The sequence below is a fragment of the Richelia intracellularis HH01 genome, assembly GCF_000350105.1.
GTDB classification, from domain to species: domain Bacteria; phylum Cyanobacteriota; class Cyanobacteriia; order Cyanobacteriales; family Nostocaceae; genus Richelia; species Richelia intracellularis.
The window spans coordinates 1-57,671 of sequence record NZ_CAIY01000088.1; the positions used below are offsets into that span (position 1 = coordinate 1).

Annotated in this window: 34 protein-coding genes and 3 pseudogenes (1 of these 37 running past the window's edge); 15 read left to right on the top strand and 22 right to left on the bottom strand. The window is 34.1% G+C overall.

Annotated elements, in window-relative coordinates:
• Positions 1 to 3,825 precede the first annotated feature (3,825 nt).
• The 4 genes and pseudogenes from RINTHH_RS09710 (at position 3,826) to mrdA (ending at position 10,982) form a co-directional block, all read left to right on the top strand.
• Complete coding sequence (locus RINTHH_RS09710) at positions 3,826 to 5,799, top strand: DICT sensory domain-containing protein (protein WP_008235949.1); 1,974 nt, start codon at positions 3,826 to 3,828, stop codon at positions 5,797 to 5,799.
• 151 nt (positions 5,800 to 5,950) lie between these two features.
• Positions 5,951 to 6,361 (top strand): photosystem I reaction center subunit II PsaD, encoded by a 411-nt coding sequence (locus tag RINTHH_RS09715; protein WP_008235951.1) that lies wholly within the window; start codon positions 5,951 to 5,953, stop codon positions 6,359 to 6,361.
• Positions 6,362 to 7,490: 1,129 nt separating this feature from the next.
• Positions 7,491 to 8,241 (top strand): annotated as a pseudogene (locus RINTHH_RS11780) (chorismate-binding protein); the annotation flags it as partial.
• A 914-nt stretch (positions 8,242 to 9,155) separates the two neighbouring features.
• Positions 9,156 to 10,982, top strand: a complete 1,827-nt coding sequence (gene mrdA / locus RINTHH_RS09720) for a penicillin-binding protein 2 (protein WP_008235953.1) — start codon at positions 9,156 to 9,158, stop codon at positions 10,980 to 10,982.
• An 802-nt stretch (positions 10,983 to 11,784) separates the two neighbouring features.
• Here mrdA and psaK read toward each other — a convergent pair.
• The gene (gene psaK / locus RINTHH_RS09725) at positions 11,785 to 12,045 is read right to left on the bottom strand and encodes a photosystem I reaction center subunit PsaK (RefSeq protein ID WP_044305020.1); all 261 of its coding nucleotides are present in this window, start codon (positions 12,043 to 12,045) and stop codon (positions 11,785 to 11,787) included.
• Positions 12,046 to 12,414: 369 nt separating this feature from the next.
• Here psaK and RINTHH_RS09730 point away from each other — a divergent pair, with 369 nt between their 5' ends.
• Together RINTHH_RS09730 and RINTHH_RS10925 are read left to right on the top strand one after the other, a co-directional pair.
• Positions 12,415 to 12,861: a SufE family protein gene (locus RINTHH_RS09730; protein ID WP_044305009.1), complete on the top strand. Its 447-nt coding sequence runs from the start codon at positions 12,415 to 12,417 to the stop codon at positions 12,859 to 12,861.
• Positions 12,862 to 13,525: 664 nt separating this feature from the next.
• Positions 13,526 to 13,708, top strand: a complete 183-nt coding sequence (locus tag RINTHH_RS10925) for a hypothetical protein (RefSeq protein ID WP_155943972.1) — start codon at positions 13,526 to 13,528, stop codon at positions 13,706 to 13,708.
• A 419-nt stretch (positions 13,709 to 14,127) separates the two neighbouring features.
• Here the strand turns inward: RINTHH_RS10925 and RINTHH_RS09735 are convergent, their stop codons facing one another.
• On the bottom strand, positions 14,128 to 14,451 hold the full coding sequence (locus tag RINTHH_RS09735) for a hypothetical protein (protein ID WP_044305010.1): 324 nt from the start codon (positions 14,449 to 14,451) through the stop codon (positions 14,128 to 14,130).
• A 1,615-nt stretch (positions 14,452 to 16,066) separates the two neighbouring features.
• Between RINTHH_RS09735 and RINTHH_RS09740 the strand changes: the two are divergent.
• Together RINTHH_RS09740 and RINTHH_RS09745 are read left to right on the top strand one after the other, a co-directional pair.
• A pseudogene (locus RINTHH_RS09740) lies at positions 16,067 to 18,693 on the top strand (CHAT domain-containing protein).
• Positions 18,694 to 19,874: 1,181 nt separating this feature from the next.
• A pseudogene (locus RINTHH_RS09745) lies at positions 19,875 to 20,665 on the top strand (YdcF family protein).
• A 162-nt stretch (positions 20,666 to 20,827) separates the two neighbouring features.
• Here the strand turns inward: RINTHH_RS09745 and RINTHH_RS09750 are convergent.
• Positions 20,828 to 21,130, bottom strand: a complete 303-nt coding sequence (locus RINTHH_RS09750) for a ferredoxin-thioredoxin reductase variable chain (protein ID WP_044305012.1) — start codon at positions 21,128 to 21,130, stop codon at positions 20,828 to 20,830.
• 1,349 nt (positions 21,131 to 22,479) lie between these two features.
• Here RINTHH_RS09750 and hisG point away from each other — a divergent pair.
• On the top strand, positions 22,480 to 23,118 hold the full coding sequence (gene hisG, locus RINTHH_RS09755) for an ATP phosphoribosyltransferase (RefSeq protein ID WP_008235978.1): 639 nt from the start codon (positions 22,480 to 22,482) through the stop codon (positions 23,116 to 23,118).
• Between the two features lie 439 nt (positions 23,119 to 23,557).
• Here the strand turns inward: hisG and RINTHH_RS09760 are convergent, their stop codons facing one another.
• Together RINTHH_RS09760 and RINTHH_RS09770 are read right to left on the bottom strand one after the other, a co-directional pair.
• The gene (locus RINTHH_RS09760) at positions 23,558 to 24,622 is read right to left on the bottom strand and encodes a potassium channel family protein (RefSeq protein ID WP_081606256.1); all 1,065 of its coding nucleotides are present in this window, start codon (positions 24,620 to 24,622) and stop codon (positions 23,558 to 23,560) included.
• A 937-nt stretch (positions 24,623 to 25,559) separates the two neighbouring features.
• Positions 25,560 to 26,255 carry an SPOR domain-containing protein gene (locus RINTHH_RS09770; RefSeq protein WP_008235983.1) on the bottom strand — a complete coding sequence of 232 codons (696 nt, stop codon included), beginning with the start codon at positions 26,253 to 26,255 and terminating at the stop codon, positions 25,560 to 25,562.
• Between the two features lie 181 nt (positions 26,256 to 26,436).
• Here RINTHH_RS09770 and mnmA point away from each other — a divergent pair, with 181 nt between their 5' ends.
• On the top strand, positions 26,437 to 27,516 hold the full coding sequence (mnmA, locus tag RINTHH_RS09775; RefSeq protein WP_008235985.1) for a tRNA 2-thiouridine(34) synthase MnmA: 1,080 nt from the start codon (positions 26,437 to 26,439) through the stop codon (positions 27,514 to 27,516).
• Positions 27,517 to 29,295: 1,779 nt separating this feature from the next.
• Here the strand turns inward: mnmA and RINTHH_RS09780 are convergent.
• From RINTHH_RS09780 to ndhM, 3 genes are all read right to left on the bottom strand, one after another.
• On the bottom strand, positions 29,296 to 29,580 hold the full coding sequence (locus tag RINTHH_RS09780; RefSeq protein ID WP_008235987.1) for a hypothetical protein: 285 nt from the start codon (positions 29,578 to 29,580) through the stop codon (positions 29,296 to 29,298).
• Between the two features lie 757 nt (positions 29,581 to 30,337).
• Complete coding sequence (locus tag RINTHH_RS09785) at positions 30,338 to 32,536, bottom strand: PP2C family protein-serine/threonine phosphatase (protein ID WP_008235989.1); 2,199 nt, start codon at positions 32,534 to 32,536, stop codon at positions 30,338 to 30,340.
• A 1,536-nt stretch (positions 32,537 to 34,072) separates the two neighbouring features.
• Positions 34,073 to 34,432, bottom strand: coding sequence for an NAD(P)H-quinone oxidoreductase subunit M (ndhM, locus tag RINTHH_RS09790; protein WP_196794911.1), 360 nt, complete (start codon positions 34,430 to 34,432; stop codon positions 34,073 to 34,075).
• Between the two features lie 765 nt (positions 34,433 to 35,197).
• On the opposite strand from ndhM, the gene RINTHH_RS09795 reads away from it, so the two are divergent.
• Positions 35,198 to 35,479, top strand: coding sequence for an Npun_R1517 family heterocyst differentiation transcriptional regulator (locus RINTHH_RS09795; RefSeq protein ID WP_008229696.1), 282 nt, complete (start codon positions 35,198 to 35,200; stop codon positions 35,477 to 35,479).
• A 1,667-nt stretch (positions 35,480 to 37,146) separates the two neighbouring features.
• On the opposite strand, the gene RINTHH_RS09800 is transcribed toward RINTHH_RS09795, so the two are convergent.
• Positions 37,147 to 37,842: a response regulator transcription factor gene (locus RINTHH_RS09800; protein ID WP_008236006.1), complete on the bottom strand. Its 696-nt coding sequence runs from the start codon at positions 37,840 to 37,842 to the stop codon at positions 37,147 to 37,149.
• Between the two features lie 441 nt (positions 37,843 to 38,283).
• Here RINTHH_RS09800 and mnmG point away from each other — a divergent pair, with 441 nt between their 5' ends.
• Both mnmG and RINTHH_RS09810 read left to right on the top strand, forming a co-directional pair.
• Positions 38,284 to 40,194, top strand: coding sequence for a tRNA uridine-5-carboxymethylaminomethyl(34) synthesis enzyme MnmG (gene mnmG / locus RINTHH_RS09805; protein ID WP_008236007.1), 1,911 nt, complete (start codon positions 38,284 to 38,286; stop codon positions 40,192 to 40,194).
• A 271-nt stretch (positions 40,195 to 40,465) separates the two neighbouring features.
• Positions 40,466 to 40,939, top strand: coding sequence for a hypothetical protein (locus RINTHH_RS09810; RefSeq protein WP_231291190.1), 474 nt, complete (start codon positions 40,466 to 40,468; stop codon positions 40,937 to 40,939).
• 926 nt (positions 40,940 to 41,865) lie between these two features.
• Here RINTHH_RS09810 and RINTHH_RS09815 read toward each other — a convergent pair.
• The 7 genes from RINTHH_RS09815 to rpmI all read right to left on the bottom strand — a co-directional run bounded on the left by RINTHH_RS09815 (position 41,866) and on the right by rpmI (position 47,358).
• Positions 41,866 to 42,153 carry a hypothetical protein gene (locus RINTHH_RS09815; protein ID WP_008236010.1) on the bottom strand — a complete coding sequence of 96 codons (288 nt, stop codon included), beginning with the start codon at positions 42,151 to 42,153 and terminating at the stop codon, positions 41,866 to 41,868.
• A gap of 62 nt (positions 42,154 to 42,215) precedes the next feature.
• A complete protein-coding gene (locus tag RINTHH_RS09820; RefSeq protein WP_231291191.1) occupies positions 42,216 to 42,959 on the bottom strand; it encodes an acyl-CoA dehydrogenase family protein in 744 nt (247 codons plus the stop codon).
• Between the two features lie 23 nt (positions 42,960 to 42,982).
• Positions 42,983 to 43,312, bottom strand: a complete 330-nt coding sequence (locus RINTHH_RS09825) for a hypothetical protein (protein ID WP_044305014.1) — start codon at positions 43,310 to 43,312, stop codon at positions 42,983 to 42,985.
• A 299-nt stretch (positions 43,313 to 43,611) separates the two neighbouring features.
• Complete coding sequence (locus RINTHH_RS09830; RefSeq protein ID WP_008236015.1) at positions 43,612 to 45,546, bottom strand: bifunctional serine/threonine-protein kinase/formylglycine-generating enzyme family protein; 1,935 nt, start codon at positions 45,544 to 45,546, stop codon at positions 43,612 to 43,614.
• Between the two features lie 306 nt (positions 45,547 to 45,852).
• Positions 45,853 to 46,707, bottom strand: a complete 855-nt coding sequence (locus tag RINTHH_RS09835) for a transporter substrate-binding domain-containing protein (protein WP_008236016.1) — start codon at positions 46,705 to 46,707, stop codon at positions 45,853 to 45,855.
• 50 nt (positions 46,708 to 46,757) lie between these two features.
• The gene (gene rplT / locus RINTHH_RS09840) at positions 46,758 to 47,111 is read right to left on the bottom strand and encodes a 50S ribosomal protein L20 (protein WP_008236017.1); all 354 of its coding nucleotides are present in this window, start codon (positions 47,109 to 47,111) and stop codon (positions 46,758 to 46,760) included.
• 46 nt (positions 47,112 to 47,157) lie between these two features.
• Positions 47,158 to 47,358 carry a 50S ribosomal protein L35 gene (gene rpmI, locus RINTHH_RS09845; RefSeq protein ID WP_044305022.1) on the bottom strand — a complete coding sequence of 67 codons (201 nt, stop codon included), beginning with the start codon at positions 47,356 to 47,358 and terminating at the stop codon, positions 47,158 to 47,160.
• A gap of 607 nt (positions 47,359 to 47,965) precedes the next feature.
• Here rpmI and RINTHH_RS10930 point away from each other — a divergent pair.
• A complete protein-coding gene (locus tag RINTHH_RS10930) occupies positions 47,966 to 48,133 on the top strand; it encodes a hypothetical protein (protein WP_155943973.1) in 168 nt (55 codons plus the stop codon).
• Positions 48,134 to 48,542: 409 nt separating this feature from the next.
• Here the strand turns inward: RINTHH_RS10930 and RINTHH_RS09850 are convergent, their stop codons facing one another.
• The 4 genes from RINTHH_RS09850 to RINTHH_RS09865 all read right to left on the bottom strand — a co-directional run bounded on the left by RINTHH_RS09850 (position 48,543) and on the right by RINTHH_RS09865 (position 53,639).
• Entirely contained in the window at positions 48,543 to 48,746 is a 204-nt protein-coding gene (locus RINTHH_RS09850; RefSeq protein ID WP_008236019.1) for a phycobilisome linker polypeptide, read from the bottom strand.
• 244 nt (positions 48,747 to 48,990) lie between these two features.
• Positions 48,991 to 49,476: an allophycocyanin subunit beta gene (apcB, locus tag RINTHH_RS09855; protein WP_008236020.1), complete on the bottom strand. Its 486-nt coding sequence runs from the start codon at positions 49,474 to 49,476 to the stop codon at positions 48,991 to 48,993.
• Between the two features lie 66 nt (positions 49,477 to 49,542).
• On the bottom strand, positions 49,543 to 50,028 hold the full coding sequence (gene apcA / locus RINTHH_RS09860) for an allophycocyanin subunit alpha (protein WP_008225525.1): 486 nt from the start codon (positions 50,026 to 50,028) through the stop codon (positions 49,543 to 49,545).
• A 389-nt stretch (positions 50,029 to 50,417) separates the two neighbouring features.
• Entirely contained in the window at positions 50,418 to 53,639 is a 3,222-nt protein-coding gene (locus RINTHH_RS09865) for a phycobilisome rod-core linker polypeptide (RefSeq protein ID WP_008236023.1), read from the bottom strand.
• Positions 53,640 to 54,071: 432 nt separating this feature from the next.
• Between RINTHH_RS09865 and RINTHH_RS09870 the strand changes: the two genes are divergently transcribed.
• Positions 54,072 to 54,596 carry a tetratricopeptide repeat protein gene (locus RINTHH_RS09870; protein WP_044305016.1) on the top strand — a complete coding sequence of 175 codons (525 nt, stop codon included), beginning with the start codon at positions 54,072 to 54,074 and terminating at the stop codon, positions 54,594 to 54,596.
• A gap of 685 nt (positions 54,597 to 55,281) precedes the next feature.
• On the opposite strand, the gene RINTHH_RS09875 is transcribed toward RINTHH_RS09870, so the two are convergent.
• Positions 55,282 to 56,592 (bottom strand): aminopeptidase P N-terminal domain-containing protein, encoded by a 1,311-nt coding sequence (locus tag RINTHH_RS09875; protein WP_008236025.1) that lies wholly within the window; start codon positions 56,590 to 56,592, stop codon positions 55,282 to 55,284.
• A 460-nt stretch (positions 56,593 to 57,052) separates the two neighbouring features.
• Positions 57,053 to 57,671: the 3' portion of a PhoH family protein gene (locus RINTHH_RS09880; RefSeq protein WP_008236026.1), read on the bottom strand. Its footprint extends 335 nt past the window's final position; only the last 619 of its 954 coding nucleotides appear in the window; its start codon lies off the right edge, out of view; the stop codon is at positions 57,053 to 57,055.

Here is a 57,671-nt window from a genome sequence, read left to right on the forward strand (position 1 = left end):
ACATTTGGCTTAATATCTTACTTAGAAAAGTATACAATGAATTCATTCTATATATTTGCATAATATAAGTTTTTATCTTGCTTAAAAGCATACAAATATAATACTTAATATATTCAGTTCTCTACTCCGCATACTAGTAACTCTTGATTTATAACTAGTCTAGTATTAGAAATTATTCCCATATAGCCAATAGTAACTCATGATTTTTTAGTCTTTAATAACTATAATAATTTAGCCCAATAGAGAAAAACTTTGGCTTTGATAAGACAGAAAGTATGGCTCTATATTCATATCTTAGATCATATTTTAACTTATTTATTAATATAATTTTTAATTATATTAATAAGAGTCTATGACTCTATCATAACTATTGCTAAATCTAATTATTAATTACAAAATAGCAGCATTGAATTTTCTTCAAATTGAAAGATAATATTATACCCTTCAATATTTTATATATTTCATTCTACAGTATTTAGTTTATTGACTAGCAATAGTAGAAATGTGTTATTAACCATATCTGCGCTCCTAAGCACTATTCTAACCATATCTCCAATAAATGTTGCTTATGATATTCATCAGAAGTGATTAGAACAAAAACTTTTCCCAAATTGATATCAGTAATACTAGTAATAGTAATTTGACTAATTATTTTAGTATATTTTCTAAATTAGATGCTGGATTTTTTTGTCAGCTGTTATTATAGCCATAAGTATATTATGGTTATTTATTTCTAATTTTCTAGATTTAAATATACGAATTAATGCTGATGTGTAGTTTAGTATTCATTCTCTATTATAATATTTTAATTTAATTCTATAATTTTTCATATACGTATTATTGACAAGTGTTTCTAGTTGATATGAGAGTGCAAATCATATTTTAATGATGCTAAATAATCCCCCCAATAAATTGACTATTATATGCCTAGTATTACTTAACTCTTATATCAAAATTAATAATAAAGTTATTCCGGATTATGAATTCTATGAATATAGCCTTCCTATCAATTAATTACCGCCTAATGCTCTCTCACTTATTATTTTATAAAATATCTAAAATACATATGTTATCTATTCTTATTACTTTGCAATTTCAATTTATTTTATATATAATTTATGGGTAGAAATTCAAAATACAATACTTATATACTCATCTAGTATATAAGTATTGTATTGATAGTTATTAATAGAATGCTGTAATATAGCACTAATTTATTGATAAAAATACAGATATTTTCCTAAGAGAGCATTTGTGGCCAATTTTTTTGCTACAAATCATCTGAGCAAATATTAAATTTAGATGTGTAGACTCCCTCATATAAATTGCTTAAATTTTAGGCTTGAGTTCTTTATAGATAATTTGGTATACCTAATTATAGAACATATTATTCTATACAATATTATTTTTTTAAACAATTAATTTAATACTTTATCCTGATATCTAGGTAATCAACTAATATTATGATATTGCTATAATATAAATTACAATAAAAGTTTAATAGCCATATAATACAATGCTAGATATAAAGCAGGAATTAGAATAAGAGCACTTAATGTAGGCAATTAATGAACTTATTCTAGAAGTCTTTAAAACTCTATGAGGAAACCTGAATACCAATCTTATATACTACTAAATAGTATATTTTATTGAACGTTAAGTTACTTTCTACAAAATATATAGACCTTAGTTATGCATATACTCCATTCAAATTTTTATATTCTGTTATGTGCCAAGTTTCACTTAGCATTTAACTTACAAGAACTTCCATATAATTATAATTATTACTTAGATTTATTTCCGAATTTATAAATAACATAAATAATAAGTGACATTAAATATTCTTCATTCAGGTAAAAGGAGATAATATTATCAGAGCAAAAATTAAACTGTGCAGAATAATTTATTAGATATTTTCATGAGATCAAATAAACCATGAATTATGGAGTTTAACTTCCTAAATATCTATACAATCAAGAATTTGATCATTTGAGTAAAATACTTATATTTATTGGTAAATTCTTAGTAGTTAATTAAAGTAAGGAAGATTATATTAGTTGTAAACAAGATAAATCTAGGAAAAGTTTATAAAAAATCTATATAAACATGAATAAAAAGCAGTAAATATAGCACATGGCATTCATGTTTATATAGGTTTTTATTAGTTTCAACTTGAATAACAGCATAGTAATAAATATACTAATTAATATCGTATAATAAGGTCTAAAGATAGGCAATCAGCTAAAGGGTGAAAATAAAAAAATTACTTATTTAATCATGCTTAAGTTCTTGAAAATGCTTTTGCTAAACTGAAAATCTATTGTGGGGTGATGGGTATTCACTATAATTGAGAGTAGGGACTTTGGATATACTTGCAATGCTAACTGGTAATAAATTAAATCACTACTACTTTAGAATAGCATCAAATAAGATTTACGAACAAATGAGGTGGTGGGATTTCACCTTAAACTTGAAGTAGATGTAATGGTCACTTTTTTAATGCATACCGTAACTAACATAAAAATAAAACAAAATTCCTATCAGGAATAATACACAGGTTTTTTTCGTGTAGCACTTGTACTGCTTAAGGTTCTTGATACATGTCAATATTGAGTGACCTTATATTCTAGACATCTTTAGAATCAGCAATAGGCTAAAAATATTGATTGCATTAGTTATAGTCATGATATAAAAATTCTATCACTGTATAAATAGCCCCTAGAAAGTTTGAGGAAATTAGAAGATATATTTTTAATCAGAAATTATATTCTAAGCTAAGGGATATGAATATTGGCTTATAAGCACCATAAAAATTATCATTTCTCCTGGAGCAAATAGATACTTCACATATTGATGTGATTAAGATAATCCAGATTGATAGACTCTGTTCCGTACTTAACTTTTATTGTTACCATATATTAGATATTATATTGTTACCTAATACACTTAATTGTATCAATCAGCTATCACCACATGATAGTTTTTTAGGCTAGCATTAAGACTGAAAAAATAGACCCTTTGTAAAGCATTTGATGGTATTTGGGAAGAATTAGTTTTTATTTTGAGTTACTTGGCTATAAGAGTTAACCACTTAAAATTCTTATAGTTCTTATTAAACAGCTCCAAAAAACTGATTCAAGAAAATCATCCTGATATTTTTTGAAATGCTTAGTGGAATGGGAGTTCTAACTAATTGAGCTGCTCAAAATATTCTGAGTCCCATACCCATAAATTTTTAGAAGAGGTCAGATAAGCACAGAAAATAATCTTATGTGTTCTGTAACCAGAAGTGTCATAGGGTATATTTACTTATGCTAATTGAACAAGCTAATTTAAAAAGTATTATAGGGCCATGATTTTCATTAGAATTACTACCACCATCTTCTAACAAAAATATCCTATTCAAGTAGCAGATGATTCCTCCCTAATATACTAAAAAATTTCAGAGGATAGTAGTTCGAGGAAATTCGCATGGCAGATATAGTAACCTTCTATTTGCAAAATTTGGGATAATTTATCACGGAGAATTTCCCCAAAATACCTGTATATAAAATACAAGGATAAATTAAGTAGATAAACCGTTGCAATAAAATACATATGCCAGGAAAGTAAAAATACTAGTAAACAATAGGTAGTTTTAAGGGAATAAAATAGACACAGTTAAAAACTATGGTTTTGCATTTTTGCATCATAATTTTTCAGGTCGGTTGTTCAATATTCTTTACATATTGCAACATTTAAACTGACTTAACCGGGCATTGTAATTTGTACAATGCAGCTGTGATAAAGATTTTTTGCATACTCTGGCTCTCTTGAAAAATATTCATGAGCATTTCTATTTCTGTGTTGACTGGACTGCTACAGGTCTTACCCCACCTGCGACCCCAGCTATATTTCAAGGCTTCCCTTACAGCTCTCTCTCATGCAATGGAAGATCAAGTTTTAGCAGCAACTTTAGAGCAGCCATTGATAATAGCGAACTTTCAAAGGGAGCGTTTTTACCGTCAAGAAGCACACCGTTACGAGCGTTTAGCACGAAAAAGCAATCATATTTATGTGTTATCTGCTCCAGAAACAGATTTTTTTGACGGCTCTGACTATTATGAGAAAGTTCCTTTTGAACCAGATGACGCCTTAGCTCAAGAATGGCATTTGTTAGTACTGGCCCGGAATTATACAACTTGTTTAATTTGTAGGGAATGCCTGGGTTCGATTGCTAAATATCAACACCAAAGACATTTAACTCCAAGCATGGATGCTGATGCAGCCAGAAGATTTGAGGGTATTTGGACAGCAGATAGGGGAGTAAGCCTAAAAGCGGCAGAGTTACTTTTGGATAGGATTTTGTTGTATAGACCAGAACTATTAGGGAAAATAGAAAAAACAAGGCAGAGATTCGGGATTGGCAGATTAGAACGTGATATGTCAGAACAAAATAAAAGTGAATTTGTTTATGATATTGACACAGATCCTTTTGTTCAGCGTTTAATTGCTTATTTACAGGCTAGTCAGTACAAATTACATAAGGCATATCGTTCCCTATCAGCACAAACACGTAAAGAACGCTTGGTGAATTCTATAAGTAGTACAATTAGACGGTCTTTAAAGCCAGAAGAAATTCTGAAAATTGCAGCTAGGGAATTAGGAAAAAATTTGGAAGCTTGTAGGTGTTTAATTTATTGCTCTCAAGAACATGATAGCCAAGTAATAATCGAACAAGAATTCCTAATGCCTGGCATCTTACCCGCATCTTATCAACCCTGGAAACTAGCAAATAATCCCCTATTTGAGGAGATAGTCAAGACAGAAGAAGGGGTTTATATAGTTGATACCATTCATGATCCTCGAATAAAAAAATCTAAAGTACTGAGGTATATAATCAAAAAATTTGGTATTCGCTCTTGGTTAATGGAACCAGTACTATATCAGGGAAGACTGCTAGGGGTTGTGGAATTACATTACTGCAATAAGAAACCCCGTGAATGGTACTCAGGAGAGTTAGATTTAGTTCAATCAATCGCAACTTCTGTTGGAGCAGCTTTAATTCAAGCAGAAGCCTATGCTAACCTGGAAAAACTAAATCACCAATTAGAAGCTCTTGATCGGACTCGCAGTAACTTAATTGCTATTACCGGCCATGAATTACGTACACCCTTATCCACTATTCGAGTTTGCTTGGAAAGTCTTGCCAGTGGTCCAGAGATGCCTCCCGAATTACAACAGATAATGATAAGTACGGCGTTAGAAGACTCGGAAAGAATGCGGAAATTAATTCAAGATTTCCTAACCCTTTCTAACTTGGAAAGTGGTAAAGTCGAATGGCATCCAGAACCTCTGAATTTGCAAGAATGTATTGATTTAGCTCTCAGTCAGGTATCCACCCGTGCTGGTAGTGGAAAACTACCCTCCATCGCCACAGAAATTCCACCTCAATTACCTCTGGTGAAGGCTGATGGTGATTGGCTAGTAGAAGTACTTGCAAAGTTAGTAGATAACAGCTGCAAATTCACCCCAGTTACAGGAGCAATAACAATCAATGCTCATAAAAATGGTAGTCAAATGATACAAGTTTGTGTTACAGACACAGGCAGGGGAATTGAACCTAACCGTTTAGAAACAGTTTTCGAACTGTTCTACCAAGAAGAGGGCGCTTTAAGGCGTACAGTCGGTGGTACAGGCTTAGGGCTGGGAATATGTCGTCAGATAGTGAATAACTGGGGTGGAGATATTTGGGCTGAATCAGCAGGAAAGAATCAAGGTAGCCAGTTTTATTTTACTATTCCTATGGTTTGGCTGTAAGGGGAGATAAAGAAATTAAAGATTGGAGATGTAGAGTTGAAGTTAATAGTTGCTTCGAGAAATACTGCAAACTATTACAGACTATGACATGAACACAACATTAGATGGTATGCAATGTTAGTATGCCGTAAAAACGTTCTAGTGAACAGTTATGACACTTTCTGGAGAAACTCCCTTGTTTGGTGGTAGCACTGGCGGTTTGCTAAAAGCTGCTGAAGATGAGGAAAAGTATGCAGTTACTTGGACCGGTAAGGAAGAGAAGGTTTTTGAGATGCCTACTGGTGGAGCTGCTGTTATGCATAAAGGAGAAAATTTACTTTACCTTGCTCGTAAAGAGCAAGGTTTGGCTTTAGGTACACAACTACGTAAATTGAAAATCAACGACTATAAAGTTTATAGAGTTTCACGTGGCTCTGACACTTTAATTCACCCCGCTGATGGTGTCTTTCCCGAGAAGGTAAACCAAAGGCGTGAAAAGGTACGTTTCGTACCTCGTAATATTGGTAGTAACCCAAACCCATCACAAATTAAGTTCAGTGGTAGAGCGACTCATGATGCTTAGTGTATAGTCTCAATTTTAACTATGAACTGTAACCCAGTTTGATTTATTTTCTGGCACCAAGAAATTATATCTATCTTGGTGCTTTTACTATCTTGGTGCTTTAAATCAATATACTAAATGGTTTTCATAGATATCCTGTTGCTATGATTCCCAAAATATATGAAAAGCTTTATCCAAATTGGGTATTTACATCTTTTCTCTTATTCCTTTATCTGTCCATATTTGAAAAATAGGCTTTGTTAAATAACAATAATAATATTATTATTGTTATTAGTGAATTGCCTCAGGGTAATTTTTTTAGGAATAAAAACAAGAAAATAAATATTAATGTAAGCTAAAAATCTTTTTATCATTCTTCAGTGAACTCTGCATTATCCAGGCAATGAGCCTTATATTCTTCTTGTAACATTTCAAAAAAATTGCTAAGAATTGGCTGGAATTATTATTTATCTTCGACAAGTTATTCTAGGTGAGTTTACAAAAAATAAATAAATTCTTATGATTTCTCTTTCCCATAATTTTTCCGAGTTTTCTAATTTAGCTTAACAAGTTAATTTCATTCCTATGTATCAAGAATATTGCAGATTTAGATCTTAGATCCACCTGTATCTGCCTCATATAAAGTATGTGCAGGAAAATCCTACAGTATTTATTGGAATCGGTATAAGATGGAGAAAACGGACATTATAGTCTACTTAGTTGTAATGCCTTATGGATTTTGTCAATACAATGTGAAAAATTCCAAGGACAAAAAACAGGGAATTACTGTGCTGTGCTATCCAAACCTACCGTAATATTTCTCAAAAAAATTTTGAGGGTTATCCATTTACAATTTTGAATACCTATCTATATTAGAGCTCCTAAACAAGTAAAGTTGACCTAACTACTCCTAGGAATTATTAGGTTATTTGTTTTTTGAGCTTATGTAATGAATTAATTGGATTGAACCACAAGTACCAATTTATCCTCCAGATCATATTCCTGATGGTTTTTGATCAGGTAAAACACAAAATTTAGGTGATTTCTTATAATGAATAGGTTATTTTTATGATAAGTAGGTTGTCTTTGCCCCTTTCATCTTACAAAACTACCCTCATTTAGAAACCGTCAGATAATAAAATAAAATCAGAGTAGCTTTACTCGAGAATTATTTTGCAAAAGCGTGAATAAGGCTACAGAATACATAAAAGCCAGGTACATTTTTCAAGTAGTCATCTCTTAAAAGTTATCAACCTAATTCAGAGGGGATCCCTTTACTACTTACTTGGATAAATTAATCCTTCTACTTACATGGCTTATTTCCGCTTCCCCGAATAGCAAATTGTTGGTTCCAGTCAGGAGGTTGTGGTGAAAGCCAAATTAGATGAAACAATATGGTTGCAACTGTTCACCCTAACGCAGTAACTCGTCCTTGGAGTAAAATTTCTTAAGAAGACAAATCATTGGCAGAAAATTTACTTCAAGACCCCAAAGAAACTGCCTAACATATTATATTAGTGGACTTGGGGCAAAATGATTTAGGTAAGATATGTTCTAGTAGAAACATCACAGTAAATGAACTGATGGTTGTATAAGGTTATTCGCATGTTATGCATATTGTTAGTAACGTGTTTGGTAAGCTAGCTCCACATAAAACAGCCTGGGATTTCCTCAAAACTTAATTTTCCTGCAGATACAGTCAGCAGTTGTGTATCCAAAGTTTGTGCCATAGAAATAATTCACGAGTTAGAGTCATATCGCCGTGGTTTATATTTTGGGGTTTATAGATACTATGATTTCGAAGGTCAGTTAAATAGTGCTATAGCAATTAGAACTATGGTAGTGTGTAATATAATACAGAGATAGTTACAGATTCCGAACCCGGAAAAGAATATGAATAAAGAATAAATAAGGCTAAGATTCTTTTAGAAGCAATTCGTTGTCTATACTGAATTATGATTTTTGGATATACTATCATTTGACTAATAGTTAGCTTATGACCCCATTAATTGATCCCCATAGAATATCCTAATTTCTCAAGATGTATGATGCAGTTATATCTGTATCTGGTTATTTAAAAGATTAATAATATTGCATTATATTTGACTATGATTTTTACGCTAGTTAATTCAAGTCTAGTAAATGACTCTCAGACTAGATTTTGGAGGATATTTGAAAAATACATTAGGTTTAAGGATTTATACCAATTAATCTGTTATTAAATACAAAATACAGGAAAGTATCAAAACCTCTTATATTTTGCATCAGAAACCATAGTCTTTGAATAATCTCTGACACATTACAAATAAGCCAAAAGTTTTATCTAATACATAGTATTTAGTTTGATATATAGCATTTATCAACTTTATATCAGGCAGAATTATTACTCTGGGTTGACTTCGAATAATTGCCTACATCAGCCTTCTGCTGAAATCATATGGCATTAATACCATGTATCATAGGTCTCTAGTGAGAGAATTCAAACACATGATATATGATTCAGCCTCAAAGTACTTATAAACTAATTATGTTCTAATATTTTGATGGCTAATGAGAAAACAAAGCCACAATCATAATGAGTTGATTAGATCATGTCCACAATTTTATAAACCCCAATATTTTTATTTTTCCCAACTTTTATTACGTTAGTTATGATCCTACTGAGGTATCTTAAATAAATCAGTTAATCAATTAATTATAACTTATAAAGGATACAGTTTCCTAAAAGTTTATACTTCAATTCTAGTTAGTCTTATGAAGTAAATCATATATACACTTATATACAATATCTAATGAAAAAGTTGAATTTTGTCTTATGGCTTTATTAGAATTCCCTAATTTGAGTGTAAATAAAATTACGCGAACAGTAGGTAAAAAACCTCAAGCTGTATTTTTTCTTATATTCACATTACTCATTATGGGAATTATAGCCTCTAGGTTAGCATTTCTACAGTTGGTAGAAGGTTCTAATTATAGGAAAAGAGCCGAAGCAAATAGGGTAAGAACAATCCTGAAGCAACCAGAGAGAGGTAATATTTTTGATAGAAATGGTAAACTACTGGCAACTACCCGTTATCCCCATTCTGCATATGTATGGCCTATGGCCCATACTAGGCCAACATGGTCTAAAGTTGGCCCCTTACTTTCCCAAATTCTTAAAATTCCTCAAAAAGAAATAGAAGAAGTATTGCAGGAAAAGGGTTACAATGTTGAAACATTAGTGAGAATTGCTCGCAATTTAAACCTAGAGCAAATAACTGCTTTAAAAGAGTATGAAAACGAACTGCAAGACGTAGAGATTCATGCAGAAGCAGTACGTTACTACCCTCATGGTAAATATATTGCTCACGTAATTGGATATACAAGAGAACTGACAGCTGAGCAACTAGCAAAAAAGAAAAAAGATGGTTATCGTCTAGGGGATGTCATTGGTCAACAAGGTATAGAAAAAACCTATGAAAAGATTTTAAGGGGGGAATGGGGTGGCCAACAAGTTGAAGTTGACCATAGAGGTAGACCAATTAGAGTATTGGGAGAAAAGCAGGCAAAATCAGGCAGGAATATTAAATTAACCCTGAATTTGGATATTCAGAGATCGGCAGATAAAGCTCTAAATGGTTATAATGGGGCGGTAGTTGTTATGAATCCCAATAATGGGGCTATTCTGGCACTGGTATCTCATCCAACCTTTGAACCCAATATTTTTTCTGAGCAAAGACCTTCACCTAAAGCACTGCAAAATATACTGTCTGGTAAATCTCATCCCTTGGTAAATCGTGCTCTTAGTTCCTTTCCACCCGCTAGTACTTTTAAAATAGTCACTACCGTTGCTGCCTTGGAATCAGGGAAATTTTCCCCCAAGACTATTCTACAAACCTATCCTTCTCTAACTATTGATGGGACTAACTTTAGGGAGTGGAACCGTATGGGATTTGGAGCAATAGGTTTTAGTAAGGCAATAGCAATGAGTAGTGATACCTTTTTCTATCAAATTGCCCAAATTATAGGAGGTCAAACTTTAATTGATTGGGCTCAAAAATTTGGTTTTGGTAAACCTACAGGAATTGATTTAAGTGGAGAATCAAAAGGCTTGGTTCCTGATAAATATTGGAAGAGAAGAAAATGGAAAATGTCTTGGACTGTAGGTGATTCGATTAATATATCTATTGGGCAAGGAGCATTATTAACTACACCTTTACAGGTAGCAGTAATGTTTTCCGTACCTGCTAATGGAGGGAACATCGTACAGCCACACCTGATTGATATTAATAATAAAGTTACAAACCATTATCAAGAAATTAAGATGAAACGAACTACACTGAAGATCTTGCAAGATAGTCTTCGTATGGTAATTACAGAGGGTACTGGTAAAGGACTTAATAGGCCTACAGTTCCACCAATTGCCGGTAAAAGCGGTACTGCAGAAGCATGGAAAGGCAAAGTTAAACAAAACCATGCTTGGTTTGGTGCTTATGCCCCGGCTGATAAGCCAGAAATAGTAGTAGTTGCTTTTGCTGAACATGCTGGTGGTAGTGGTAGTAATGTTGCCGGTCCTATGATTTTACAAATTATGGAAGAGTACTTTCGACAAAAACTACCTGGTAAAGATAAGAGTTTATTGGAAATATCAGATAACTCATAGAAAAGCTCTATCAGTATAAAAAGTAAATAACTAGTAGAGAGTAATGCCATTAGTAATATGAATAAAGTCTACCCGCCTGAGTGAATCACTATGAGGATTTATCAGCTATACAAATTTTAAAAATCAAACAGATAAGAGTGAGTACAAAGTCTATAATTTAGTGATCTATAAATGTGATATTGTCTTCGCTCCTAAGGGGGTCAACATGGTGGGTATCAACTAAAAACTCTCTATAAATCAAAACCTAAATTCTGATTTATAGATGATTCTGTAGGCTTAAAACTTCCAAAACTATTTATTACACTATTTAAATGATCACAGTAGAAAATATTTAGGTGGATGATGATCTTAAGGAAGTACTTCTCTTACCATAGGGAATAATTTTTTTATTAAATTATTCAATTAGTTTTAATATCTAACCAAACTAACTGCTTTACATAAGCTAAAAATATTGGGTAATATGGCGTGCTTATGCTTGGTGTATTACTTGTAAGCAATTATTCCAAAACTATAGAGTTATTGACAAAAACATAAAATAATTTTATTTATCCTACTATAACCCACCGAGCGATTAGCCTAATACTCTCTAAAAGATAGTCCAAAAAATCCGAGAGATTTAGACTTCATATGAACTTGCTATATACTAACCGTTAAAATTCACTCTCTGGAAAATTTGAAGTAACAATGAATATCTTGCTATACTGTTTTCCTTAAAAAGGAAAACAAAAATGAGCCAAAGAAAAACCCTAGCCCATTTAAGAGTTCAAAATAATTATGGAACTCTTTTAAATTCATTAGACCACTAAATTTTACCAATGCCATGTAGTCCTAAGATTACACCTGCTCCTAAAATATGGCCTAAAGATGTAGTTGCTAATAATCCTGGTAAACCCATCCCGCCAAAAAATTGAGAAAACGGTAAAGCAGGACCTGAACTGGGATACTGGACAGTCAATTTGGCAATAGCAATAGCAATTATATTACACACAACCATTATTATACCAGTGGTTTGACCCCATGGTAGAGGTGTGGTTGCCGTAGTTACTAGTGTGGATAATATCAACACCACATATACTCCTAAAACCTAGTGTCTGATGGTAAATACTAATAATTACTTTGTACCAGAGATTATCAATATAAAGTACATGTGTGCATCAATATTTAATATTTATTTATCGTACTTGATGAGTTTATATGTTGTTCTGAAAACAAAAATTGGAAAATGATTGAAGTAATATAGTTATCATAACTAATTGACATAGCACTTAATTTTAATATTTTAAAATAGATCAAACAGCCTAAAGTTCCTATATGTTGATGATCAGACTATTTTTTGCATAAACCTTATATAAGTTTTACTCCTAATTAAAGTTACAATTCACCCACGAATAATTTAAACTCAATATAATATTGCCAATTATCTTGTTTTGTTATGTCTCCGAGTAAAGACTTCTTACCACCAGCTCTTACTAAAATTGTCCAGCGCTTTAAAAGGGCTAAAGAACCCAAACAACGCTATGAACAGTTAATTTGGTATGGACAACGTCTCCAACAATTTCCAGAAGAACAAAAAATACCGGGAAATAAGGTTCCTGGATGTATTTCTCAAGTTTATATTACTGCTTTCCTTGAATCAGGAAAGGTAATATACATGGGAGACTCTGACTCTCAGTTAACAAAAGGGTTAGTAGGATTGTTAATTGAGGGTTTACAGGGCTTATCACCTGATGAAATCATACAGCTAACTCCAGATTTTATTCAAGAAATAGGATTAAATGTCAGTCTTACCCCTTCCCGCGCGAATGGTTTTTACAACATTTTTAAGACTATGCAAAACAAGGTACTAACTTGCGGGGTAGAAAACCTGCCATTTCAATAGGTGCTGGAAATAAATTCAATTCAAAATTCATAGTCTTACAGGTTTAATGATGGCTTATTTATGATTTCTAGAGCAATATTCCCCTAATATCTAAGACATTAACAATAAGATTAGGAAATAAAGTCACTAGGTAATTAAGAGGTTCAACCAAATTCAAGTGGTATATTAATTTCTCTCTAGGTTAAAATGCCAGTTCTCCTCCCACAACCTCCTATCATGATTTCCAACATTCTAGTTTCTGCTTACAACCTTAATCTCCTTCTAGAGTAGGCTGAGATTGGAATTGCTTACTAGAAATTGATTTTAGCACTTACATGCTAGGACGATATGTCCCTAAAGATATGATTGTAGAACTAGTAGAAATATAGGAATAACTTAAATAATTAGTGATTGAACCAAGTTATTAATCACTCTCTAAATAACCTAAATTTCCTTTTAGAATTTATATTCTACTGCTATATTTACATGGAAGAAGCTGAATATATACCAAGTGTGTCAGACACCAAATTTTCAAATAACTAACACTTAGGAGACAGATTTATTCCTATCTTCCTTATTATAATAAATCCTGATGTAGTAAATCTAAATCACGGTTTTTAGGACTTATAAATCAATTATTATTGATAGTATTGATTGTCATAACAGAAAAATTATCCCTCAACAAATGTCTAACTTTAACATGAGAACCAACAGCAACACTAGGGTGGGCCATCATATCTCCCCTAGTTATTTAGTAGATATGTACGGAAAATTAGATATGTATGGCAAGCTTCCAGAAATAGCGGAAAAAATATGCCGTTATTACGTGCTTAACTCTAAAAATAATCAAGACTTTCTGCAGGTATAAGTTATATAAAAGTGTATATAGTGTTAATTGATGATGTTAGAAAATATTGTTAAAAGCCAAAATTCACAGTCATTGTTGTATTAATTTCTGCTTATGATTTAGTGTATAGATACTCTTCTATTTAGTGAAACTACTTTTACCCATTTCACCTGTACCCAAATTCATGAACCTGGGCGGTGCCAACCTGTGGTTATTATCATACAGGGATGTGATTCAACATAATTTAAGACTTATACGGTCAATGGTATATTCTTTGAGGGTAAAGAGTAATTTATAAGATAAAACAAGGAATCACAAAAAAAAGAAAGGAGCCTTCTCAAAACAGTTAACGAAGTCAGAATCACGAAAATAATTAGAAGCTATATCATAACTTCTACTAGGACTATTCTGCCACTAGAATCCAAACCCTTCAAAACTATCTACTCTAAAACAATAGGTGAGTCTAATACTTCCTGTATTAGACTTCTAAATTCACCCTTAGGACATCCACCTTTTACCTCACCTATGATTTTAAACTCATCTTCCGGGGAGTCACAGACAATATAAGTTGGCCATCCCATTTTTGACTTATCAGGGTACTGACTCAGTAGGATTCTGCGATATTTGCGATATGTTTCTATATCTTGCATTTTTACATCAATAAAATTCAAACCCAATTCTTCTACAACGCTCCTATCATAGAAGGACATTTTGTGGCATATGCCGCATTCATCTGAGGAAAATTTAATCACAGCTAATTGCATAGGGGTCTGTTACTCTTAAGGAGAATAATTGTTTGTATAACAACTCTATAAACACAAAAGTGCTTAGGCACTTTTAACAGGATTTAACTATATTATCAAACTAACAGCATAACTACTCTCATAAATGCACAACTTTATTTCAAAATCCGACTTAAGACTAAAATGAACTGAATAAGGACAGGATTCTTTTTTTATAGATGTTTTACCAAATAGCACTTTGCAGTCTATTACAACTATGGAAGGTATGCTGACCTCAGTCCTCCTGTGTCCAGTACACAAGAATATAGTAGGGTCACTCAAATAGGATTAGTTCAAGTAAATTTAATGATTACAACTAACTTATCAGATAAATTCTCTAGACTTATTAGTATTATCCGGATATATTAGAGATAGTCATCAGGCTATTGAAGTAAATTGAAGAAAACCCCCAGCCTATTTAATCTGGCTGGGGAAGTAAGTTATCAGGGCGCATCTACCATTACATTGTTCTAAGTATGTCCTTATCGTCCGGACAACTTTTCTAAAACTCTTAGAAAAGTTGGCTTTAACATAAATCTCCCCTAGTCAGTGTGAGTAACCCGGATAAATTGGCTAGTATGACTTACCTAATACTAAAATCTTCTGGGTAATCTCTTCATTTATGCGGATAAATATTACTATAGGGCTCTTATTTTGGTGAAGTACGGTCAAAAAAACCCCCAGTTAGAGTAAACCAACTGGGGGAATGAGTTATCAGGGTGCATCTACCATTACACTGTTCATTAAAAATCTATTGCCTCCGGACAAAGTGAAAAAAATAAAAGCTTTAAATTGTGATTATAATAAAAAATCTTTCAATAACTATCTCCACAATAGCTTTTGGGCTCTAAAAGGAATTATTAGAGAATAATCACGGTTTTAAGTTAAGACAATAAGAATTTATAAGGAATTTGGGATTTTTTAAGCATGCATACTTGTTGTCAAAACTTATGTGACTAATTACTAAGCCAAGTTACCCAAATAGTCTGGCAAGTAAACAGTTTCCCTATGATTCTTACTTAGAATGATTATTCTGCAGATTCTGTAGACTGTTGTAAATTCCATACGGAAATAGTCTTAAGAGGCCAAATTGTTATTTGGTCATCTCCTGACAATATTAAATTAATCTAAATTCAAGTTGTTAATATTCAACAGGGATGTTGAGCTTTCCATTTATTCACCTACAAAATTCTGCTTTTTATATTACCCGCTTTTCTAGACTGATTTGACTACAATTAAAAAGTTATAAAACATACAACAGGCTTTTCCTCAAAGTTCTTAAGCCTTCTGGTTATGTGCATAGCCTAAATGTATCTGTCAATTAATTTTCTACTATAACAAACAGGTTATAGACCCAATCTCCATGGTATAGAAATCACCATTATTTTTACTGAAGATGTGCAGTTAAAGCTTATTTTGCTAATTTCAATTGAAAGATTCTAATGTCTGGATAAATTGTGAAGTACTTCTATTAGCAGAATAAATGGAAGATTGAAACATTTAGCACCCTTATGAATCTAAAGTATCAGGAGTATTTAAATATCAGCTAAAATTGATCGTGTTTCTCATCAGATTAAAGAGGTAAACAGGAGAAGTTGTGGCCCAGGAATTTTATATTTCCGTAACCCCAGTGGCACGGAATGACTACTTGGTGCGTACGGAGAAAGTGGCACCTGGAGTACCTTTGGCAGAAGAATTAGTGACTTGGTCAATATCTGATTGGTTGGCTACTGCTGAACAATTAATGAATGACCCATTAGAGTCACTTTTGCAAGAGGGAACAAATATACATAGGAGTCGTGCAGAAAAATAAATGCTAGGAACTCTATTAGTTTGACTACTCTAGGCCAGACACTTTACAGTGCCTTATTTCAAGGCGCTCTCAGGGATAGCTTAATTGCAGCACAGGGAATTGCTCAAAATCAGCAACAATTATTGCGTCTGCGCTTGGGGTTGAAAGATACTACATTGGCTCGTTTACCTTGGGAAGTTATGTACCAGGAACAATCACCCATTGCAACAGGACCATATATTGCTTTTTCTCGCTATCATAGTGGGATGAATTTGGTATCTCCTTTACCTTCAAGTATTATGCCAAGCAATACGGAGATAGAAGACATTAATGTACTAATGGTAATCGCTTCTCCTAATGACCAAGTAGGTCTGGACTTGCTTAAGCAAGAAGCTAGTAAACTCAAAGAAGAATTCGAGCATCAGACTAATAGAAATGTAGAAACTTCAGTCTATGGAAAAATTCAGGTTACTGTTCTAGAACAACCTGGAAGAGAAGAATTAACCCAGGCCTTGGAACAGAGAAACTTTCAAGTACTCCATTATTCTGGTCATAGTAATTTGGGAATAAATGGAGGAGAAATATACTTAGTTCATCGAAATGGGCTGACTGAAACTCTAAGTGGAAATGATTTAGCTGGTTTACTTGCAAATAATAATATACAAATGGCAGTATTTAATTCTTGTTTGGGAAGTTATGCAGCTACAAGAAATAAAGATAGTGGAGAATCTAGAGAGCAAAACCTGACGGAAACTCTTGTGAAACAGGGTGTTAAGTGTGTATTAGCAATGTCGGAAAGAATTCCAGATGAAGTTGCCTTGACTTTAGCACAATTGTTTTATCGTAATTTAAGTCAAGGTTATTCAGTAGATTTATGCGTTAGTCGCATGAGGCAGGGTCTTATTTCTGCCTATGGCTCCCATCAAATATATTGGGCTTTGCCAACTTTATACTTACAACCAGAGTTTGATGGTTATCTTTGTTCAAGGGTAAATTCGCCGAAATCAGAAGAACTATTTAGTGAGTATAAACCCCGATTAACCAATGAAATTATATATTCCCAAGAGATTGGTACTAAAAAATTGCCTTTAGACGTTACGGAGCTTGCAGATATTACCTTACATTCTTTAGAGTGTGACTGCTTGGGAGAAGAAAATTCGGGTATTTTAGATTTGAATAATAATGGAGATTATACAACTATTACATATCCAGAAGATACTGTTATGATTTCGGATTCATTTAATCAATTATATACACAGAAAGCCACCGGGGATGAAACAACGATTCTACAGGAATTGCGACAGTTTCCCAAAAATATTAATATACAAAGAGAACACACATCTACAAGCCTAAACCATGTAGATGAAAACAACTCACCCCAGGAAAAAAAGGAGAGTTCCTGGCGGCAAGTATCAATACAATTACAGGGAACTATTAATGGTATTGATACAGTGTCCCATGATAATTTATATCATACTGATAGTATCAGAATGGATCAAATACATACTGTTCCAAAAAGTTATAATAGTTCCGGAGAAAAATCACTTGGGGGATATGTAAACCTTAAAATCAGTCGAAAAAGTATTATTAGTACGGCTACCACAGGTATGATCACGACTTTGCTGGGTTTGAGTTGGTGCGGGCAAAATCAACAGCCAAGGCCACGAGATTTTCTCCCATTAATACCCAGTTCAGCTCCACTAATTACTCACCAGTTTAATATTAACTTAAAAACTTCTGCTACCGGGATTATTACCTCATATGCAACTAAGGAATTCACCCAAGGAAATTTAAAATCAGGGCTAGAAGCAGTAGAAGAACTGTTAAATCGGAACGCACTCAAGAATGCCCATGCTGTCTTGAGAACAGTAGATACAGAGCAGGAAGATAGTCCATCTCTTCACTTTCTATGGGGGCGTTTAATTTGGCAACTCCTGCAAAACAAAGGGCAACTTCTAAACCAAACTAAAATTTTAAAATACAGTGTTGATGATGCTCGCCGCCATTGGGAAAAGTCTGTAGAATTAGATTCAAATTCCGTGCTATATGCGACAGTATTAGGGTTTGCTTACTACGCAGAAGGAGATTTGAATAGAGCAAATGATGCTTGGTTTAAAGTCTTAAATTCCATATCTAAAAGCAGTAATACTAAGATTCCTAAAACCGTGATGCTCAAGGATGAGATGATACTAAATCCCCTAACAGCTTACGCCGGTTTGTCTCTGGGTTTATATAAATATTCATATAAACATAAACAATCTACTGGCCAACAGAAACAATATTTCAATGAGGCAGTTAAATTGCAGCAAATGGTTTTAAAACGGGACCCAACAAATTTTCAATTAAATGAACTAGCAAAAAATTGGTTGTGGTCAGAGGATACCATGAAGGATTGGGAATACCTTCTTAAACAAGCAAGTAGTCAAGGCTAAACACATCTGAGTTTTCTAATAACTTTAGATTGTAGATTGATATTAACAGTATTTAATAAATAGAAAATAAATTGTAAGTATAGATTATATAGATACGTTAAAAAGTATGTGCCTATAATAAAATGTCAATAAATTCTAAGGAATAATTATGATGGAAAACCTCAATGTTGTTGTGCATTTTGATAAAGAAAGTGTAAATAGTTAGGATGAAAATACTTATTATAATCGCTGTGATTGCGATTTGTATAACTTACTAGTAAGTTTTGGTTTGCCAAGCTCAAATCAGAAGTATTTCCAACCTAATATGTTGAGAGGAGTTATTTGAACTGTGATTTATCTGATCTGCGGCTAGAGTCTTCTTTGGGGTTACAGTAAAAATTGTTGAATATTATTAACACAAATTAATCATGAGAGCTTTTTCACTTAGCCTAGAAGGTAAATTAAATTATGTTAGATGTGGACAATCACATGATTGCCTTGATAACAAACCAAAAGCTTATCTTAACTGAAATTTTCTAAGACCACATACGGATTGAAACCTTGGCATTTAAGTAGATAAATTCCTTTCTATTTTCAGATTTCTAGTTTTATTATAAATATTCAACTATGAAATTACTTGTTCATCTCAAGATTTAATTTTAAGCTCAAAACTTATAAATGATAGTTTTTCCATTTGCATATAGCATAATGTTTAGGAGATATATCAGATATGTAGAATAGAAGTTTTAAAAAATACCAACTGATAATCGTAACTGTACAGCAAGGGCGGAAATTAATTTAATCAACCTAGAATATAATTTGTCAGCATTATACATAGGGAAATTTATGAGGAGTCTAGCTGTTTTAAAATCCAATCAGGGACTTTATTAGTGATTTTGTCTTCAATATTACCCATTTTTCATTACTATCCTTGTTTGCTTACTAAATAATCTTTAATTACTTACCTTAATAACAAGTTTAATATAATCCTTAGTCCATACCCTAAACCCCAATTATAGGATATATTACAGGGAAAAAATCAGAGTTACATAATAAGTATCCGAACATAAACTGTGATTGCAGAGTGGATAATATTTATGATTATGCAATACTAAATATTTACCCTTGTTATATATGAGTAAATTATAACAATCACTGATGAAAAATATGGATAATATTAGCTATCAATAATAAATATACCCATGTTCTTATATCTCTCCAAATTATTACCTTTATTATTTTATCCCCTTGGTTTCGCCTGTATAAACTTATTTATAGCCTTGGTACTCTTAGCAAAGAAGCCAAAAACTTCTGCTTTTTTTATTGTCTTTTCCTTAATACTCTTACTGGTGACCAGTAATGCTTGGATCTCTCACCTAGTTGTGCAATCATTAGAATGGCAGAATCTGGGGGTAGCTGATTTACCTGCAGCCGATGCAATTGTAGTACTAGGAGGAGGAACAAAATCTGCAACTTTTCCAAGACCAGGGGTTGATTTAGCAGAACAGGGTGATCGTATTATTTATGCAGCGCAACTGTACCGTCAAAAGAAAGCTCCTACAATTATACTTAGTGGTGGACGTCTTGATTGGCATGAAAGTATTACCCCCGAATCAACAGATATGGCAGTGGTTTTAAACTCTTTTGGTGTTCCCCAAAAAGCTATTATTGAAGAGCCTAATTCCCTAAATACTTATCAAAATGCACGTAATGTCCGTAAGATAGCAGATAAAAATGGTATAAAAAAATTATATTAATTACTTCAGCCGTGCATATGCCGCGTTCTCTGCTGATTTTCAAACGACAAGGCATGAACGTTATACCTGCACCAACTGATTTTCTGGTAAGTGAAGAAAAAATACGAGGACTTGGAATTACACCTAAAGCAGCTATCCTAAGTTTAATACCTGATGTAAATAACTTACATGAATTGACTCTTGCCTTAAAAGAGTACTTAGGAATATTAATTTACTATTTGCAAGGCTGGTTATGAGAATCACTCATTCTAGAAATTTGCTAAACAAACTGTACTGAGTATTAGTCGAACTGAGTCAATATTCAGGAGAAAAAACCTTATATATTTGTTTTTGTCATTTCCTTGCTATGTATCTGAACAAATGATGGTGGAGTGAATCTCATTATTTTCAATCCACCACTAATGAAGACTTTGGGCATTTCTGGAATAAGATAAAATCTCCAACTCATTTTCCCGTAAGTGAGCCTTAAAGTTTCTGCTGAACTTAACTACAATTGGCAAATTGGCACTCACAGGCCTACCCTGCCATTGTGTGGCTATTTTTATCACTTCACCCTCAGAATTTTTAATATCAAAGCTTTCACCTCTATGTTCGGGATGATGATAAACAACTACAGAGGTTTTTACACGAACGCGGTCACCTATCTTCATAGCCAAACTTGCATCTAGTATTTGTTCTCCTAAAACAGTATCCACAGTCATCCTCCAATAAATTTACTTACATTACTGACGTTATTTACACATAAAGCTTGTAATGATAAATGCTAGGGTTATAACCTCCTTTTATTGTTAAAGAACCATTAGGAATGACTATTATTTACTGATCAAATAAGTAAATATAACCCATATAGCCACAATTATAAGTCTATAGTATTATGGCCATGGGAAAACAACTAATTAATTACCCTACAGCACAATATTTTTACGCTTTAAACCGCAAAAAATAACTAAGGAAATCAGATTTTTAACTCTTGCTTTTTCCTATAGAAAAATTTACACTTTTATATTGTTGACAATGTTCAACGTAATAAATTTGACTTATGGTTAGGTGGTTATCTTAAACTGGAATCATAAAATAGTTTTGCCTAGAGCTATTACTATAGCATCTTCACTCTAGTTTTTAACATTAGTCAATTCGAAGATTAATTTCCCTGTTACCATTACTTCGTATATAATTACCTACCTTTGAGGTCATTTTCTCAGAGAACTATATTACATGAATATAACAATCCAAAATTTTTAATAGATGTCTGCCTTGTCATCATAGTGATGTTTAACAAACATAAATATTAGAGGATAAAAATCAGTTTCCAAATATCTTGTGAATTAGTTGTTATTCCTTTCCCAGTAGGATTTTACGCCGAAGTAAATGTGCTAAAGCTGTAATCATAATTATTGTTTGGTTTTTCACCATCTTGCCAAAGACTCTATATATTCTCGTTATGACCTAACAATTGTCCAGGACTATTTATAAGAAACATAGTAATTGTCTTTCTTTTTCTAAAATCTTAATAGCCTTACTTTGGCAATAAGCCACTTGATTATTAAAACTAACCCTTAAATAATCTATGGATACATGAGTATTTATAGATTCTGGGATATAAGAGTCGAAGGACGTAACAAAGCCTTCACCCTAGCTACTAAATTAGTATAATGAAAAAGGTTTGACCAAGCATTTGCTTTAGTGTCCAGTTTTTTCAATACGATTATATCAAGTGTATGTTTGGCAGTTAGGAGTACTATGGGTGTTTTAGGAACCTGATGTCGTGACCCTTGACAAGTTTCTAATTCAGTTTTTCTTGGTAAAATTTAATAATATTATATACAGTACAAGTAATATTATATACAGTATAAGAGTCATACTCTTCGCTACTGATTAATTAGTTCAAAGTTTATGTTAGTTCAGTTTTATCATCAGTTAATAAAATTCTTATGGCCTTAACTGTAATCCAAACTCCAAAGCAGTTTAATTATATAAATTATTGCTGTTAATGGAATATACTACTTTCTATTATGATAATTATACTGTATTTCCCTAACTGCCCTAATATATGCTTACTGTTGCATTACCCAAAGGTGGGCTTCTCAAGTATGGTATTCACCTTCTGAATAATTTAGGTTTAGATTTTAGTGCTTTTTTAGATGCTGGCAATCGCCAACTACAAATAATTGATGGTAGTGGTACTGCAAAGGGATTATTAGTAAGAGCACAAGATGTTCCTGTGTACGTGGAATACGGTCAAGCTCAATTGGGTATTGTCGGTTTTGATGTATTGCGGGAAAAGAATCCACAAGTTGCTCATCTTGTGGATTTAGGCTTTGGTTATTGTCGAATGTCATTAGCAGTAAGACAATCGAGTTCTTATCAGTCTCCTTTAGATTTACCAGCCCATGGAAGAGTCGCATCAAAGTATGTTAACTCTGCCTACGAATACTTTCAGCATATAAATCTACCTGTAGAAATAGTACCCTTGTATGGTTCTGTGGAATTGGGACCAATTACTGGTATGTCAGAAGCAATTGTTGATTTAGTATCAACTGGAAAAACTTTGAAGGAGAATGGACTAGTAGAAATTGCAACTCTATACGAAAGTACTGCTTATTTAATTGCACATCCTCTTAGCTACCGTTTAAATGAAGATAATTTGAGTAACTTAATTGATAAAATACGAAAATACACTGAAGGCTGATGATTAATATAAAACTCTATCTTACAAGAATAATGTTTAACTCCCAAAAGCTCAGAAGAAGTTTATAATTTGTCTTTAACAGTATGTAATGATAACATATCAGTATCTAAGCTGGTAATATAACTTTAATAAAAAAATCCCCATTCGAGAAGATTAAGCTCAAAACTGTTAATACTTAACAAGTTGAGTGTTGTCCTGAAAGCCAAGTATTAATATTTTAACAGGTATATGCTTTCTTACTTGGTGATTACTATCTATGTTGATAAGTATATCTGCATTTGTAATTCGATAAAGAAAATCTAAGACTAGTAATAATTATCAAAGACTTACAATATTGTGGGATTATTTGACTCAAGTTTAAACATCCATAATTTAGTTTCATAGAGAATAAAGTCTACCATAAATACCTTATCCTTTATGAAACTAAATTAGTTTGGGATTAGGATGTTTTTGGTTTACGTAGTTGTTTGGAGGCAATTGGTCCGAGGATCCGATTTAAAATACGTAATTGTTCGGCTGTACCCATACAAATTAATGTATCTCCTGGCATTAGAATAGTATTCCCATTAGGGCCTCCAATGAGTTTTCCATCTAAACGGCGAATTGCTAAAACCAGTGCACCTGTTTGTGGTCTTAATTTTGCGTTGTGCAACGTTTGGCCTACTATTGGACACACGGAGGGGTCTAGAAGGAATTCCTCCACGTATAGTTGTCTATCTGTACCAGAAATAATTCCATCTACAAAGTCCATTACCTGGGGTCTGAGTGCTGCTGATGCCATTCTTTTACCACCGGTAATATAAGGTGAAATGACTACATCTGCGCCACCTCTTTGTAGCTTTTGTAATGCTTCTTCTGTACTAGCCCTAGCAATTGCACGGATTAAAGGATTTAATGTTTTTGATGATAGAACAATATACAAATTCTCTGCATCAGAAGGTAAAGCGGCCACAATACAGGTTGCTTTTGCAACCCCTACGCGAATTAAGGTTTCATCTAATGTGGCATCCCCCTGGTATATGGTATAACCTTCTTGTTGTCCTTTTTGTACTCTTTCTAGACTAGAATCAATAACTGCAAAAGGAACTCCCTCAGCAGCAAATTCCTTAGCAATTTGACGCCCTGTACGATTAAAACCACAAAGAATATAGTGCTCTGATAATGATTCCATTAAACGTTTTTGTTGTTGGAGTCGAATACCTTCTTGAAAATAGCCTTGGATAACTGCTTCAGTAAATCGGTTAACAATATAACCAATGCTTATAACTCCCATTAAAATTAAGGCAATAGTGAATAGTCTGCCTCGATTGCCTAGAGGATGGGTTTCACTATAACCCACAGTTGCTAGAGTTATAATAGTCATATAGGCAGAATCAGCCAAAGACCATCCCTCCACTAGGCTGTACCACAAAGTGCCAACCAGAAATACTCCTGCTAGAGCGACCACTCCTGCCATCAATTCCTTCTGAATGAGTTGATATTTCCGCTCAAGACTTGAGTACACAGTTGTTTTCTATACTGGGAAAGACAATGAAGTTTACCGATTGTAATATATAAGCGACAAAAGTAAGTGCTATTGAATTTATACCGATGAATTTCTTATAACAACAACTCATAGTGCTTGTTTAGCATATACTCACTGCCATGAAATTACTATTGTAGTAATTTGCTCTTACTATATCCTACCTAGTTAACAAACTCTTATATCTGTAAGCTACCACGATGGATTTATTTTAGTTCCATAGTCATAAATTTTATATGTTAAGTATGTTGTTTTATTAAGATAATCACTTAATGATGTCTAATCATATTATATTTTTCTTCTGCAATTTGGCTATTTCTTCCTAAGTCTTACCTGTATATTTTCGAATAACTTACGGAATTTTCCCAATCATTGGTTTTGCAACTACAGCCATTTTAATCAATTTAATAATCGCTTTACCTTATCCTAATTTATTTTTTTACCAAAAGTTTAAAGTATTACGGCTAATGCAAAGTCCAACAATAGGATCCCCTAAAAGGATCTGGACGCATAGTAGCTTGAATAAAATATTTCTCATAAAATGGTTTATGGTTTTCTTATAGGATTACTAAAATAGGTCCCATACTTGAAAAAACTGAGAACCTTGCATTAACAAAAAACTTGCTATTGGAGTATCCTTTCTGTCTGTTAATGTATGAAACATGGATGGTTATTATAGGACTATGAATTGTCCCCTCAAACACCAGAGTTTCCGTATTTCCTACTATAGGCTGACTCATAAATAGGAATACCAGTACATTTTTCCATCCATATAAACCCTTCAAATATACTCTTAGACTTAAAAAAGCCATAGATGGGCTGTATAGATTTGTGGTCTCTTTAGGGAGCTTTTTCCCGATATTGAGTGTCAGTAATACATATTCAGCAAAAATCTTGATTCCTAAATATCACTCAGTATTTAATGACCATAATAAACCCTAGCATTGCTAAAACCCATATTGTGCAAATATTTATTCCATTTACGAGCATCTGAATACTGAGTAAAAGGTCCGACCGCTACATGATGTCCCAACCTATGGTTTCTGGTATTAATTCCCCAATAAAACCCCGTATCTTGTCGAAGACGATTGGTTATATTAATTGCGTCCTCGGGAATACTGGGAATTACCACGTAATAGTAACGAGAAACGTCTTCTTTAACTCTAGTAATCACATCATTATTGGTAATATCTTGTCTTATATTAAGATTAAAAATTTTAGTATTACTGACTCCATAAGCTTCTAGTTGTCTAATTCTTTTTTGAGCATTGGCATATTTACCAAATACACCAGCTTGAATAATATATCTTCCTTGAAACTGACGAATATAAGCGTTAGGTTCTAACTGCCTCACTTTTTGAAGGGTTTGAGAGTTGTTGCTATCCACATAAACTAAATAAAACTCTGATTGTTCAAAATGTTCTTCTGGTGATTTATTCTTAGATTCTAAATACCCTTGACCATATCCTAAAGATTGACTAACTTTATTATGAAATCCTGGACTAAAAAAATTACTCACTTCTTCATACGCTTGTGCTATAGCTGGGTTGGAAATACCCATAACTAAAGATGCACCCAGTAAAAATAATGGTTGAACATAATTGGGAAAAGTCATAGTCTTAGTTTAATGTTTGAATTAGACATTAAAGTTTCCTAATTTGTTAATTGTTGTAGTACAACCCAGTAAAATCAACTAAATGAGTTAAAGATTATCATACAACCCATTTTGGGTTTGCATTTGCAACACTGACACAGTGTTAGCTTAGAAATATCAACCAAGCAAAATATACAAGATAATGACAAAGGTCGTAGTTGGACTTTCTGGTGGTGTTGATAGTTCCACCGCTGCTGCAATTTTGCACCATCAGGGTTATGAGGTAATAGGCCTTACACTTTGGCTAATGAAAGGTAAGGGACAGTGCTGTTCTGAGGGAATGGTTGATGCTGCTTATATTTGCGAACAATTGGGTATTTCCCATCATATAGTTGACATCCGAGAGTTATTCCAGACTCATATTATCGATTATTTAGTCACTGGTTACAGCAAGGGTATTACTCCTTTACCTTGCTCAGAGTGTAATAAAACGGTTAAGTTTGATGCCATGATTAAGTACGCCCGAGAAAAACTAGGAGGTAAGAAAATTGCGACTGGTCACTATGCAAGAATCCACCATAATTCTGAAACTGGCCGTTACGAATTATTAAGAGCTTTTGACCGTAATAAGGACCAGTCATATTTTTTGTATGATCTTTCACAAGATTTATTAGAAGTATCAATATTTCCACTGGGAGAAATACTAAAAAGTGATACCCGCCGTTTAGCTCATGAATACGGTTTGAAAACAGCAGATAAGCCGGAAAGCCAAGATTTATGTCTAGTGGAAAGTAATGGTTCGATGAGAGTATTCCTCAATAAATATCTTGCACCTGCGCCAGGGAATATTGTAGATACAGAAGGAAAAGTCTTAGGAAAACATGATGGGGTTCAATATTATACTGTTGGACAACGCAAAGGGCTGGGAATAGCTGCTCCCAAACCTCTATATGTCATAGCCTTAGACACGGTAAATAATCGTGTTATTGTAGGTGACCGCACCAAAGCAACTCAGACAGAATGTGTGGTGTCTAGAGTAAACTGGGTATCAATAGCAGAACCATTAAGATCCATTCGTGCTGAGGTACATATTCGTTATCGTTCTGCACTGATTCCAGTTACTATTATTCCATTACATGGGCTTCGTGCGCGCGTAGTATTTGACACACCTCAATTTAGTATTGTCCCTGGACAAGCAATTGTTTGGTATGAAGACAATAAAGTTTTGGGAGGAGGGATTATTGAAAAGTTTAGTCAGCCATTTGGCTTGGAAAAAGTCTAACTTTTAGTATAAAAAAATATTGCCTATTTTTCTTGATAAGGGAATCTAATCATATTCCGGATACAATTTCCGGATACAATTGCATATGGAGAAACAACATCTTGTATTATTTTGCTTTCTAAGAAATTTTTTTATTCGGTAATATTTGCAAAGGTTTAGGGAATAGTAATTAAAATAAATACACTACTGATTATGAAATAATTTTTTATCCAATAAAACTATAGACATTTTCCTATAGTTTTAGGAATTGCATTTAGAAGGTCTTTTAAGACTCAGACATTTTTAAAGGAGCTATCTAAACATGTACTATTAATAAATAGTACACAGCATTGTTATAAGTTGGTTCAATAAACTCCATAAAGGTAAGTCAAAAACACGCATATATAATACAAATGTATGGAAAATTTAATTCCTGGATATAGACTTGATATATACATATATCAAGTCACTGTGCAGTCATGTTTATGAACTAAATATTTGGTGTTTTGTCTTAAGGTGACGATACCATAGTAGGTTTTACCTTGAGACTCTCTCCCATAGCAGACTTACATAATCATTAACATTTAAAATATCAAAGTTTTAATAGTAGTTATTCAAGATATACTTCAATAATTAGATACCTGAAATTAGCTGTGATAGATTTCATATTTAGAAACGAATAAAGATAGCATATAAATGCTGGTATGTTAACTATGCATTTCCGCAAATTCTGATATAGTTAAAGTAACTCTATCATCCGTTTAAATTTCGACATCATAAAATATACATATTTATATATCTGTAGAGTCTTTAAACTTTGTTCCATCAGTTATTTTTATGATGCCCTTCATCTATCCAACTGATAAATATGAGTCTTCTTATTTAGTATTAGTTAGACTGAATACTTATAATTCCTGAAATTTAAGTTTGATTTTAGCTAGGTTGCCATTGTAGAGACTATAGGCATCAAAGCTAAACATTATAACTTAGACTACAAACAGATTATCAACGAGTTCAAAGACAAGTATTAATCGTACTCAATCAAACAAAACTAGTATTTTTATAACCATATAATGATTATTTAGCACATTTTATAAATTACGGTGTTTTCTATTCAAAAATATTGAGTAAGTTGGATTAAATATACTATTTTTAGGGTATGAATATCATTTATAACTGTCCCATCTATTCTATTTTTTGTGAATAATATTCTGGTATTACTTCCTCTTTAAGTGATTTCTACAAAAGTTATTATCATTCCCCACAAGATAAATATTCATAGGCAATAATTTGTGGAATAAATGCTTGTAGTCTATTTTCTATATTTTGTTTCGGAATTACTACAAGATATTATAATTCTACTGTTTCTGCATCGCTATATAAATCGAAAACCAGTATGTCTTTGGTCTTCTAATATTTCGATTACCCTTTCTAAAGAACTTACTAATTAACTTTATTTTAAATCAGATTAAGTTATTATTGATTATTTTGCATCCAGGGAATTTACACATTTACCATCCATAAGATATCACATCTATAACACCTAACTTAAGCCAATAAAGGAAAATCAAATACTTTTGATTTTCCTTTATTGGCTTATATTTCTCTCTATGATCATGTTTATTCTGATCCCTTTTGGAATATTGTAGTATCTGCTGCTCTGATGATGTTTATAAGTATTTTAGGATAAAATACTTATTTCTTAATATTGTTTTACTTGTTAGTAATCCCATCATTTTTTCCGCCCAATAATTCTTTTTATTATTTGCTTTGTCTAAAACTGTGGCAAGTTCTTACTTTCTAAGTAGTAGCTGTTTCCTTGTTGTATATATAGTGATTATTGGAGCGTATCATTTTTGTCATCACCCCATTGCCTGTCTCCTTAAGTTTTGTCTTCTCTGAAATATGCCATACATCTTCCAAACTCTCCCAAGATGGGATGAATGGAGGTATTGCTAAAGAACAAGCTGCCCATTTTCCCTTAACAGGTGTTCCTAGTTGTTGACACACCCCCCCACGTCTTCCTTCCGGCTTGTAGTGGCGACAATACTTACAAGCTGATGTTAGGGGTCTTATTATCTTCATATTTTGTAGTCCAATATAAGAACTATACTTATATTTATCACTGTGTTTTTAAATATAAATACTGAATAATTTCACAAATCACTTTTTTGTATGGGCTGCAGCGATCCCAATCAAATTATTAACTTTATATTTTTTTAGTTTTGTGTTATTTATGTCAATAGTTTGATCGTGATAATCATAAATGCATAATTTAAACTGATGCGATTTAATTCTGATTTAAATTTATTGGGTATCAAAGATTATAAATATATAAAATAAATTCCTTAATATTTAGTGTTAATAGCTAGAAGTTGAGAACTTAGAGTACCTAGGCTCTTTTTAAGTGAGATTGGTTGATCCAGAAACCCTCCAAATAATCAATGTTAGATTTATTTCGAAACAAAATAGAATGAAAAGTTATTGATAATCTTTGAATAATGTTAAGCATTAAAGTGATACTAGCCCAGGGTATACTAGTATCGATAATCATAAGTTTCAGTGGAAACATCTGTCATGCTTACTGCTACTAGATGATTAATTTTTCATTTGATATACATAATAAAAGTAAGTTTTTTAGATAACTGAAATCACATAATTTTAACTTTAATAATGATGTCTTTATGTACAATTTTGGCACGATATTTGCATGATAATACATCCCTACATTATCTAATAATAATGAATAAAATCGCCCTATTAAGCGTCCATAATCATAACTATTAAATTTATGATTCTTGAGATGATTTACATAGTTAAAAGTTTAATAACTATTAAACTTTTAACTAGCTGGTACCACAATTATAGGCAAAGGATTACATGGACTTATTTCTCCAGCTTGCAAAACTTTAACCTTTGCTTCTTTTAGTTGATTTATATTTACCCAGAATAGTGTGTCATTATCCGATGAGCTTTGTATAGAACTGGGACATACCCTAAAACGAATGTTAATACCCCCAGAATTCAATACACCTGGTTTTTTATCTATAACCTGAAGCAAAGTGTTAGTGGAAACTGACTTCCGTTCTGTAAGTGCTGTGCGTTGAGTTGTTCGAACCACCCATCCCAACTGCAAATTTTCCACAGTACGAGGTTTTTTAAACAGTACAGGTTTAGAAGTACCTATACTAATTTGAGGATATGGATTCATTATTTTCCAAATTGAAAGTCCTAGCATAAAAGCCATAATTACTAAAGGGAAAATAACTAAAAGTTGCAAAAGCATTTTAAATCTTCTTCTACTAAAATTACCAATAGTTTCTGCCTGATGTTTTTGTTTACTACCTCTTTCTGAAATTATGGTTGATAAATACGATTGTTGTTCTGTTCTAAGTACAGTAGATTTATCAATTGGTGTAGTATTTACGAATTCAGTATTTATGTGATTAACTGGTTCAGAGTGTTTAACTTGACAGTGAATTACAGCTACGGTGACATTATCATGACCATTGTAACTATTAGCTATTCTTACTAGCGTGTCAGCAACATCATTAATTTCCAGCTTATTCATTAATAATGGTAATATTTCTGTCTCCCAGTTTTCTTCTACCCTATCAAAGTCACTTAAGCCATCAGAACACAATAGAAACACGCTATCTTCATCTAAAATAAGGCTTTGAGCTGTCGGGTTGAGAAAAATGCTAGGGCTCATTCCTAATGCTTGTATTAAAGAACCTGCATCATTTTTGTGTGTTGCTTCCCGATATAGTGTATGACCTAAGCAGACTTCTCTAGAAGCAACATCATCATCTAGTGTGACTTGATAACAACCTTGGAGAGTAATCAAATAAGCACGACTATCTCCCACATGGGTAATGTACATTTCATTACCTACATGTAAACCCATTACTAATGTAGTACCCATGCGCCGTCGACCTTGGCGATTTTCTCTATCATTTTGCTGGCTGATTTGATCATTAGCATTATTAACAGCTTTTTCCAAGTCCATATTTGCTATATATGAGCCTGTATTTTTTATAGAAGAAGATTGTATATACTCTGATACTGCTCGCTGTATTGTTTGAATTGCAATTTCAGAAGCAATATTCCCCCTTTCATGACCACCAATACCATCACAAATAATCGCTGCAGCAATATTTTGGGGATGATTGGTAAGAGTAGTACCACTGGGAGGATAACAAGCATCCTCATTCCTTTGGCGGTGAGGGCCAGTATCAGTCTTAGTCGTAATCGTGATATTATTGATTTGTGACTGCCCAATAATAGATATTCCTTGATATAAAATTTTAATTAATTCTTCGGGGGAAGAAATTTTTCGTTGAATTAAATCTTCTATAATTTGATTAATTAAATTTATGATTGTTGGTTTACTGGCAGGTACAAGTCGCTTCCAAAATTTTCCCAAGTCAACTAATCTAGGAGAATTGAACTGGTTATCAATGTGTAAGTCTAAGAGTCTGACTAGAGACCCCTCCACCCTTATTAATTCGGATGTTAGCAAACTTGAAACCACGCCCTCATCAGCTAAAGGTCGCCATAGTTTGGCAATTTGCAATAGCCAATTAAGTTGTCTCATCGCGGATACATTACTCCAGGCAGTAATTAAATCACTGTGAAGCTTGACTTGCTTTAAATTATTATCTCCCGTATATAGAGGCGGTTTTTCTATAAGTAATAATTCTGTTGATGATTGCTTTGGGGATAATTGTAATACCCCATATACTTGGGGGGTATGTAAACGGTAAGGAAATAATCTTAAGTAGGGACGAATTGCTTGTAAAGTTTCTAATTCTGGAGATTGGGGTAATAAAGCAGGCTTTGTATCCAAAAGTATAGATGGTTCTATAACAAAATAACGCTCGGCTAATAATTCTCCAGAATTACCCTTATTTTTGACGTCTCCTGCTAACCACAACAGACGCTTGGGTAGGTAGGCAGAACATTGCTGACAAAACTTGTGAGTCAACAAATTAGATGCTTGACATTTTGGACAGTAGAGCATTATCCCTTCATTTTCCATAGTTTCCCCACTGCTCAGCAATTTGCATATTTTTCAAAGGCAATTTTCGTGAAGGTATGCAAGACTGTTATCCTTTAGTTGATATATCCAATCTTGGATTATGATTCTAACCTTTTGACAAAACCAGATGCTAATACTCAGAATCAAATAATTTTTTATGATATTTACCATCAACAGCTAGATAACAAATCTCGTCATTTATTTATAAATGAATTTATTTTAATATTAGTGGCAGGGTTCATATCCTTCAACATAAATTTTCTGTACATTACCGGATGGGATGTCTTTTCACAAGGTTTTAAAAGCCTATGAATCATTTGCCATATCTATCAGTTAAAAAATTTATAAAAATAATTCAATTAATTCTAAATATTTTGTGTTTGTAAAGATTAGACTTCAGCTACAAGTGGTAAAAATAAAGTTCTCATATAAACAAGCATATAAAAGTTTACCTTCTAATATATTTTTTCTCTCATGTTGAGTGAGGTAAACCATGGCTATCTGTCTGCTTCCTAATTTTTTCAACTACCAAAATTCAGAAGGATATATTTATCCTGTATATGATAATGTTTACTTACCAATTAATATGGAACTTAATATATGAAAAATATTTGAATGGTTCTTAATTTTGATGTCTATAAACTGCTCACAATACAAAAAAAATGGAATATTTTTCTGTTATCAGCAGAATTATGATCATTGATAATTAGCAATGCTTATATACTAACATTAGTATATTTCCAAAGTTAACAGGCTGAATTTTTATTTCCGAAACTTTTTCCGAATAGAAATATGTTATTTAATTATAGGAACTTTTACTTTATAAATTTTCCGTAATTTTTCTGCATTTTGAAAGAGTAGTTTCTGAGTGTGTCTCTAAAAATTATTAACTTTTATAATTATAAACCTACAGTAATTAATGGCTAAGATGAAACTATAGGCATTAATTACTCTTATAGTAATTATTCAATAACTATCTCCAAAACTAGATATAGCTTACCACTACTTTTGTTGAATAACATGATTTTAAATCTATAAAAACCTTATAAATAATAAATAATTATTACTAGGTTGCTTAAATTTCTTGGATATAAAATCAGGAGCAAAGATACTAGCAATTAATACCACTCTGACCACTAATTCAATACCTAATACTAATACATTAATACAATTAAACAAAAATGAGAAAATCTTATCTAAATGCGGATATAATTAGGTTAATTGTTCAGATAGTTGACTAATCATTAAATTACACTATATCTAGTATTTTAAATAAATAATCTCGATAAAAAATTAATTTTTAGGATCAAGAAAAAACTAATAAATATTAAGTTGTACTTTTACCCTTAATACTGCTTAAAAGAAATCAGTAGCTAGAAAATCCCAAAAGTGCTCATTTGTTTTTTCGTGCCGACAAACCATTATTTTCCCTTGAATTAGGGAGCATGTAGTTAGGCTGCAGAAAACCCCGTATTTTTCTACAGAGATAATGAAAACTATGGATACTAGCTTCTGAAGGATTCTCAGAGTAAACTTTTATAAAGCTTTTCCAGAAGAAACTTGAGGTAATCCCATACTGTAGTTGTTGACACTAGATGATAGGTTATAACTTATTTCGCCTTTTTGTAAAAGTGATCGCACATAATGTTCCAAATCTGATCCGATACGTCGGAGATTGTAATCAGTCAATTCCACATTACTTGATGCTTCTACTAGTTCGTCAAATTTGCGGTATACCTTTTGTAGGGTATCCTCATTCCAGTTAAATTCATTATCTGGATCAATATCCAGTGTCAGAACCTGATTGCTAGGAACTAATTCTCCACCTTGGTTTATTTCTGCTGCAAAGACACGAATATGGCGGGTTGTGGATTTCAGCAACATAGATTTGTCCATATACAAATGCAATCCATAAAAGAGTAGTTCGACTTCACTGCAATCATTGTAGACCCTATTGTTAGACTTAAATGCTTCTTCCCCAATGGCTTTGTAGGTTCAATACAACGTTTATATTTTTATGAGTATTAAATTTAAGCACATTAATTGAACTCATTCATGTCAAGAAACCATCACAATTTATCAAAATAGAAGATAATTATCCCTTTTAGTCTCAAAATCATCTTAGGCTTGTTTTAGTAGATATCTTAATGTCTTGCATTAAAAACTATCTATGGATTCAAATTGTAAATTTTGATGCCTGAATGAAGTTCTACTTCCTATTTAAGTAAAATTCAGAAAAAAATTACATGTATATCCTATACTCAATTAACATTTAAAAATGAATTACCAAAGACAATAGCAATTTTCTAAGTAGTGTTTCTTGCGTATAGAATATGATACTACTGTAAAAAATAAAACTATTGTTGACGTGAACATAAAGTTACTGTAAAAACACTTTAACAAGCAAAAGGAACTTCTTACAGAAACTTTATTGTAAGGAATCGGAAACACTGAATAATAGATATATCTTGTTTTAAGATTGATTGGTTCAGTAGTGTCAAAACCCAAGTAATGAATATTTAGCTGGAGGAAAAAAATAGGAGCCCGAAATGGAATACCATTTTTGTTTATTAATTGATAACCTGGATTAATTCATAAGATATTTTGATTGGCAAGATAGCCCCTCATTCATATGACCACTTAGTAAAGGAATTAAAGAACATGAACTCTAAAGCATTATCACCTCAGGCTAATCCTATTGAAGTAGGGGTCTATGAATGTGACATTCATCTCAAATTTCGATTTATTGAAGAAAGAAGCCTATTAAGCGACCGTGACCAACTTTTGCAAGTTTTGTTAGAAATGATTACGGATGATTCTGATGAGTTTTTAGATATGTTAGACCAGGTAATTAAGGTCAGAGAAGCATCAGAGCTTTCAGCTTCACCATCAATGAGAAGGCAGCTCATGCGTTTACGCAATTCTGCAGACAATAATCAATAGCGAGTTACATTTATATATTCACAGGTATATATTTATATTTATATATTCATAAGTATATATTCATAGGCACCCTGATCCGCTATGTAATAGTAGGTGTTTCCAATTCACCCGTATTCTTCTCAAGTAAGCCTGGTTTTTTATCATAACTTCCACAAATACAACATGATTTAAGTCAAACCCAGTTAGGGGTTTATAGGAAGTGCCTACGGTTTTTTATTCCCTTTCTACTATGTAGATAAAGGCAGGAGTACAAAGGTAGATGAAATTTATTATAAAAGCTTATAACTAAGACCTTTTATAAATTTATCGCCTGACCGTAGTAAAAAAACCGAGTATTTACTAATTAAGTCATTTCTAACTTCTTGGAATGATTGAGATCATTAAATATATTTAAGTTCATTAATTGAATTTCATAGCTTCCAGGATTTTAGAGAGTTTATAACTGGTTTTTAAGTACATTACTATTTAAAAATAGTTTCATGATAATTGTCTAAGTATAAATTCGTAAAATTTGAAGAAGGGGTTTGCACAACGGAGTCAACATTGTTTTTCTATGGAAACTGTTTCATTCGTTAAAAATCAACACAGGCTTTCATCATTTGTGATCTATCAATTTAAATTTAATGTTTGACCACATTATTTTGTGGTTATATCTCCAGATGGTTAAGAAAATACCAGCACTAACTTTACAAGGAACAAAGTCAGAGTAATGGGTTAATGGGTTGAAATTTTACAACCCTATTTGTTTATGAAGATGATTTGACCACCTAATCAAAATAATGACTCTGGGATTCATTATTAGTGAACACTCAAAAAAATATTGCCGTTTTTAATTTAATTATGATGTTATGAGGATATTATATTGCATGATTTTACTCTGAAAAAAGCATTTTTACAAACTCAATACTATTAAATTAACTCTCAATTTTCATTTTGTAATATTGTTTTAATTCATATCTATCAGACTTTTTATAGGTAATATAAATTAGGAATATTCTATGACTATTTTTGAGACCCAGAAAATTCCAAATCTATTTCAAGGGGAAGTATTATCAGGTAGACTTGCTGCTATATATTTCATTCTCACCAAATCTTTGTTTATAGGCTTTCAGTGGATTTGCCCTAAGTTGAGTGTCAGCTGCTAATTATTTTTTAGGTTTGGTCCACTTGTTACGATAAGAGTCTGATGTTCGTTTGTCCGTAACTTAAGAGTATTAAAATGCTAAAATACTTTATGAAATCTTCCCACACGGTTTAATTTTAATTTTTGTCATTGCATAAATTGAGGTCCATATGTATTAACTAAAAGGCTTATCACATTTGAAGTTATTATGAAAGATAGAATTGTTCTCCTCTAGACAGACTACAAGTGCAATTGTACTTTTTGCATTCCACCATTTTTACTGGCCATTCTAGTTAGTGTGAGGATGATATTTTTTCATCATTCAGCATTCGAACATTTATAACCTTAAATACTTAAAATACGATTGATTAGAACCAGCCAATTGATTCTCTTATATAATTCGCTTGTACTAGTTATTTCCCTTCTGTTATTTTCAGTTTTTCATTCCAAACCCCTGATTACTTTAAGTTTATATATCCTTTTCGAAAATAAAGAAATTAGGATATAGCAATTGCTCAAGTTACTAAAACTACGTGAAATGTAGTTAATTTGCCAGACCATGCTCTAAAGCAAAGCGTACCAACTCTGTACGGCTATTAGTGCCAGTTTTACTGAACAAACGACTAACGTATTTTTCTACATTTCTTACGCTGGTATCTAAGCGACGAGCAATTTCTTTGTTCATTAAGCCTTCTGCTACCGAATTTAAAACACTTTGCTCTCTAGGAGTTAAGTCAATTTTAAAAGGAGCAGGAGACTGGGAAATAGAAGTGCGTTGGGTTAATAATGCTTTTATTTGTGCAATTTGGTTAGCAAGTTCGGTAATATCTGAGTTTTCCCCATTCTCTCGAAATACAGCACCTTTTTTCACTCGTCTATTCAACAAGTTTTCCACAATTGCTATTAATTCCTCAGGATCGAAGGGTTTGGGGATATAAGCATCCACACCTGCCTGATAACCTTGAATACGATCATTAGTCATACCTTTAGCAGTTAAAAATATTACTGGCAAAGATTGAAATCGCTTATCCTCACGCATCTGTTTGAGAAACTGATAGCCATCAACCTGAGGCATCATAACATCTGAGATTACTAATTCAGGTGTCATCTGTTGCAACATCTCCCAACCTTCACTTGCATTGCTAGCAACTTGAACATTGAATCCACTTTCTTGTAAATATTCTTTTACGGCCTCACGTAATCCTGGCTCATCGTCCACCAGTAACAATTGTACTGACATTTAACCTCTCCTTGATGCAAACTTTTATTTTCTAATTTACCTAAATTTGGTTATTTATATGGTAGCTACTTCATGTAGAGTTGAGTACATTACTTGATGAAAAGTACAAAAACACATTGATTAATAAGTATGAAGATAATTTTGCAGAGATAATTTTCTTTAAAAAATCTAGTGGAGTTATAATCGGGATTTAATAAGTAGCAAGTCAGATAATAAATGCAAGGCAAGCTCAGTCAAAGCTAGCTATAAAAACTTCTACAATCCTCAAAATACAGTGATAAATATACACAATTGCATTTTGCCTATAATAGACCTGATATTTATTAGATTCCAAAAATAGTACGATGAAACTTATCCTTTATAATAAAAAATAAAAACGACTGATATGTCAGTTAATATCATTAATATTTTCCCAACTTAAGACTACCTATAATTTAGACTATGAATAATCTTGTGGAATTCCAAGATGCTTTTGATGTGATTATTGTTGGTGCAGGCCACTCAGGCTGCGAAGCAGCCTTGGCAACGTCACGTCTTGGCTGTAAGACTTTGCTACTCACACTTAATCTAGATAAAATTGCTTGGCAACCTTGCAATCCTGCAGTAGGAGGACCAGCCAAATCTCAAATAACTCATGAAATAGATGCGTTGGGCGGGGAAATTGGCAAGATCGCTGATTGCACATACCTCCAAAAAAGGATACTCAACTCTTCACGTGGTCCTGCCGTGTGGGCTTTAAGAGCACAGACAGATAAGCGGGAATATACAGCAGTAATGAAGTCTATAGTAGAGAACCAAGAAAATCTTAGTGTCCGCGAAGGAATAGTAACAGATTTGGTACTAGGTCCCAATGATGATGTAATTGGTGTCCAAACCTATTTTGGGGCAGCTTTCCGGTGTCAAGCTGTAATTCTTGCAACGGGAACCTTCTTGGGAGGAAAAGTTTGGATTGGGAATAAATCCATGGTCGCTGGTAGGGCAGGAGAATTTGCAGCTATAGGATTAACTGACACTTTGAATCGTTTGGGTTTTGAAACTGGAAGGCTTAAAACAGGAACCCCAGCACGGGTAGATAAAAGGTCTATAGATTATAATAAAATGACACCCCAGCCTGGGGATAAGGACTTACGGTGGTTTAGCTTTGATCCAAAAGCATGGCTAGAAAAAGAACAAATGCTTTGTTATATGACCAGAACTACCCCAGAGACCCACCGTTTGATTCGGGACAACTTGCATCTTTCACCAGTATATGGGGGTTGGGTAGAAGCAAAGGGTCCCCGTTATTGTCCCAGCATAGAGGATAAAATCGTTAGATTTGCAGATAAAGAAAGCCATCAAGTATTTATTGAACCAGAAGGTCGGAATGTCCCTGAATTATATATTCAAGGGCTTTCAACAGGTCTACCGGAAAATTTACAACTACAACTTTTGCGTAGTCTTCCTGGAATGGAAAAGTGTATAATGCTACGTCCCGCCTATGCTGTGGAGTATGATTATTTGCCAGCAACCCAATGTTATCCCACAATGATGACTAAGAAAATATCTGGGTTATTTTGTGCTGGACAGATCAATGGAACTACAGGTTACGAAGAGGCAGCAGCCCAAGGAATAGTTGCTGGTATTAATGCTGCACGGCTAGTTAGAGGAGAAGAAATAATTGTTTTTCCCCGGGAAAAAAGTTATATAGGCACGTTATTGGATGATTTATGTACTAAAGATTTACGTGAACCATACCGTATGCTGACCAGCCGTTCTGAATATCGTTTACTATTAAGATCAGATAATGCGGACCAAAGGATGACACCATTGGGTAGGGAAATAGGTTTAATTTGTGATCGCCGATGGCAATTATTTAAGAAAAAACAAGCAAATATTGTAGATGAGAAACAGCGTTTAAAAGTGACTCGAGTTAAAGAACATGAGGATATAGGTAAAGCAATTGCCAAAGCCACTGGGCAATCTATCAAAGGTTCTATTACCCTTGCAGACTTGTTACTTCGTCCAGGATTTCACTACGTTAATCTGGAAGAGTATGGATTGGGTAAAGCTAATCTTGCCCATACGGAAAAAGAGGGGGTAGAGATAGAAGTCAAATATTCCGGTTATCTTGCCAGACAACAAAATCAAATCGACCAAATTACCCGTCAGGCTCACCGCGTTCTGCCTAATGATTTGGATTATGAGCAAATTGATACTTTATCCAAGGAAGCACGGGAAAAACTTAATCGTGTAAAACCTATTACAATTGGTCAGGCATCACGTATTGGTGGAGTAAACCCTGCTGATATTAATTCTTTAATCATATATCTAGAATTAGGTAAAAACAAAAAACAACAAGTTTTTCAAAATTAACTTAATATCAAACTTCATTAACTATAATTATAGTGTTGGGAAAATCATTATGATGAATAACACAAATCATAAAATAGCTATTAATTAATAATATCTATAAGACTAATAAGGTTAATGCTTTTTATAATTAGTTTATAAATACAGGAAAAAGCTAGTTAATCGCAACTCCACTTATGGAAAATCAACTTAGTATCAACAAGAATTAAAGTGATTCCCAGGTGCTAGGGTTTTGAACTATTAACTGCCCCTAGTACTAAAAGAATAAAAAGCCATGTCACAATCAAACAGAACGTATCTAACCATTCCCAAAACATCAGAAGAACTAATTTGCAGTGAGCCTTGGGCTATCGAAACTTATGCGGATTATCTGATGGACGAACTTTTCGCTGATATTGACAAAATTCTTGATGGTAATAAACTCCCGAACCAAACGGTTTTAGCAAATCAAATACCCCAATCAACACCCCAGGTAACATCAGTTCTCTCTAGCAACCACAGTTATACAGATTTAAGGAGCCGTCAAACTGATGTTAACCAGTCATTTCAGCCAGCAAGTGCTAATTTGAAAAGACGAATCAAAAAAAGTACTTTCCAATACAAAGGAGGCATCCTAGTCAGAATATTGTCCTTAATTATTATAGTTGGATTAGGAATTACTAGTATAGTCTGGCTATGGGATTCTGGAAGGCTTAACCACCTAGAAAGTCTATTTTTGCAAAAAGTTATGGAAAAAACGTCTAAGTAATCCAAACCTAATCAAATTACCAAAGATAAAGTGTCATTTGATATATCCAATTACCTACTGGATACTTTGAATGTAGTTAAAAGTTCAAGATATAATAAACACCTGCTCTTGATCTTGATAAACTAAGGGTAATTAGGTTTATTATCCCAGACAGCTAGTAAGGACACAATCCCCAATTATAAGCAAATAGTAATATTCTTTTAGAGAATATTACTCTAATATATCAAATCTTTTTATTAAGACATAAAATACCTGGAAATGCTTCCATACCCAGAAAAATATAATGCAAAATAATAATTTAGCTTAAGCTTTGCCTTCACTATCTCTGCCTTAAGATGATTTCAGCTAAAATGCTATAGAATGGGTAGAATTTCCCTATTAATCTTAAAATAAACACAAAAATATTCACTTAGGATATTACGAATAGCAAGCAGTGAATCTAAACCTAGCAAATCTACATGTGAATTAATTAGCATTTCCTACCATTGTAAGCATTGTTCATGTCTTGAAAAAACTAATATAAACATATGAACAATCAGCTGCTATATTTAAAATCAAAGGATTTACGCAACACCTCTAAATTTGATTATTTAGGTAATTTGATGTTTTTAATATCATCAAGGCTCATCCTATGGTTAGTTTACCATCACTATGGTGTCAAACCTCTAACTATTCATGATTGATTGCTTTATTGACTATAATGTTATAATAATTTGTTTTTATCTACTGCCTAGTTAGCTTAAGGACTAAAGTGGGTGCCTTATATTGATAAGGGGGAAACTACACTAATATACCCCATAGGATTAAGTCTTAACTCCAATCGTAACTAGATAGAAATCATAAAATAGCAAACAATAGACGGAAACTTGATTTGCAAGTAAACAGCATGACTGTTAGAATCCTGACTTTTGCATTAAAATGCTGAACTAATTGACCATTGGTAATGTGAGACTTACAGTTCGATTTTTACTATCCCAAACTATCCAAGCAAACTTTGGATCTAGATCAGTTGGATCATCTGTAACTTTAAAACACAGCTTATTACTTTCCCTTCCTTGCTCAATTGCAAAATCCGCATTTTGATCATATATAACCTTGAAACCCCTATCTCGAAGACAATATATTACCCAGGCTTTTAAAGGTTGCCTGGCTGGTTCATAAAAAATAGGTGGCTTTTCAAACACTTCTACTATAACCTTATATATTTGCATCATAGAATTTTAAATTACAGAATTTTAGATGTTAGATTACAAATAAATATTTCCTTATTTTATCCTTATTCCTTTACCTCTTTCATTACTAACCTTGTCAAAGTAGCAGCCATAATTGCAGTAGTTTGACCTGTAACTGTAAAGACTAAAGCTTCTCTGTAAATACGCTGTGCATTATGATGGCTATAATTGGCTGCACCACCAGAGACAACAACTGCCGCATGAGAAATGCGATTTGCCAGTTCAATTGCCCAACTTCTAAGATGCATTTTTTCTGAGAATTCTGTTTGTGAGTTTTTTTGTGCTTTCCTGATAGCAGCACGACAATTTGCCAGCTCTTGGTGCAAAAATACAAAAGAATCAGTAATAAAAGGCAATGATTTTTGTTGTGATGATGCGGCTATTATATTTAATCCTGCAATTGCACATCCTGTTGCCAAAAAACTAGCAGAAAGAATATTGCTCTTATCATTATCATTCATCCAACCTGCAGTTTTCGTAAAAATCACCTGTTCTACAGGTAAACAATAGCCGGATATATTACTACTCACTGTATTTGTAGATGTCATCGCTGCAAGCTTTGCTGGTTGGGAAAATTTTATCATTCCACCTGTAGATTGTTTAGTTTCCCTAAAAGGAATAATGCCAAACACTGAACCTCTATTAGGTAAAATGGCAGCTACGATAAATTCGGAAAATATACCATATCCAGTTATCCAGGGAACAAATCCATCGAGCTTATATCCTCCAGATATAGGCAAGGCAGTGATTATTGGTTTACCAGTTCTCCGCAACTGTGAAAACCCCACACCCAAAAAACACTTATTATTCCTTATTTGGGGTAAATATTTTTTTTGAGTTGGGTGTTTGCACTTGAAACAACCATTCTTACAGCACTCTGATGTTGAGTCTGCAAAAAAGCTAAAGCACCAGAATAACTGGCTACTAGTTCTTGGAAATCAGCAAATATTTCCCCACTAACCTCTATTTCCTTAAAAAAGTGGGGCAAATAGAAATTTAGCAGCTTCAAGTCTCCTAGACCCTTCAATGCTTTCGATAGTTCTACGGAACTAACATCTATTTCGTTTGCTAAAGTTCTTACTTTCTGTGACAAGTATAATTTTGCCTTCTCTAAAATCGGAGAATCTATATGGGAAAACACTGGCCAATCTCAATTCCTCACCAAGTATAGATAACCCCCCCATAACCAAAGAATTACTTTTAGTTATGGGGGGTTTCAATGTTGCAACAAAAAGTGAATTGCTAATAACAACTTAACAGCTTTAATATTGGTTTAAGGTTAACCTAAGGTTAAGCTTTACCTGATTGTAATTACTCATAAACATATATTTCTTGACTTCATGCAAAATAGTATATATAAGAATTCGGTTAATTTTAGGATTTAGTGTAGATCTTAATACTCTTTATCTACAGTTCAAGGGGTGTTACTTGCAGTTATATTTAGCAACAATTAATCCAATCCCAGAAGTTCATTGATACTCTAAATCCAGAAATTCGCAACCCACCATCTGACTCATTCCAACTTCTGCTAGAACTACGGCACATATCTGGTGTAAAGTTCCAAGAACCACCACGTAACACCCGACGATGATTATCTCCACCAGTTTCCCAAACACTACCATCATCAGGTGCGCCTTGATAGTCCTTATGCCAAGGATCAGCACACCATTCCCATACCAAGCCATGCATATCATACAATCCAAAAGCATTGGCAAACTGGAAGCTACCGACAGTAGTAGTTTCGTTGCGGTAGTAACGAAGCTTTTCATAATTAGTGTTGCAGTTAGCCAATTTATTCGTAATGGTTTCCCCAAAGTTAAATGGTGTATTAGTACCAGCACGACAGGCATATTCCCATTCTGCTTCGCTTGGCAGACGATAATTTTTCCCAGTTTTTTGTTTTAATCTGGCACAAAACTCACAAGCTTCGTACCAAGATATATTTTCTACTGGCCGATTAGCACCCCTAAATTTCGATGGGTTGGGGTGTAAGTTTTGTTTAACTGGAGGCAGAGCTGCCACAGCTCGCCATTGTGCTTGGGTGATAGGAAATTTACTGAGGAAAAATGTTTCTACTGCAACTTGATGCTGGGGACGTTCGTCGGCATCTCCTTCTGTAATAAGCGATCCCATAGTAAATACACCACCAGGAATCAGTACCATGTTCACAATTATATTATTACCCAACTCTTCAGTAAAAAACTTTGCACTGCGATGACTCTGTCCAATTTCATTGCCATTAATATCGACTGTTACTACATTATATGTAAAGATTTGCAACCCGGATCTATTAGATGGGGTTTCTCCTGACCCAGCCACTCTTATTATTTCTGATTCTGGGATTATTTCTGATTCTGGGATTATTTCTGATTCTGGGATTATTTCTGATTCTGGGATTATTTCTGATTCTGGGATTATTTCCGGTTTTTTGTGAGGTAAGCTGTTATTATTACCTTTTAATTCATATAAATCTTTTAAAACGTCCTCTGCTGATTGATATCTTCCACTGGGCAAATGTTCTAATAATTTATCAAGAATTCTGCCTAATCCTTCACTAATAGTTATACCCTTTTCCAGCAAGATTTCTCTCCAAAACCATTGGGCAGTCATAGGGTCATACAGGCGGTCATGAATTTGTCCATAACTATCTTGTTTTGGTAAGCTTTGGGTGATCATGCGAATGCAAGTGACACCCAAAGCATATAAATCGCTGGCTTGGCAGGCAAAACCTGCCATCTGTTCACTAGGAGCATAACCAATAGTGTAAACTGCTGTTGCCTGCCTTGCTAAACTGGTTTGTGTTACTTGTTTAGCTCCTCCAAAGTCAATTAATACGAGTTTCTGATCACTCTGGCGACGAATAATATTTTCTGGTTTAATATCCCTATGGATAACATTGTGGGCATGGACAAATTTCAAGACAGAGCATAAATCAGTAATTATTTCAATAATTTCTGCTTCCCCGAAGGATCTAGTTAGGAGTTCCTGTAATAAGGTCTTTCCCTGAACAAACTCTTGTACTAAGCATAGACTTAATCCTTGTTGGAAGTAAGCCAATAATTTGGGAATTTGCAGGTGTTTTTCACCCAATTCATATAGATGAAAAGCTTCCTCTTTAAATAGCTCTGCAGCTTTTATTCTTGCGACTGTCCCTTCCACTTGGGGAAAAAACTGTTTAACCACACAAGAAGCATTTAATCTATCTACGTCTTCTGCAACATAGGTTTTGCTAAACCCACCTTCTCCAATTAGAGAAAAAATGCGGTAACGATTCCTAAGGAGGATGCTAAATTGGCTATACCCGCAGCTATTACAGAAGTTATTGCCTTCCGGATTGAAGGGATTCGAGCAATGGGGGTTTTCGCAGATTCGCATAACTAACGGGATAGTGCATTATTTCCACTGTTAGCCCCAATATTTTTAGATACACAAATATATATTCAATTTACTTAAAAATGGATTATACTTATCTCGGCTTTGATATAAGAAGCAACAAGACAAACATAACCATGTCAGTTAATTTTCATTATTTAATTATTTGCGGCTTTAAATCTTCATCTAAGAAAATACTACTGAAATTATTGAGCGCCGTCAAGGGCAATAGTGTGGAGTTAAAAGGAGTGTTAAGAAAAGCAAAGATAAGTTTTTTCTTAATCTTATCTCTACTGATTGAATAGGTGCTTAATAGACTGGTAAACCCCAGTGTATAATTCTCTGTTTTAACCAACCTGTAGAAATATAATTTGTGAGGGCACTATTCACTTTTTGTCTAAGTTCATCATACTGCATCCCCTTAGGCATAACTACAGATAATGGTTCTGTAGACAGCTTAGTAGTAATTAAGTGATACTGGGGATATTCTTGCACCCAACCTGCCAGAACAGAACCGTCTGCAGCAAAGGCGGCTATAGTATTATTTTCCAGTAGTTCCTTTCCTTGTTTATAAGAACTTACACCTACTAGCTCAGCATTAGGTAGATAAAACTTCAAACTGGCAATAGTGCTGGAATTATTTAAGACTCCTATTTTTCTAGTAGCTAGGTCTTGTAGACGCTCCAGGGAGGTATCTTTGGTGACTAACAAGGTACCATCTAAATAATAGGGAATACTAAAGCTAACAATCCTTGACCTTGAAGTTGTTGAAGTGACTCTAGCAATTACCAAATCAACTTTATGATTAAATATCATAGGCAAGCGATCACGATTTGCCATGGTTACTAATTTCATATTAGCGTCCTTTCCCAATAAGTCTGTCGCCAACCTTTGGGCCAAATCAATCTCTAAGCCTTGCAAATTTCCCTTAACATCCTTAAACGCTAAAGGGCGCACATTGTCTTTGACTGCTATCCTAACATAGGACCGGTGTTGTATCTCTGACAACTCATTAGCCGTTGCTGAGTCTGGAATTAGCATTAATAACAAGGCAACAATTAATACCAGGATAACTGCTGTAGAAATTAGTAGATGCAACTGTGATAACACATTATCCTGCTGATTAAGTAGGCTTTTTAAGCACTGGCTACCACAACTAATCATATTAAAAACCTGTTATGCCGGCAATATACTCATATATATAACTATTGACACTACTGGACTCTGCTTGCCAATTCCGCAATCTTGCTAAATCCGGCTTGGTCAAGTGCTGCCATCTGTGCCAACATTTTACGGTTGAGTTGAATGTCAGCTTTCCTTAACTTACCCATAAACTTACTGTAACTCATGCCATGTTTATGTACAGCAGCATTAATCCGGACAATCCACAGGCGACGAAAATCACGTTTGCGTTTTTTTCGATCACGGTAAGCACTCCGTAATGCTTTCATCACTTGCTGATTAGCTGTTCTAAATAGAGTAGAGTGAGAGCCACGAAAACCCTTAGCTAATTTGAGAATTTTTTTGCGACGCTTCCGAGCAACATTACCGCGTTTCACCCTTGCCATATTTGTTTCACCCTTGCCATAGTTTTATTTCTAATCATTAATTAATTTATAATAAGTATGGGAGCATTCCCACTACATTGTCCATATCGCCTTCATGGACAACTACCATTTTTGACAAATTACGTTTTTTATTAGAAGTTTTATGCTCCAACAAATGATTTTTAAAAGCCTTGCGACGGATAATCTTTCCGCTACCAGTAGCACGAAATCTTTTTGCTGCAGCCTTGCGAGTTTTGAGTTTAGGCATAAATAAATTATTTTTCATCTTAACACGGTCCCTGATTATAACACTGCATGTAAGTTAGGCATATATATTTATAACAAAATGGCCATGATCAGAAAAAGGAGTATTCCGTAAAAATCTAGAGATAAGTAAAATAAACAACCATAACCATTAAGCAAACCAATATTTTTAATATGCTTTGCTTAACATTCATTTCAGAGCTTGGTTTTATACCTCTTGCCAATATTTATTTACCTCATACCAGTACAATCCACCATTTATTGAGTATTTTTATAAACTAGGATACATTTTCGTTATAATTGTGTTGTTAATCATTAAATATGGCTAACGCGGGAAAATCCAGGAAAACAAATAGCAGTCACCGGAACTTTATTAGTTAGATCTACCTGAGTCCAAATCATATGCCTTCACCATCAGCTGGCATCTAAATAATTAATTATTTATAAATGGGCTACACATGGAAAAGTAACAAAATTATCCTTATAAATAATTAATTTGAGGATGTTAAACCACCGACTATTTAGTTGTCATTATAAACCCAGATACCAAACACTGCAAATCTCCAGCATGTAATTAATTGTATTAGAATACTCTCTCATTATTAATCACAATGATAATTATTCGTAAGAATACCAGCGTTCCAGTACAAGGGTGTGGTTATTCCGAAAGAATATTTATAGGGTTAGGGCATTCATTATTAATCCCACTAGAAGATTATCTCCGGCAGTTGAAATTACCAGAAAAAAATAAATACTGGAAAGAGAAGAGAAGCTGCTAAGAAAAAATCACCTCTAATATCAATGGCCAGCTTATCTTGAAACTCTGGTGAGCAGAATAATCAATTAACTAACTTAAGTAAGGTTCCTAAAACTTCTGCGCTGAAATACTGATGTTGCTATGCTAAATAACAATCAACAAAATAAAATTAGTAAGAGTGTAAACATCTCAAATCTGGAAAGTTAATAGACATCCATAAAACAAACGAGAACAGTAGAGCTATACCTTTAATTAATTGCAAATATTCTATAAATTTCTTAAGTGCAAAACCCAAGGGGTTAATTTCTCCAGTGGTTTATAAAGGCTTATAAAAGTCATTTGCCTCGTAGCCATATGTTCAACATACACAAAATTATATTAATTCAAGGCTTATCATTAAGTTGAGCATGACATTTTGTATTGCTTCGTCGTTACTTTAAACCAGTATTTGTACCCTGCTTGCCAGTAGCCAAGTGTACGCTGACAATTCTACCACCCATTTTCTGAATTCTTTGCTGCTCGCCAAACCAATTCTCGTAGGGTACTAGTTTAGTAAAGTATGTATTTTGAAGTTCCCGCTGAGTACGAATTCGACTCTGGCTAGGTACGCAGGCAGTGACCTTAAACATCCGCATAATAATAAAATATCTCCTTAACTTTAGTTTGATTAGTGAGCGTAAAACTTAATGATTGTGTCAACACTTTTACTTTCCCCAAGGCCAGAAATCAAGAATAAACTCTAGAAACCTAACACTTGTTCATAAAATAATAAATATATTTCTAGACAAGCAAAAAAGCATCCCAGGACTCACCCTTGACTTCCAGTCCCAAAACTACTTAAGTTACACCTAATTAATTAACTAAGCACAAGCTACAATACTAGCTCAAGCCGGAGCAGATGTAATCAAAGTAAACACCCATTTCTTTACCAGCATCAGTACCTACCAAGCTAGCAGTTACTTCTTTCATAGACTGAATGGCTTGTATTGTGGCACCAATTGGAACGCCTAAGGAATTGTATGTTTCTTTTAAGCCATTGAGCACACGTTCATCCAATATGGAAGGATCACCAGCCAACATTGCATAGGTAGCATAACGGAGGTAATAATCCAAATCGCGAATGCAAGCTGCATAACGACGAGTAGTATACATATTACCACCAGGACGAGTGATATCAGAGTATAAAAGAGATTTTGCCACAGCATCCTTGACGATTACAGCCGCATTAGCATTTATGGCTGTGGCTGCACGTACCCTCAACGAACCGGTTGCAAAGTAACCCTTAAGCTTATCCATCGCACTATCGTCCAAGTATTTACCTTGAACGTCTGCGGAATTAATAACAGAAGTGATTGCATCTTGCATGTTCTTATTTCCTTATGTCTAACTCTATTGCTATTCTCGTATATCAGTGGATAGCAAACAGCCATCCTATGACATTGCACCAATAACGTAGTCGAAGTAAGAACCTGCTTCGGCGGCATCTTCCCCAGACATCATGCTAGAAGCTACGTTCTTCATTTCCGCAATGCCCTGAGCTACAGCATCAATGGAAGTACCCAAGGACTTGTACATTTCCCTTACACCAACTATGCCAATTTCTTCGATGGGAGTAACATCACCAGAAACCACACCATAGGTTACCAAACGTAGGTAGTAGTCCAAATCGCGCAGACAGGTAGCAGTCATTTCTTGACCATAAGCATTACCACCAGGGGAAACAATATCTGGACGTCTTTGGAATAGTTGATCGCCAGCTTGTTTGATAATCCGTTCCCGGTTGTCAGTTAGAGATTGTGCTATCCGTAGGCGACTCTCGCCACCTGTGACAAAACCTTTTATTCTATCTAGTTCTCCAGGGCTGAGGTAACGGGCTTCGGCATCAGCATTCACGATAGACTTCGTGACAATACTCATTAATGGATTCCTCCAACAATCATGAAACCAGAGCTTAATAGCACTGGTGAGACTTACAAGACTTTATTAAGCTTTCCTCAATTTTGCCCCAAGTACAACATTGACATTAAGTTAATATTGTTTATGGTACAACCTCGAGTGTGCCTGGGTAAATTACACAAGCATTTCTGCTTACTGCCTTCCAGCAAATATTCTCGGTCATTCTGCTGAGCATACATGAATATTCTTAATAGTTTGTAATATTTTCTTCTTAAGAATGTATCAAATAAAAACAGAGAATAAAGAAACTATATTAGAGAATAAAGAAACTATATTAATGTTAGGAGCAAAGTAGCTATATTAACTTTGCCCCCTGCGCATTTATTTATTACCGTTTTGGTTAGACTTTGTTAGTTAACCGTTTGTATATATTCATTGCGTTTATAGGGAACCACGTCTTTGCCAAAGAATTGGTTGTACTCAGGAGAATTTATAAGCTTGTCAACGACCTGGGATAAATCATTTTCTTGAAGTAATATCTGATACTGATCTAACTCTCCAGGGATGATTGGCATTCTTCCCAGTAAATGACAGAACAAAAATTCCACTACTTTATTTGGTGGATAAGAGCTCAAGAATTGCTGATGGTAAATTGCCGATTTAACTAAAGTTGCTACAAACTCACATACTGTGATTTCACGATTGCATAACTTTGTTTCCATTTCTATGATCCTCATCGATAGAGGAACTTCATCACACCAAAGTCCTAACACATGTGAGTAAATAGCATTAATTGCCATCTCAATCTCTGATGATGAACTATTAACAGTTACTCGATGGATCCGGACTTTTTCGGATTTATCCCCCATATAATTGCTGGAATGAGAGACTGTGATATTTGCAATTGCCTTTTTTGTAAGGGGCAATTTTGAGCTGTCAATTCGAGGCTTGATGTTTTGAAAACTAGGTACAACCACATTTTTATTTTGTTTATTTAGTTGGTTATACAATTTTTGTGTGTTGGGGAAGTTTGCTGCTGGTATTGTTAGAAAACGGTTATAAGGAACTGTATCTTCGCCAAATGCCTCTACATACTCAATACTACTAACCATGGTGCGAATAAAGGCACGAATACCTTGGGTTGCTAGTATCTGATTGTATCTGCGAATTTCTGCCTGATTTAAAGGGGCTCTTCCTAAGAAATGTTTTGTTCCTAGTTCAATTACCTTAGTGTTCGGATATGGAGTGTAAAAATCCTTCAAATATAAACTGGAGTAACCTAGAGCCTCAATAAAGTCTTTAACTGTTATTTCCCTATTACTGAGTTTACTTTCTAAGGATATAAACTCCTTGGACAGGCTTATATAGGGAGCAATATCTCGTTCAAATACTTGCAAGTAGGCTGCACTGACAAGTCTTCCAATAACAACTTTATCGTTAACCCCAGCAACTAACTTGAAGATTTTAGTTTGTTCACGCTGCTTCGAGACCCCTTGACTGATCCGGAATTCAATATGGGGTTCTATCTGTATGTCCTGAGGTATACCCAATTCAAAAAATCGAGGTATTTCTTTCTTGGACATAGAAGTAGCAATGTCATCACCAATAATCGAGCCCACACGTAGCTGGCGCATTGCCAAACCACCGGCTGTTATATAACGTTCGTAAGGAACAGTATTTTCACCAAATGCCTCCGTATATTCCTGACTGCTGATAATCATATCTACTAGTGCATAGAACCCCTTCCTAGCAGAAATATCAAAATATTTGTTGGTTTCTTGTCTGCCATAAGTGGGACGCCCTAATAACCTACGGTGGATGTACTCCACTGCCTTCATTACATATAATTTATTCCAATATCTTCCCCGAAAAGCATCAGATTTAGCTAAAATGCGTACAAATTCCTTGACTGTAATATCACCATTCTCCAGTCTGGCTTCAGGTGATGACTGACGCTGGTAACTGTACACCTCAAAACCGAAAACTTGTATGTAAGCAGCCTTAATTACCTTTTGGATCCAGTCTTCTGAAAACTGAACACTTGAATTATTTCTCCCAGATAACTGTTCCAAACGGAAAACCTTAGCTCCCAAACTTCCGGGGTAATTTCCTCGCGCCTTAGGATTGCTATTTTGGTTATTAATTCCCGGACCCCGATGAATAAGTAAACGCTTGGTATCTTTACCAAAAAATGCAGGACTACTGCTGGGATTGCGAGTCTCTTTCGGAAAAATAGCCCCAAATTGTATTTCTAAAGGATCATTACCAGAGCCATAGGGATGTTGATCTGGTAGAGGTTGATTATAAGCTGCAAAGGTAGTGATAAATTGGGGTATTTTGCGGAAAGGAGCACTATAATTAAAAAGATCTTGTTGTTGTCCCCAATTACGGCACTCCTGAGCTTCTTGACCCAAGCCTCTCAAGTAGGGAACAGTTTCTTCACCAAAATAATCAGAATATTCTTGAGAGTTGACCAAAGCATCAATTAAATTTGGTAAACCACCATTAGAAACAATGGAGAAGTATTTTTGTAGTTCTTCCCTAGAACTTGGACCTCTACCCAAGATATGGCGGAAGGCTAATTCCAGAGCACGACTATTAATAAATGGTTCATAAAATTGTTTACGGTAAAGGGAAGATTTACCCAAACAACGAATAAACTCCCTCATGGAGATATCACCATTTTTTACTTGGGATTCCAGATTTGAGATACCTAAGTGATAAGCACGGGTAATATCTCGCTCAAAAATTTGCCGATAAGCAGCTTTTATTACATGATTTTTATCATTTGTAGATAGTCCTGACTTCATAACAAATTTCTGCCGTCGTTCTGAGGCATTAAAATAAGTCTGAGGTAGAGTTAAGCCTTGTTGGTCAGAAGAATAACGTTGTCTTAGCTTATCAGAAGGTCCTGGTACTTTGAATTCTGTGATTAAAACATCCATGTACTGCGTCAGGATATCCACTGCTTCTACATCTTTCTTGAAATAAGAGATTGAAGCAACTTTAATCTCTTGCAGAGCAACTATGGTTGCTTCTATAGAACAGGCATTTCCAATGATGTCCCTTAATCCCCTAGTATTCACTGAGAGGATGCTGGTGTCTCCAGCAATAATTGCATATGTTGCATACCTCAGGAACCAGGACAAATCTCGCAAACTTTTTGCCATGTTGTCTGGACCATAACGAGATATGTTAATCGGTCTAAAAGCAACAGGTGTAATACCACCACTTCCAGAAGTAAAAATAGAACTTAGATTACCAAAAAATCCACCCCGAGATTCTACATAAGTAACAGTTCCTAATTCCCTTGATGTTGGTAGGCCTTTACCAGCCATAGATATAGCCATTTCCTGTTCTGGTTCCCTGGTCCTTTCTAAAAAAGACATCGGGGATCCACCCGTAAAAATTCGGTTTGCAGCACGAGAGATAATGATTTCTGATCTATCTGTTAACACCTGGGCAATTTCTAAACGTTTGGCACCAGATGCAAAATATGTTGCTAACTCCTGCAACTCCCAATTACCCAAAAAGCGGTCTTGTTGCTCTGCTTGGGCAATTTTTGATACAGCCAAGGTTTGATATAGTTGCGGACGCGCAACTGGGCTTCCGCCACTTGCCTTAAGAGTCATTAGATTTCTAGAACCCCCATTATAATGAGTTAACATCCTAAACTTTGGGACACTTTCAGCCTGACAAATGTACACTTGCTATAAACTAATAGTGATGCCTTAGAAAAGCTCGAAGAAAATGAACCCAGTCAGATTTCAGATTAGAACGTTTTGAGTTTTCTCTGGGCATTTATTAAGAAGTATGTAGAAAGTTTGATATTTGCATTAAGTTTTTAGGAGATTGAGATGGAGGTTTATCTGAAAATGGTTATGGTTCTCGGCTATCTTAACTAGTTATCAGTAGTCATCTTATTTTTTAATGGCTCAATAATTTGAGGGTAGAATTTAGTAACATCCCTTGTCTTGTTTGGATTTAATTATAAATGCAGCGATTACATTACACCTTATACTTCATTGGATAGTAGGTGAAAATTAAGAATCAAGAGACAAATGATGAATAATAAACTCGCACTTATTTACCTTAGTATTCTAGTTACCTTGTTAGTATTTATTGCTGTTGGTGTGTTTCGTCAGGTCTTTAAGACCCACAGACGAGAAAGGTCTTTTTCCAATTTGCGTAGAAAGTTGGAAAAAAAGAAAGGTAATATACAGGATTACTATACACTAGCCAGTATCTACTCGGAAAAAAAGTTATACTCCCAAGCTATACGGCTTTTCCAGAAAGCCATTAAAATAGCAACGGATGATGACAAAGATCATATTTTCCTAATTTATAATGGCCTGGGCTATACTTATTTTGCTCAAGAACAGTATGACTTGGCAATTCGTCAATATAAGGAGGCCATAAAATATAAACCAGATTATGTTAAAGCATTAAATAATTTAGCTCATGCATATGAGAAGAAGACGCTTATAGCTCAGGCATTGGAGACATATGAAGAAACTTTAAAATATGATTCAGGAAATGTAGTTGCTAAACGTCGTGCGGAATCACTTAGACGCTTAGTCTCTGTCTAATAAGCTGCAATTTGCTTGATAACCTTTGCTTTGCAAGCACTTAAAGGACTTCAAAATATAGTCTATAAGTAATTATACTGAGATTAAGTTATGTATTCTGTCTTGTAAGAGGTTGCTGCATATAGATAAAATAGATAAATAAGCAGCTACCCTGCCCTCATGATTCGGGTTAAACATAAAATAATAAGCTTTAACTAATCAACCGGATGTATAGCCGGATGTATAGTTTTACTAAAAGTCTATAGTTTATAGGTTATAAAAGTTTTCTTATATTCATAATTATATCCCGGCACTTTTCTATAAATAACTAAGTGCTTGGCTTATAAGCTTATTGTGCCCTATTATAGTAGGATTATACTAAACTACACTTGAAATAATTACTGACAGTCACAGCTTAAAAATCACAGCGATGGTAAAAGTCAGAGCCTAGGTTCTGGTGATTTTATAGCATCATAGCTAAGTAAGAAGTAATGAAATTTTGATTCAAAAGAGTATATATCACTTTGAATAAGTGATCCCTTGGCATTAAAACTAAGATTTTGTTTCATATTAGTAATAGTAAGTTCCTAATATGACTCTAAAATCCGGTCTAGATTAGAGGGTTACATGAAAATTTATATTCGTTACTCTGGCCAATATCGGACATATAGCCTAGACCCCTGTCTTCCTAAAATAACAGGTAATATTAACTTTCCAGCTGATCAATTTCCTTTGGTACACCAGCGGTTAAAACTTCGTTACTATTAACTGTTACTAACACATCATCTTCAATACGAATTCCAATACCAACCCAACGAGGATCGATAGCTGGTTGACCCTCTGCTGGCTCAGTATCATGACTAATATATAGTCCGGGTTCCACTGTTAAGACTTGGCCTTGCTGTAAAATTTGTGGTTTGTATTTTCCATACTGATAAATCCCCACATCATGTACATCCAAACCTAGCCAGTGTCCAGTTTGATGCATATAATATGGTTTATATTTCCCCGCTTCAACTAAATTATCAACATTTCCCTTTAAAAGACCTAACTCTACTAAACCTTCTGTTAGTGAATAAACGGCTACGTCATGGACTTGGTTATAGGAATTACCAGGTTGTACTTGGGCAATTGCTTGTTTCTGAGCCCTTAAAACTATTTCATACAAAGCCTTTTGCTCTCCCGTAAACTTCTTTCCCACAGGAAATGTACGGGTGATATCCGAATTATAGTAACCATATGAACATCCAGCATCAATCAATAACAAATCGTGATTCTGCATTTGGCAAGTATTTTCTATATAGTGAAGTATGCAGGCGTTTGCTCCAGAAGCTACAATAGAAGGATATGCAGGACTACTTCCACCCCGTAAACGAAACACTCGCTCAATTTCAGCTTGAACCTCATATTCATAGCTTCCTGGTTGGGCTATTTTCATAGCATGATTGTGTGCCTCTACTGCTATTTCGGAGGATTTTCGCATTAATTCTAGCTCAGCCTCACTTTTTATCAATCTCATGCTATGGAGAATAACACCCGTGTCCTCAATGGCAAGTGGGCCAGTACCACGTTTGGAATAGGTATTTAATAAAACTTGATAATGATTGATAATAGTTTCATTAAATAAGCGATCACGTCCCAGACGATAATAAATGCGGTCTGCATTTTCTAAGTAATAAGGTAACTTTTCTTCCAATTCTACAATTGAGTAAGCTGCATCTGCACCATAAATCTCTCTCGCTGCATTTACTCCACATCGATAACCACTCCAGACTTCTTTTCCCCGCTCCTTGGGTTGAACAAATAACACAAATTGGTGTTCTGAGTGGTGAGGTGCTAAAATTGCTACTGCTTGGGGTTCATTAAAACCAGTCAGGTAAAAGAAGTCACTATCCTGACGATAGGCATACTCCACATCATTATGCATTACGGCAATAGGAGCACTATGAAATATAGCAGTACCATTACCAATTTTTGACATAAATGCTTTACGGCGCTGCCGATATTCTGTTTGCATACCTACCTGAATGTTTAGACTTAAGATATTGTAACTCCTAGTCTTACCTATAAGGCTTATTAAGTTAAAATAAGAGAGGATAATTTAATACAGGTAAGACTTTCGATTTAAAATCGAATCTTAGTCTTGATATGGATGACAAAAACTTGAATCTTAAATCACTAAATTACTAAGAAATAATGCAAATACCTAACTTATTAAACAGTTTATGATACCAGTGTGGCTACTCAAGCTTCATAGAAATTCCATAGAATGAAGTACTCCTTGAAGTAACTTAATACTCTATTTAACACCTAAGTACTTTTCAGTAAGCCCCTCTAAGGAGTAAAACTAGTGTGTAAAATAGTTACCATATAGAGAATATAACTTTTAATCTAGGGTTGAATTAGGTTAAAAGTATAACCTGGGCACATACTTAGACGTCAGTGAAAACCATTCACTTGCAAACTGTCATGAAAAACTAAACTTCATATTGCTCATAAGCAGTAACAATCCTTTGTACTAGACGGTGGCGAACCACATCTTTTTGAGAAAATTCACAAAAGGCTATTCCTTCTACATTCTTTAAAATCTTTATGGCTACACTTAAACCGGACTGCTGATGGGGCTGTAAGTCAGTTTGTGTAATGTCTCCTGTCACCACAATACGGGAATGAAAACCCAAGCGGGTCAATATCATTTTAATCTGTGATGCTGTGGTATTCTGGGCTTCATCTACAATTACAAAAGCATTGTCAAGGGTACGGCCTCTCATATAAGCAAGAGGAGCAACTTCTATTATGCCCTTTTCTATAAGAGATGGCAACTTTTCTGGGGCTATAAATTGATGAATGGCATCATAAAGCGGACGTAGATAGGGGTTGATTTTCTGTTGTAAGTCTCCTGGTAAAAAACCCAATTTTTCCCCTGCTTCGACCGCTGGTCGAGTTAAAATCAACTTTTCAAATTGATTGTTGAGTAGTGCTTTTACTGCAATAACTACAGCTAAAAAAGTTTTACCTGTACCCGCAGGACCAGTGCAAAATGTCAAGTCACTTTTGCTAATAGCTTCAATATATTCTTTTTGGCAAAATGTTTTA

What these genes read in the sequence shown, in the direction of transcription:
- ndhM (WP_196794911.1), bottom strand. Translation starts at nt 34,432, where the DNA reads ATGGACAAATCTATGTTGCTGAAATCCACAACCCGCCATATTCGTGTC.
- apcB (WP_008236020.1), bottom strand. Translation starts at nt 49,476, where the DNA reads ATGCAAGATGCAATCACTTCTGTTATTAATTCCGCAGACGTTCAAGGT.
- RINTHH_RS09870 (WP_044305016.1), top strand. Translation starts at nt 54,072, where the DNA reads ATGAATAATAAACTCGCACTTATTTACCTTAGTATTCTAGTTACCTTG.
- RINTHH_RS09795 (WP_008229696.1), top strand. Translation starts at nt 35,198, where the DNA reads ATGAACTCTAAAGCATTATCACCTCAGGCTAATCCTATTGAAGTAGGG.
- RINTHH_RS09865 (WP_008236023.1), bottom strand. Translation starts at nt 53,639, where the DNA reads ATGACTCTTAAGGCAAGTGGCGGAAGCCCAGTTGCGCGTCCGCAACTA.
- RINTHH_RS09810 (WP_231291190.1), top strand. Translation starts at nt 40,466, where the DNA reads ATGTCACAATCAAACAGAACGTATCTAACCATTCCCAAAACATCAGAA.
- RINTHH_RS09835 (WP_008236016.1), bottom strand. Translation starts at nt 46,707, where the DNA reads ATGATTAGTTGTGGTAGCCAGTGCTTAAAAAGCCTACTTAATCAGCAG.
- hisG (WP_008235978.1), top strand. Translation starts at nt 22,480, where the DNA reads ATGCTTACTGTTGCATTACCCAAAGGTGGGCTTCTCAAGTATGGTATT.
- RINTHH_RS09710 (WP_008235949.1), top strand. Translation starts at nt 3,826, where the DNA reads ATGAGCATTTCTATTTCTGTGTTGACTGGACTGCTACAGGTCTTACCC.
- RINTHH_RS09730 (WP_044305009.1), top strand. Translation starts at nt 12,415, where the DNA reads ATGTCTCCGAGTAAAGACTTCTTACCACCAGCTCTTACTAAAATTGTC.
- RINTHH_RS09785 (WP_008235989.1), bottom strand. Translation starts at nt 32,536, where the DNA reads ATGGAAAATGAAGGGATAATGCTCTACTGTCCAAAATGTCAAGCATCT.
- rplT (WP_008236017.1), bottom strand. Translation starts at nt 47,111, where the DNA reads ATGGCAAGGGTGAAACGCGGTAATGTTGCTCGGAAGCGTCGCAAAAAA.
- mnmG (WP_008236007.1), top strand. Translation starts at nt 38,284, where the DNA reads ATGAATAATCTTGTGGAATTCCAAGATGCTTTTGATGTGATTATTGTT.
- mrdA (WP_008235953.1), top strand. Translation starts at nt 9,156, where the DNA reads ATGGCTTTATTAGAATTCCCTAATTTGAGTGTAAATAAAATTACGCGA.
- RINTHH_RS09750 (WP_044305012.1), bottom strand. Translation starts at nt 21,130, where the DNA reads ATGACTGTGGATACTGTTTTAGGAGAACAAATACTAGATGCAAGTTTG.
- RINTHH_RS09735 (WP_044305010.1), bottom strand. Translation starts at nt 14,451, where the DNA reads ATGCAATTAGCTGTGATTAAATTTTCCTCAGATGAATGCGGCATATGC.
- mnmA (WP_008235985.1), top strand. Translation starts at nt 26,437, where the DNA reads ATGACAAAGGTCGTAGTTGGACTTTCTGGTGGTGTTGATAGTTCCACC.
- RINTHH_RS09830 (WP_008236015.1), bottom strand. Translation starts at nt 45,546, where the DNA reads ATGCGAATCTGCGAAAACCCCCATTGCTCGAATCCCTTCAATCCGGAA.
- RINTHH_RS09815 (WP_008236010.1), bottom strand. Translation starts at nt 42,153, where the DNA reads ATGATGCAAATATATAAGGTTATAGTAGAAGTGTTTGAAAAGCCACCT.
- RINTHH_RS09875 (WP_008236025.1), bottom strand. Translation starts at nt 56,592, where the DNA reads ATGCAAACAGAATATCGGCAGCGCCGTAAAGCATTTATGTCAAAAATT.
- RINTHH_RS09800 (WP_008236006.1), bottom strand. Translation starts at nt 37,842, where the DNA reads ATGTCAGTACAATTGTTACTGGTGGACGATGAGCCAGGATTACGTGAG.
- RINTHH_RS09715 (WP_008235951.1), top strand. Translation starts at nt 5,951, where the DNA reads ATGACACTTTCTGGAGAAACTCCCTTGTTTGGTGGTAGCACTGGCGGT.
- RINTHH_RS09770 (WP_008235983.1), bottom strand. Translation starts at nt 26,255, where the DNA reads ATGACTTTTCCCAATTATGTTCAACCATTATTTTTACTGGGTGCATCT.
- RINTHH_RS09780 (WP_008235987.1), bottom strand. Translation starts at nt 29,580, where the DNA reads ATGAAGATAATAAGACCCCTAACATCAGCTTGTAAGTATTGTCGCCAC.
- apcA (WP_008225525.1), bottom strand. Translation starts at nt 50,028, where the DNA reads ATGAGTATTGTCACGAAGTCTATCGTGAATGCTGATGCCGAAGCCCGT.
- RINTHH_RS09850 (WP_008236019.1), bottom strand. Translation starts at nt 48,746, where the DNA reads ATGCGGATGTTTAAGGTCACTGCCTGCGTACCTAGCCAGAGTCGAATT.
- rpmI (WP_044305022.1), bottom strand. Translation starts at nt 47,358, where the DNA reads ATGCCTAAACTCAAAACTCGCAAGGCTGCAGCAAAAAGATTTCGTGCT.
- RINTHH_RS10930 (WP_155943973.1), top strand. Translation starts at nt 47,966, where the DNA reads ATGATAATTATTCGTAAGAATACCAGCGTTCCAGTACAAGGGTGTGGT.
- RINTHH_RS10925 (WP_155943972.1), top strand. Translation starts at nt 13,526, where the DNA reads ATGTCTAACTTTAACATGAGAACCAACAGCAACACTAGGGTGGGCCAT.